Below are 57,671 nucleotides of genomic sequence, written 5' to 3' on the forward strand. Positions count from 1 at the left end.
GAAATGGAGAGGCGGAGGTGGGTGGTTTTTAGGTGGAGGGGATCGAGGTTGCGATCGCCTGGATCAATTACCCATTGTCTCGGTTGGGTCTGGGTCAGCCATGTGCGTAGTTCTTTGCTGGTGGGCGTTTCGCCAATACGAATAACAAGTTCTGGGGCGAGTTTGTCTGCCCATTCTGGACGTCGCAGGATGGAGTCGTAGGTGGAAATCAGATAGGGATTGAGGTCGGCATAGTTGCGCAAAGGCGATAGTGCCTCTGCCAGCACCGGAAATTGTAAGGTCTGAGCTAGCGTTGCGATCGCCTGACAATAAGCTTTGGGAGACTGCGGTTGAGCTACTCCGGCAATGATGATGCCGTTTGAGCTGGTTTGCCAGTCTGACCAGGGCAAAGAAAAGGGAGGGGGCAGGGTAATGCTTGGGGGTTGCTCATCGACGCCATCAAAAAAATCTGCGGGAAAGGTGTCAGCCATCGCCTCAGCATCAGCTTGAGGAATGGGAGCCAGGGGATCTCGAAATGGCAGGTTGAGATGAACGGGACCCGGCACGGGATGGAGCGATCGCTCCCAGCCATGAATCACCGTTTGCCGCAGATAGGCAAGCATTGACAGCTCTAAAGAAGGAACCGCAAGTTCGCTATACCAGTTGGGAAACGTGCCGTAGAGCTTTTGTTGATCGATCGTCTGTCCGGCATTACATTCGCGCAGTTCGGGAGGGCGATCAGCCGTGAGTACTAAGAGAGGGATGCGGCTTTCTCTAGCTTCGATCACTGCCGGATAGACATTTGCCCCTGCCGTTCCGGAGGTACAGATTAGCCCCACCGGACGCCCAGTCCGTTTTGCGATACCCAGGGCAAAAAAGGCTGCCGATCGCTCATCTAAGACAGGAATCGCATCGATCTGCGGATGCTGGGCAAAGGCGACGGTTAACGGGGCAGACCGAGACCCTGGGCAAAGAATGGCAGTGGTCAGTCCGAGGCGATAGAGCGTCTCGACTAAAACCGAAGCCCAGACAGAGTTAGTGTTGCTAAAATTAAGCGGCATGAAGCATTCTGGCGATCGCGTCCTTTACCATTCTGAAGCCTGAGTAGCCACTCTGGTGTGCGATCGCCAGAATGAAAAAGCCACACATGGGTGTGGCTTCAGGAGCATGACTTATGACACAGAGCGATCAGGCAGATAAAAACTGACCAGGCACAACAGGAGACAGCCCAGTCATTCGTGCAGTTGCCTAAACTTTTTAGGTCTTGAATGTCAGTCCACCATCTCTATGAGTCCGTGGCGCAGACCGTAGAATACTCGTTGAACCTTGGCTTTAGAGTCTTCGTTCAGCAGTTCCAAGCCAGCCAGAATGCCTGCCAGTTGGCTTTTCTCATCGCCAGTAATTTTGCAGGAGAGAAGAATTTGGTCAACTAGCTCTTCTATCGGGAGTTGAAGCAGGGAGACTTCAGAGTGCATGAAAGTGCTAAGGCTAGGGACAAGATATAGTATCCGGCATTTTTCTGTGAGAGCGTGTGACCAATCCCCACCTTCCCAGGTGATCGTTATCGCAGGTTTAAAGTGATATAGATCACCAAGTAAGGCGACTCCTACTCGTAGTGTGGCGCACTGAGTCACTTCATCCCAATAGGTTCATTTGGCGCTGTTTAATACAGCAGTCCTAAACGATTTGTAAGATAAGCGGGTTGTAAGAGGCGCACCCCTTCGGGGTGCGCCTCTTACAACCTATTTGGGATTGATATAGCGGGATAAATTTGGACGTGAAACCTCTGGTTTCACGTCCAAATTTATCCCCAAAATCAGCATCACCTGTAATTCATGGGCAATCTAAAGGTGTGGCACTTGATCAGCTGGTCTACGCTCCCATTGATTTTTAATGGCAGAGAGTAGCCTGATGCTGGCAATTTTCATTGAGCTGTAGCGATCGCATGTCTAACTACGGTTCCTATCGTTCTGGCTACAGCGCTAACAATCAGGATTCCAAAATCTACCCATTTCTCAATCGCATTGCTGTTTTGGCAATGGTTTAGCGGATGAAACCTCCGGGTTTGTCCGCAACACCATCCTGCCATAACGTCTTGCGCTCAACTCCTATCACCCATCGTTTGGGAAGGTTGCGGAAATTATGATTATCGTTCAAACGACTGCCGATAGTGGTCAGGGATCGTTGCGAGCTGCGATCGCCAATGCCACCGCCGGAGAGGTAATTCGCTTTGCCAGCAAACTTAAGGGTAAAACCATTACCCTGACCCGTGGTCAACTGGCGATCGACAAAAATCTCACGATTGATGGGGCAGCGGCAGCAGGCATCAAAATTAGTGGCAACAAAGCCAGTCGGGTGTTTCTCATCGGCAGCGATATCAACGTCAGCCTAAAAAATCTGACGATCCTCAATGGCAAGCTGACTGGGGCAGATGAAGCGACCGGCGCGGGTGCAGGAATTCAGACCAGCAACAACACCGTCTTAACCATCACAAAATGCCGCATTAACAATAACGTTGCTGGGTTTGGGGGTGGCATTTATACCGGATTCCGCAGCACCACAACGGTGATTGACAGTAGCTTTAAGGGCAATGACGGGACGCTGGCATTGAGTGAACGGGGTGGTGGAGCGATCGCCACTAAAAGTGGAGGAACGTTAACGATCCGGGGTTGTTCGTTCATTGGCAACCAGGGCACGAATGGTGGTGCTATCAATAATTTATTGACTCAATTGCGGGTCGAAAATTCCGTTTTCCGTGACAATGATTCCACCGCAGGCGGCACTCAAGCCATTAGCACGAGCGGCTATGGCGGAGCAATTTATGTCGATGGTGCCAATGCCTCTGGCGCAAACTCGGGACCTGGAGCGATTGGCGGCACGATTACCATTCGCGGCAGTCGGTTTGATGGCAACCGGGGCGCGGGACAGGGAGGTGGACTGTTCCTTTTCCTATACGGAACGGATAAAGCCATTATTGAGAATAGCGCCATCATCAATAATGTCGTCGAGAAAAGTGCCTTGGGCGATGCGCTGGGCGGCGGCTTGCGCCACGGCAATGGTGAATTGATCATTCGCAATACCACCTTTGCTAAAAACAAAGCATGGCAACAGGGGGGCGGATTGTGGCTGGGCGAAGCCGCGTTTGCCACGATTAGCAACAGTACGTTTTCACAAAATCAAGCAGATGACGGGCAGGGCAATGGGTTGGGCGGTGCCATCACCTTTGCCAACACCAGTACTTCATCCAATCAGTTAATCAACACTACTATTGCGGACAACTCAGCAGGCTTTATGGGCGGTGCGTTTTGGAGCGGCGATCAGTCGGTGACGCTGACCAATTCCATTGTGGCGTTCAATACAGGCGACAATCCCTGGAATCTCAACGAGCAAACCAATCGCCAATTTACCGATGGCGGCGGCAATATCGAGTTTCCTGCACCTCAAACCACCAGTTCGCAGGATGTCAAAGTGGTGGCAGGCAGTCGGGTGATCGATCCAAAGTTAGGCACCTTGCAAAATCATGGTGGATGGGGGCAAACCTATGCACTGTTGACGGGCAGTCCGGCGTTGAATAAAGCCGATGCAACGGAGGCACCAGATACCGATCAACGGGGCTTGAGCCGAGATAGCAAACCTGATGTTGGTGCATTTGAATACCTGACTGGAACCGCTGTTTTCAAGGGCAGTAGCGACACCGACGTCCTTGTAGGCACGACAGCTAAAGACACATTGGTAGGGGCTGCGGGCAACGATTTTTTATTGGGCAGAGCAGGAGCAGATCGGCTGACGGGGAGTAGTGGTGCCGATTATTTCATCTATGCCGGAACCAGCCAGAAAGCGGCATTGTCCGGTTCTTTAGTGACGACGCTCGACCAGATCACCGATTTTAATGCCAAAGTCGGCGATCGCTTTCTGTTGGATGTGGATGATGATTGGATCAGCGATCGCCCTAACGGATTATTTAATGCTGGAGTCGTGACCGGAACCAGTCTGACCCAGGCAACCCAGGCGGCTTACGCAGACAAAAATCAGAAAACCAATGGCAATCAAACCCTGGCAGCCAATGAAGCGGTCTTCTTTACCTGGCAGGACAAAACCTACCTGGCGGTCAACAATGCTGCCGTTGCCTTTACCGCCACCCGTGATTTAGTTGTCGATGTCACGAGCATGACGTTCTACAGCACCAATGCCAGTGCGGGGGTACTGGCGATCGCCAATTATTTTGTCTAATTTTTGTCTATAGTGCTGTGCAGGTTGATTCAGTACGGTGTTGTGGGGCGCTCCGCGCCCCACAACACCGTTTCTGTACTTCACGAACTTGCACACCGCTATATAGCAACCGAGAGGCTGGTTGAACGGGGTGCAGGGGTGGAACCCCTGGCTGGGGGCGCAGCCCACACACCCCCACTGTCCTAACCATCTACTCCATTGCCATAACAGAATCAATCATGCAGGGGCACCCCGACCGGGGTGCCCCTGCGTCCAAGCTATTCAGCTCGGCTCAGATGGATTAGAGGAATCAGATAAATCAGACGAATCAGCCCAGAGTTGCCAGCAATCTTGGGCGATCGCCCAATCTTCCTGGGTATGAATCACCAAGACGCGCACCGTTGAATCGGGGTGAGCAATGTCTTGATCGCGAGGAGACTGTTGATTTTTTTGCTCATCCAGGGTTAAGCCCAGAAAGGCAAACGCCTCACAGGTTTGCTGGCGCACCTGGGCAGAATGTTCGCCCACTCCTGCGGTAAACACCAATGCATCCACACCACCCAAACTCGCCAGCATGGCACCAATGCCCGATCGCAAGCGATGGATGTAGATATCGAGCGCCAGTTGGGCACGATCATTTCCCTGGGCGATCGCCTGCATAATTTGCCGCATATCGCCGGAAATCCCGGAGATGCCCTTCAATCCAGAGGATTTGTTCAATAGCTGATCGAGCTGGTCGGCACTGTATCCCTTTTGCCGCATCAGGTAAATTAAAATCCCCGGATCAACCGCACCGGAACGGGTACCCATCATCAATCCATCCAGGGGTGTGAACCCCATCGTGGTGTCAATGCTACGTCCGTTAGCGATCGCCGCGAGAGAACAACCATTGCCCAGATGACAGGTAATTAGCCGCAGTTGCGCCAGATCTCGACCCAAAAGGTGTGCCGCTCGTTGGGCGCAGTACTGATGGCTGATGCCATGAAAACCATAGCGCCGAATGCCTTGCTCAAACCAGTCGTAGGGGATCGGATAGGTTGCCGACGCCAGGGGAATGTGGCTGTGATAAGCCGTGTCAAAGACCGCAACCTGGGGAACAGTTCCCAACACCGATTCGATCGCCTCAATGCCAGCTAGATTTGCCGGATTGTGGGCAGGTGCAAGCGTTGCCAATTGGGCGATCGCTGCTTTCACGTCAGCCGTAATCCGAGTGCTCTGTCGATAATGTTCGCCGCCATGCACCACCCGATGTCCTACGATATCAATCTCCGTGGGGTGTTGCAAAACCTGGGTAGAGCCACTCCATAACGTTTCCAGCAACTTCAGCGTATCTTCCGAACGAGAGGCAGTCGGCAAAGATGCTTTGATTTCAACCCCGGCTGCCGTTTTCACAACCATTTCGGCAGCATCTGCCTGGTGCGTCCAATCCAGTTGTCCTTCCCACACCGGGTCAGGCGGATCGGGTGGCAAATGGTCAGTCGGCAGGTCATACAGACAACTTTTTTGACTGCTCGATCCGGCATTTAAGATCAAAATTTTCATGCTGATAGGGCACTCTGGCTGACTATAAGATCGTTTTTTGTAAGACTTCTCCGGCAGCGTTGATATCATAGACAATCGGCACACCCGTTGCCAGTTCTAAACCCGGAACGTCTTCGGGTGCCAGCTGATCTAACTCCATAATGATGGCGCGCAACGAGTTGCCGTGAGCCGCAACCAGGACATTATCGCCGTGCTGAAGATGGGTCAGAATGCGATCGCGAAAAAAGGGAACTGCCCGATTCATCGTATCTTCCAGGCTCTCACCGCCGGGTGGATGGATCGAAAACGATCGCCGCCATTCCTGTACCTGCGCTGCGCCAAATCGTTCGGCAGTTTTTGCCTTATTCAGACCTTGTAAATCGCCGTAATACCGTTCATCCAGAGCTTGGGACAGGAAGATCGGCAATTCTTCTGCAATATCGCCTTCGTAATGATCCCAGCCATGCCATTCGGGGTCATCGGCAGCGTGCTTAATCACAGGACTGCGCCCCCCACAGACCGATTCAAATTCAGTCAGGCAAATCACAGCTGTCTCGATCGCCCGAATCAACAAACTGGTATAGCACACGTCGATGGGATAGGTCTGCAATTTCTCAGCGGCAGTCACCGCTTCTGCCCGTCCCTTTTTGCTCAACGGCACATCGACCCAGCCGGTAAATTTGTTGGCGGCATTCCAGGTGCTTTGTCCATGTCGGATCAAAATCAGTATTGCCATTTATTTTAAGTTTCTGAAAATTATTTTTATCAATTTAGTAGTGTGCGAATTTGTCAAACACAAAAACAGTGTTGTGGGGTTAGACCCTGAAGGTTACTAACTCAGGATCAGGGATTTAACAAAACCCTATCCTTTCCAAGAGAGCGATGGCTCCGCCGTCGCTCTCGCAACCAACATTACAGATTAATCAATTCTGAAATTCTAAATAAAGTTTGGAGTTTGACGGCATGTCTTTTGACACTAATTTGCAACTGTTGCATTTTCGTAGTTAATTCTATCTCTGAATTTTTATGCCGCAGATCACAAACGTTGACAATCAAATATCTCCCGATGCTGAATCTCCCCCCAACCGCTTTTATCGGACAATTTGGCGCTGGCATTTCTACGCAGGCTTGTTTGTGATTCCCTTTATGCTATTGCTTGCTATTACAGGCAGCATCTATTTGTTTAAACCTCAGTTGGATACAGTGATGTATCACAATCAACTGTTTGTGCAGCCTGCGGAAACAATATTGCCTTATACACAACAATTAGAGGCAGCCCAGCAGGCATATCCTAATGCAACCGTGACCAAGGTCATTCCCAATGTAGCTCCCAACCGGAGTACAGAAATAGGAGTCACGACAGCCAATGAACAAAATTTAACTGTCTTTATTGATCCTTATACAGGGAAAGTGTTGGGCGATCGCGATGAAGACCATAACCTGCAAGCCAATGTTCGGGCATTACACGGCGAATTGATGATAGGCAAAGTGGGTGATTATATTGTCGAACTGGCAGCCTGTTGGGGTTTGGTGTTGCTGCTCACAGGACTCTATCTGTGGCTACCGCGCAACGGGTTCAGCCTTTGGGGAACGTTGTTGCCCCGGCTCTGGCATCCCAATGGGCATACCCACAAGCGGGTCTTTTGGCGAGACTTACATGCGGTTTCTGGCTTCTATGGCACCTTGTTGGTGGCATTTTTGATCTTGACTGGACTCCCCTGGTCTGTTTTTTGGGGCGACACCTTTGCTCAGGTGTGGAGTCGCTTTCCTGCACAAATGTGGGATGACATTCCTTCTTCGACGGTGCTCACGGGTTCGTTAAATCAGCACGGCAACCAGGTTGTGCCCTGGGCAGTCGAACAGTTACCCATGCCACTCTCAACCCCATCCACTCAATCCCATCAACTGCATTCAGCAGAACAGGATGCTGGGTCTGCCAACGCCACAGAAAATGGGCTAGCTCCAGGCACACCCGTGAATTTAGATTCGGTCATTGCATTGGCTCAAGCCCAAAAGGCACCACCTGGATTCAGTGTAAGCTTTCCTGCCGATGAAACTGGGGTCTATACTGTCTCTGCATTTCCAGATGATCCCACTCTGGAAACAACACTGCATATCGATCAATACAGCGGCAAGATTTTGGCAGATGTGCGCTGGCAGGATTATGGCTTAGTTCCCAGAGCAGTGGAAATGGGCGTGGCAATCCATATGGGCAAATACTTTGGTTTGGGGAACCAATTGCTGATGTTGTTTGCTTGTGTCATTGTCGTAGTGCTATGTATCAGCGGCGTAGTGATGTGGTGGCAGCGTCGTCCTTTGGGGCGTTTGGGCGCACCTATGTTACCAGCCTATAAGCAGCCGTGGAAACTGCCAATCGGGGCGATCGCAGTCTTGGGGATTGCCTTTCCGCTGGTTGGGTTGTCGTTAATCACGGTACTGCTGTTAGATTATTTCGTGCTGGTTCGAATTCCGACCCTCAAGCGATTCTTGGGCTAAACCCTCTCGCCAACCTATAGCGCTGTGCAGGTCGATTTAGTACGGTATTGTGAGGCACAGAACATCTTACAATACCGTTTCTGTATTCAATTGTTATATCTTGTGGCTTGTTTCTATAAACAAAATTTATCAAACCGATTGAAAGCAATTATTAAAATATTTCTATGTTTTTCATAGCTAGTCTTTAACTTAGGCTAGGGGCTTTACCCCTATAATAAGGGGGCATCGTTTAAAGACATTCTGAAGCCTTGCTGTCGTTAAAGACAATCTTCAACATACAGCACTGAACGATCGTTTGATTATCGGGAAGTTTATTAATTTTTTTAGGGGTACTGGCGCATGAGCACCACCGAACCAGTCAAGCGCACCAGTCGCAGAACCAGACCTGGTAAGGGGGCATCAGAAAGCAGTACTGAAAATAAAGCGGGTCAACTGGAGAATACAATGGCTGAGCAAGAAAAAAGTACCGGGAATGGCGGTCAAGCCAAAGCTGCAACGGCTGAGAAAGGTGAGGTTACTGCGCTCTCCGTGAAAAGCGGCGATCAAAAAGAGAAGTCAGGAGCTATTGAAATCAGCCCTTCGGGTTCTGTTTGGAATCGTCCAGTTGCACCGGATTCACTGGATATCATTGAGAGCATTTCTGTGGCTGGTTTGCGCCCCATTGCTGCCAGCAATATGAAGATTTTTGGCACCATCTTAAATAACCGTCCAATTATGGCAAGCAACCTTCGCATCGTTGAGTCCAACGCGCTGGCAGACCATCGCCCCATCTTCGCCAGTGAAATGATCATTCGCGATGACCTGACGCTGCCGGGGGGTCGTCCAATTATGGCAAGTGATCCACGCTTACTAGAAGCGTCTTTGCTGCCAGGGGGTCGCCCGATCGCCTCTAATGACATTGATGATCCAGAAGCATTGATGGGCTACATCGACTAATGTTTGAGACTCTATCTTAGAAGCAAAAAATCGCGGCACTGCCGCGATTTTTTGTTTTTGTCCCCAGCCTCAATCTTCTGTAAGGGCGTATTGCGATGCGCCTCTACGGGATCTGGTGCGATCGCTCATTAAATGGGTATGAAATTTAACTCCAAAACTCATCCAGGTCGAGCTGGTTTACTGCTGCTTGTAATTCTTGAAAGTAGCCATTCTGCGTAATTCGGGCAACTTCTTGCTGGCGTCGTTTGTGGTCAATTTCAATCTGCAATTCTTCCAGTTGTCGGCGCAGATCGTCTTCTCGCTGCCTGCGGTCAGTAATGTCTTCTATCACGCCTTCGTAGTAGACAATTTGATTATTAGAGTCGCGGATGGCGATGACATTTTCTCTGACCCAAATGATGCTGCGATCGCGCCGACACACTTGATATTCCAATCCTTCTACTTTGCCGTCTTGTTCAACCTGCTGCTTAAAGGTTTCGCGCAAAGCAGGGTCAAGATAAATCTGGCTGCTAATGTCTGAAATATTTGCCAGTAGCTCTGCGGGAGAATCGTACCCATATAGCCGTGCCAGGGCTAAATTGACTCGAATAAAGTGTCCATCAGGAGTTGATTGAAAAATGCCCTGGGGTGCGTTTTCAAAAATGCCCCGATAGCTGGCTTCGGCAATACGAAGGGCATCTTGTGCTTGCTGTCGTTCGGTAATATCAATGCCCACAGAAACCGAAACGGTAGAGCATCCCTGCTGATATTTTTGGGCTGCAATCAAATAATAGCGATCGCCGCCGTTCACCGTAACCTGAATTTCTCGCGAACTGGATTCGTCAGCGCTCGCTAAAAACTCTCGCATGAAGTTGGCATACTCTTGGCTATTGTTGATAAAGCCGACTTCTCGACCGACAATGCCATCGGGTGGTAGATTCAAGCTGTCTGACAGATAACGGTTCACCCCCAGGTAAACCCCATCTTCATTCACCCAGGAAATTGAACCGGGAACGGCATCTAAAACGGCTTCTAGTTGGGCTTTGGCGTTTGCCAGTTCGGCTTTAGCGTGCTGTAAATCGACATTTTTGGCTTCTAAATGGGTGAACGATTCTTTGAGCTGCCCTGCCATGGTGTTAAACGAATTGGCAAGTCTGCTGATTTCAATAATGCGACTGTTGCCGATATCTTGAGTCAGGTCGCCCCCCTGAGCGATCGCCTCTGACGCTTCACTCACCCGTTGGATGGGGCGGGTAATGCGGCGAGCCGTCAGCACCCCAAGGGCGATCGCCACCCCCAGTGCCAGCAAGGTCAGAAGTGCGGCATTGCGCGTGTTGGTGTAGATCTGTCCCATAAAATCGGATTCTGGCACCACCACCACAATCAACCAATCCAACCCACGCCCGTCATTAAATGGCAGGACTTGAATATACTGCCGTTGACCGTTGAGGTTGAAGTCGAGTTGCTGCGATCGCTGAATCTGGTTGAAATTGCCAAATGTTTTTTGCAAAAACTGAGCCGTTTGACTCACCAACGGTTCGCGGCTGTTGCTTGCCTGAATTAACGTTGTATTATCCACTTTGCCTACGGTTAAAGGTTCATCGGTAGAGCTAGAAATAATCCGACCCGAGCGATCGATAACAAAGGCTTCCCCCGTCTTGCCAATTTGCAGCTGCGAGAGAAATTCTCGAAAATCTTTAGGCAATTGCACATCAGTCGCACAAACGCCGACAACTCCCCCTGCTTCACTAAATACGGGTCGGCTTGCCGTAATCACCGGCAGTTCAGTCGCAAAGTCAATATAAATTTCGCTCCAGGTGGCAGCTTGCTTTTGCAAAGCAGCTTGATACCAGGGACGCTGACGTGGATCGTATTCACCCGAATCATTGACAAACCCCAGACGATTGCCCCGATTGTCTAACTCATAGTCATAAAAATGTTGCTTAGTTGCCGCATTGGTCAGCCACATGACAATTTCACGACCCGTCAAATCCCGCCCTGCTCCTAAAAATTCGCCGTTTTCAGTGCCGCAATAGATGCCAAAAATGAAGGGTGAAATTTTGACTTGCTGGTAGATTTGAGCAACATTTTGAGGATTCTTAAAATCCAAATCGCCTTGAGAAAAAGCTACGGCATTGAGCTGATTCACATCATGAGGCGTGGTGAAGTAACTATCCAATTCCCGTTCAATTCGGGCAGACAGCTCTGAACGCAGTTGGGAAGCAAGGTCTTGAACGGCTTTATGGGCTCCTTGAAAAGAGATGTAGCCAACTAACCCAACAGCGGCAATGAGTTCTAAAACAAACGGGACAACCAGTGCTGTCCGCAGATGAAATTGGCGAAAGCGAGGGACAACAGAGAAAATCATGATGGCTTCATTCTGGCTGGGGCTACATAGCGTTTCGCGCTCGGATAGAACCAGATTGTTTTGCAAGCCCTGCGGAGCAGGGCTTGCAAAACATAATTTCTACTCTACTCGACGGCAAATTGCTATAAGGATCACAACAGTTGGGGGAACTGTCTTGAGAAACTATTGCACCAAATTATCCAGACTATCCGAAAAAGATCCCAAGATGATGTACGTCCCCAGACAAAATCAATACTCCAATTTTTAGCCCATGCGCACCGAAGCCATAGGGTTGGGATTGTATCGCTTCGCGTAATCTTCGGTTTTCGTAAATCCACGCGCCTAAGAACCAGACCTGATATGATTTCACTCGTCTGGTCGCGAGTAAGATCACCATGAAATTTAGCGCACTGTTGGCAAAATTGACCGCTGCTACATCTCAACCCCCGCTCTCCTATCTTGCCCTTGATCCTGAAGTTGAAGGGGTGGCAGCCGTCGAGCAGGCGACATCTGGGATGCTGAGTTATATCGACGGAGAAAAGTTTGCGAATCAGATTGATACGACATCTGCCAGTGCTTTGATTTTGCCGATGAACCAGACGTTGCAAACGCAGGCAACTGAGCGCGGCATTGCCTGGATTGCATCTTCTTATCCCAGGTTAACCTTTGCCCAGGCGATCGCCCTGTTTTATGAACCGTTTCATCCGGCTCCATCGATCCATCCCACAGCCGTAATTGACCCGACGGTGCAACTGGGGCAGGATGTGGCGATCGCCGCTCATGTGGTGATTCAATCAGGAGTAAAAATTGGTGCTGGGGTTTGCATTCATCCCAATGTAGTGATTTATCCAGGCGTAGAAATTGGCGATCGCACCGTACTTCATGCCAACTGCGTGATTCATGAACGTGCCCAGATTGGGGCGGATTGTGTGATTCATAGTGGTGCCGCGATCGGTTCGGAAGGGTTTGGCTTTGTGCCCATTCCCGAAGGCTGGTACAAGATGGAGCAATCGGGCTATACCGTGCTAGAAGAGGGTGTCGAAATTGGCTGTAATACGACGATCGATCGCCCTGCTGTGGGTGAAACTCGCATTCGTCGCAACACTAAAATCGATAACCTGGTTCACATTGGGCATGGCTGCGAGATCGGTGAAGCCTGTGCCATGGCAGCTCAAGTTGGCTTAGCCGGAGGCGTGAAAGTAGGCAACCGGGTCATATTTGGAGGACAGGTGGGCGTTGCCAATAATGCCAACATTGGCGATGGTGCCCAAGCAGCGGCTAAAGCAGGCATTCACAACAATGTTGACGCCGGAGCGGTAGTGATTGGCGCTCCAGCCATTCCTTATAAGGTGTTCTTGCGAGCCTCAGCCGTTTTCCCACGATTGCCGGAGTTGCAAAAAGCGATTCGAGACATTCAACGCCAGTTGGGCATGGGTCGTTAAGAACCATAGCAACCGTCGAGACAGTTAAATCAGGAGGTTGTGTGGGAACCCGCGCGGAGCGCGGGTTCCCACACAACCTTTGTCCTAATCAACCCTTCGACTGCCATCGCTTGGCTATGAATGTTTGGTGAAAACCTTCAGTTTTCACCAAACATTCATAAAAAATTTAGCATTACCCTTGCCTATTTCCCCAAGTTTTGCACATTTCATCTCTAACCTGGAGGAAGGAAATTTTCTGCAACCGACAGGGCAAGTGCAACCCTATGCAGATGTTTTACCTCCATCGCATCTATCGGGCTGAAGTGTAACCTGGCACACACCAAAACAGAGTTTGTATTATAAAGTTTGAGTAAACAAACAATCCCTTATTTAAATCTAGCTATGCCTGGGAATGCAGAGTTTAAACCCAGACGATTAAGGATGCCAAAATACTCATTCAATGATTCGACAACATCCGGTTTAGGGAATTTGAATTGGAAAAATTTGTATAAAAGAACTCAACTTCAGGAATTCCATAAAAGTCATGAATCGCTTTAATAAATTCCAGAAAAACAAATTAACTATCCCTAACCCTTTAAGTCCATCTTCTCAATTTAGTCCATCATCCTGGTTTAAGAATCTAAAGATTCAACAAAAAATTAGCTTAGGTTACTTTATTGCATTGGGAGTGGCGATCGCAGGCACAACGACTGGAATTTTTGCAGGCAACCATTATCAATTTCTAGCGGAAGAACGCCGAGAAGATTCATTAGAAGAAAGTCAATTTCTTAATCAACTACAAATTAGTTTGCTGCAAACACTGACCCATCGACATATCCTTGTAGGTCGCTTAAACCAGCCAGATGAGCTTCGACAAGAATACGAACTTTTTCGTCAGTCTTTAGAAGATTCGAAAAGAATATGGGATGCTCTCAAGGCATCTTATGCCAATCCCGAAGTGGAAGAAACGACGGAAGAGTTAGCCGTCTATGAAAAGCTAATTGAAGATTATGATGGCGTTATTCAAGAGTATGGAGAACAGTCAGTATTTCTTCAGAAATTGTCAGAACAGAACCTATCATCATCAGAGATTCAATCTATTCGTTCTGAACTAGTCGTATCAAACCTCAATTCTACATCCATTAACCTGGAACATTTAGTCCATGGGATAGGAGAATTGATGATCACGATTGAAGACGAATATGAAGAAGCTCAAGCTGATTTACAATATGCCCGTGCCTTAAAAATGCAGGTTATTTTTGGCAGCATGACCTTATCTGCTATTTTTGCCATTTTGTTAGCTATTTATACCAGTCGGGTAATCTCTCAACCCATTCAAGAAGCGACCCGAATTGCTCGGAAAATTAATCAAGAAAATAATTTTGATTTAAAGGTACCTGTTCTTAGTAGCGATGAGATTGGCCAACTGAATACCACTTTTAATGACTTAATCGAACAAGTAAAACATCTTCTAACCAAACAAAGAAATACTCAAAATCAACTGATTCAAGCGGAAAAGATGTCTAGTTTAGGGCAATTAGTTGCAGGAATTGCCCATGAAATTAACAATCCGGTTAACTTTATTCATGGCAACCTCAGCTACATGGATGAATATGCCCAAGATCTATTGAAATTAGTGCGTCTTTATCATCAAACTTATCCAGAGGCAACGCCTGAAATTCAAGAGGCATTAGAGACCATAGAGTTGGACTTTCTATCCGAAGATATATCTAAGATTCGGAATTCTATGGAAACTGGAACAACCCGAATTCGTGAAATTGTTCAGTCTTTACGAAATTTTTCTCGTACCGATGAAGCGGAACTCAAAACAGTCGATGTTCATCTAGGGTTAGATAGCACATTGATGATTTTGGGACATCGGATGAAGGCAAAACCTGAAGCACCAGAGATTCAGGTGATTCGAGACTATGGCAATCTTCCTTTCGTAGAATGCTATCCAGGACCGCTCAATCAAGTGTTTATGAATCTTTTAAGTAATGCGATCGATGCCTTAGAAGAAAGCAATCGACCTAAGTCTTATAAAGAAATTGAAGCGAATCCCAATATCATTCGCATTTGGACAACAATCGTCGAACAGCAATGGATTTCCGTCCATATTAGCGATAATGGACCAGGGGTTAGCCAGAAGGCAAAATCGCGATTGTTTGACCCATTTTTTACAACCAAACCGATTGGTAAAGGCACGGGATTGGGGTTGTCGATTAGTCATCAAATCATAACCGAGCAACACAAAGGTAAATTAGAATGTCACTCTACCTACGGCAAAGGAACAGAATTTGTTATTCAAATTCCTATTCGGCAACGTCAGAGACTGAGACCCGATTTCAGGCAACCTGTATCCGCAGGTGATGAACTCGCGACTCGACATCGCTAGTAGACTCAATCAAAAAATTAACACCGGGTGCAGGGGTAGAACCCCTGCATGGAGGCAGCACTTCAGATAGCAAAATTTAGTATCTGCAACACTCGCGTTTTAATCATTAGGGGTGTGGCTGGAAAAGACATAAATCCGTTGGGTTTCCAGCCGATCGCAAACCATGGATGGTTTGATCTCAGTTTCCGACTGTTTGTCGAGTTTAAAGATCTGGCGATCGAGTTGGACTTGCAATTTCATCATGGGGTCATTGCCCGGAGAAATCATAAATTCCACCTGTTCGACGGGTTGCCAGGTCGCTAAACGATCTAAAATTTGAGCGATCGATTGCAAACACGGGTGATCGGTTTGGGTATACCAATCGGGGGCAACCATATTCGGTTGATCAAAGCCCAGGTGGAAGATCAGAGAAGATTTGCCAAATAGCGCGATCGCAACCGGACGGGCTTCTTCTTGCAATAGCAGATCATAGGGTTTGATCAAATGCCGCAACTTCTCCAGACGTTCGTAGCGTTCAGAGGGCGATCGCAGGCTATCTTGCCACTGAATGGAGACCGTCACTAAATAGGTTTGCAATAGCAAATGACCTAATTTTTCTGCCTTTGCTACTAGATAGCCCATGTTATAGGACGTTGCCTCAATTAACAATGGCATCCGATCGACCATTTCTAGCCCGTAGCCTTTCAGTCCCGCAATTTTTCGCGGATTGTTGGTAATCAAACAAAACTGTTTGACGCCTAAATCATTGAGAATCTGGGCACCGATGCCATAGTTGCGTTGATCGGCCTGGAAACCAAGGCGTTCATTTGCCTCCACCGTATCTAAACCCAAATCTTGCAAAGAATAGGCTTTTAGTTTGTTGACCAACCCAATGCCGCGCCCTTCCTGTCGCAGGTAAACCACAACTCCGCGCTCAGCATTTTCAATCATTTTTAATGCGGCTTGTAGTTGCATCCGGCAGTCACAGCGCAAAGAGCCAAGGGCATCGCCGGTAAGACATTCCGAATGCACCCTGACCATAACCGACTTATCTTTGAATGTATCGGGGTCACCCTTAACCAGTGCCAAATGTTCAGAATCATCCAGTAAGTTGCGGTAGGCATAGACTTTGAAATGCCCAAATTCAGTGGGCAAATCGGCGATCGCTTCTCGTCGAATAAAGCGTTCATGCTGCAACCGATAACTGATCAGATCTGCAATGCTAATAATCTTGAGGCGGTGATGGTTGGCATAGTCGATTAGTTCTGGCAAGCGTGCCATTGAGCCGTCTGGATTTTGAATTTCGCAAATCACCCCAGATGGATATAACCCTGCCATACGGGCTAAATCCACACCTGCTTCGGTATGCCCAGCCCGCTTGAGAACTCCCCCCTCTTTGGCTCGCAAGGGGAAAATGTGACCGGGACGACGTAAATCCTCCGGTTTGCTACCCGGATTAATAGCAATTTGAATGGTTTTTGCCCGATCTTCTGCGGAAATCCCCGTCGTCACACCCAAATGCAAAGCACCGTCAATACTGACTGTGAAAGCTGTCTGCTCATTTTCATCGGCTTTATTGCTCACCATGAGCGGCAGATCTAATTGATCCAAGCGCTCTCCAGTCATTGCTAAGCAAATCAGCCCACGGGCTTCGACTGCCATGAAGTTGATCATGTCGGGAGTGGCAAATTGGGCTGCACCCACCAGGTCGCCTTCATTCTCACGATTCTCATCATCGACAACGACAATCATCCGCCCAAATTTTAAGTCTTCCAGGGCAGCGTCGATGTCATCAAAGGTAAACGGTGCAGTGTGTAGGGCAGGGTCTTTACTTTCGCCAGGTTGCAGCGGTTCCACAGGAAAATCTCAACTATTTGTAAACTTTTCTGAAGTAGCTCTTTTCTGATCTTATAGCAATCCACCAGGGTCTTGCCGGATCTGTAATCCTCCCACGGATAACCGTTGTGTTCAAGCTTGATCACATTCGCCTCTCAAGGTTGGCAAAACCATCGATGGAAAATACCTGCACCTGTTTGAAAACTCACCGTATAAGATGAGAGGAAAAGGTTTCTTATTGTTGATTGCAACAAATTAAGCATATGAACCTATTAAAATCTTTCGTTCTCTCCATGCTGGTGCTGGCAGTCTCGTTGGTGGTATGGGTCGAGACAGCCCAGAGTGCGCCGATCGCTTCCGCACCATCGGTCTCCGCACCATTGGTCTTCGCACCATGGATCGTCGCCCAAGCTGATACCACAAATTCTCAACCGGAAGACGTGCGATCGCCTGAGCCTGACCAGACTGAGCCGGTCGCACCCAACACAAATGCTCAGACCGCGACTCCCAGTCCAAAACAATCGCCAACGCCGACGCCAGCCAACTCAAAAGCTACCGTTCAACCCAAAGGGCCCTATGATATGGACGCGATCCAACGGTTTGATGATGCGTTGTACGGATCCTAAGCAATGCCGTTTTAAGGGGTGGGAAGGTTGGGGACTTCAATATGTCCGGCTTTGACGTGGAGAATTTGCGATGAGTTCAGCCATTGAGCATCGAAAACACCCAGATGGGTCGTGGTAATGATGGTTTGAAATCGATCTTGAATAGTCTGCAACAATTTGTCTTGACGGCTGAGATCGAGTTCTGCCAGGACATCATCCAGCAATAACAAAGGTGGCTCTTTGACAATCGTCTCGATCAGCATTAACTCGGCAAGTTTTAGGGCTAATACCAATGTCCGCTGTTGCCCTTGAGAGCCATATTGACGGGCAGGTGTTTGGTTGATAGTGAATTCAATTTCGTCCCGATGGGGACCTACCAGGGTTGTTCCCTGGATGCGTTCAACGATCGCCTTTTGTTGAATTTGCTCTAAAAAGCGGTGCTGAATTTTTTCTGGATCATCCTGCTCTACGGGCACATTGGGCAGGTAATCGATCCGTAACTCTTCGCGGCTGTCACTAATGGCGTGATGCCAGGTTTGTGCCAAAGGGGTCAAGCGATCGATGACACGGGCACGGCGACGAATGACGCGGGTACCGGCGATCGCCAGTTGGGTATCCCAAATTGCCAGTTGGGTGAGATCAATCGGCGCAACCCCATCGGGTTGAAGATCGCGATTGGAGGCTTTGGCTAGTTTGAACAGTGCATTCCGCTGCCGCAAGATATGGTGGTATTGTTGCCAGATCGAGTCATACACAGGTTCAAGCTGGGTCAACAGACCATCCACCCAATCCCGACGATGACCGGGACCCCCACGCACTAAATCTAAATCCAGGCTGGAAAACTGAACGGCATTCATCATTCCTAAGAAATCAGATTGCCGTCGCAAGTTTTCGCCATTCAGGGTTATCGTGCGTCGCCCGTTGCTGCGAAAGGTAAGCCCCAAATCAACTGATCCCAAATCTCGTTCTAACAGAGCTGTAATCTGGGCGATCGCCTCTCCATCTTTAACCAATTCGCGATCCCGAGTTGCCCGGTGCGATCGCAACGTTGCTAAGAGTGCCACCGCTTCTAATAAATTAGATTTTCCCTGGGCATTGTCGCCCACCAAAATGGTTTTGGGTGCGACAAACTCAACCTGTTGCTCTTGATAGTTACGAAATTGGCGAAGATGGAGCGTTTTCAGGTACATCAGAGAGAGGCTTGTCGTCTTTTGCCGTACCAGCGCATAAACAGTTTCTCAAACTCGACCCAGACAAACATCAGCATACTAAAGCCAAAACAAACGGCTAGTTCAGTCAGGCTAAGTAAATGGGTACCAAAGAAGAGACGGAGCGGCGTAATGTAAATTACCATCAACTGCAAAACCGTCGTTAATACAACAGCTGCTAATACATAGGGGTTAGAGAATGGATTTAACTCGATGGTTAGCTGGGTGTTGGACCGAATTGCCATAGCATGACCCATCTGAGCGATACAGAGCGTAGTAAACACCATGGTCTTCCAACGCTCTGGGTCGCCCTCTGTGGTTTGGCAATAGTAGTATGACCAGACCATCAGTGTGATGGCGATCACCGATAACACCAGACCAATCCGAATCATATAAGCTCCCAATCCGCGAGCAAAAATGCTTTCCGATGGATCGTGGGGAGGACGGTTCATCACATTTGGTTCCGCAGGTTCTACTGCCAACGCCAGCGCTGGCAAACCATCGGTGACTAAATTCATCCACAAAATTTGCAACGGACTGAGTGGCACCCCGTTAGTGGCTAACAATAACGGGGATGCAGCAATGGTCAACACCTCGCCAATGTTAGAACCGAGAATGTATTTGATGAAGCGGCGAATATTGGTATAAACAACTCTGCCTTCCTCGGCAGCAGCAACAATCGTAGCAAAGTTGTCATCCAGCAACACCATATCACTGGCTTCTTTGCTGACATCAGTGCCCGTAATGCCCATGGCAATGCCAATATCAGCCTGTTTTAGCGCAGGAGCATCGTTCACCCCATCTCCTGTCATCGCCACAATTTTGCCTTTGCGCTGAAGTGCCCGAACGATCCGCAGCTTATGTTCAGGGGCAACCCGAGCGTAAATGCTGACGCGATCGACATGGTTTTCCAGATCACCGACCTCAATTTTGTCTAGATCTCGCCCTGTTAACACTTCGTCACCCGGATTGGCAATGCCTAAATCTTCTGCGATCGCCATAGCGGTTAACTGATGGTCGCCCGTAATCATCACCGGACGAATTCCCGCAGAACGACAGCGCTCGACTGCCTCTCGCACCTCTGGTCTGGGCGCATCCAGCATATCTACCAAACCCAGCCAGATCAGATCTTTTTCTGTAGCTTCGTCGGCACCTTCAGGGGGCAGAGTCTCTAACGGTTTGTAGGCAAATCCTAAGACCCGCAGCCCCCGCCCTGCCAGTTGGTCATTCAACGCCAGAATATCGCGACGGTGTGCATCGGTCAGTGCCTCTGCGGTGTCATGTTTTTGAACATCACGGCACCGCTCTAAAACAATTTCCGGCGAGCCTTTGATAAACAACAAATAAGGCGCAGGTTTCAGCGGCAACCCATGCCCTTGCTCTGGCACCTGGCAAATGGTGCTCATGCGTTTACGTTCAGACGTAAAGGGAAATTCAACAACTCTGGGAAAGTCATAGGGAATCTGTTGCCGATCTAAACCCGATTTTGCGGCAACTACAACCAGGGCACCTTCCGTCGGATCGCCTAAAATCGACCATTCCCCTTTTTCTTTTTGCAAAACAGAATCATTACAGAGAATGCATGCCGTGAGCAGTGCCCGAAAAACGGGGAAGTCTTGAATCGAAACCGCCTGCTTGTCTTGATAGAATGAACCTTCCGGTTCATAGCCATTGCCATCAACTTTCAGCGAGTCAGTTGCCGAGTGGATCGACTGCACGACCATTTTGTTTTGGGTCAGTGTTCCCGTCTTATCAGAACAGATCGTCGTCACCGAACCCAACGTTTCCACCGCAGGTAACTTCCGAATCAAGGCATGGCGACGTACCATCCGCTGGGTACCTAATGCCAGTGTGACCGTGATCACAGCAGGTAAGCCTTCAGGAACGACGGCAACTGCCATACTCAACGATACTTCTAGCAAATCTCTAAATCTATCCCACCCTGCCAGCAGCAAGCCTACGCCCACAACAATAGCAACCAAAATCAGGGCGCTAGAAACCAAGACCTGGCTCAGCTGATCCATGCGGTTTTGCAACGGCGTCGGTTCCGACTCGACCGATTGCAGCATGGCAGCAATTTTGCCTAATTCGGTTTTCATGCCGGTGGAGGTCACCAGCACGGTACCGCGCCCTTGTACGACCTCAGTTCCCTGAAAGACTAAATTGACGCGATCGCCCAGAGGAGTGTCTTCTGGAAGCTGTTTATTCACCTGCTTATTAACCGCTTGCGCTTCTCCGGTTAACGCGGCTTCCCGAATTTGCAGGTTAACAGCCTCGACCAAACGCCCATCGGCAGACACCTGCACACCGGCTTCCAGCAGCATGATGTCTCCCGGCACCAACTCTTTAGCAGAAATTTCCAGCGTCTTACCATCACGGATAATCCGAACTTTGGGAGACGCAAGATTTTTCAGGGCTGCCAGTGCTTTTTCTGCACGACTTTCTTGGACATAACCGAGCACTCCATTCAAAATCACGATCGCCAGAATAGCGATCGTGTCTTTGAAGGGAATGTCATCCGAATTTATCCCCGCTCTCAGGTCTAAAAAGCTCATCACGCCTGAGATGATTGCCACGGCAATCAACATGATCAGCATGATGTTTTTGAACTGATCCAACAAAATCATCCAGGCAGTTCGTCCGCCGGTTTCCTGAATTTCGTTGAGACCATATTCCTGGAGTCGTTGTTCTACCTGTTGTGAGGTTAGACCTGACTGGCGATCGCTCTGAAGCACTTCCAAGGCTTTATCAGATGCAACGGTGTGCCAGGAGTTGGGATTTGGAAGAGAGTCTACAGCCATGAATTTAGAGTCAACGATTGGTTTACAGGGCACATCGCCAGCGACAGCATAAAACCTCGATAGCAGAACTGCTTCAGGTATTCAGATCTTATTGCCTGAGACTTCAGATCTTCAATGCCCCCGAAGAAGGACATAACGCTAATGCTATTGCGTATCAATAGGGCTGGACAATGAGGGCTGCGGGGTCACCTCAACGAAGAGATTTCACCCTTGTACCCCCAATTCCAATGCTTATTGCATGAAGTTGCGTAACTTAAGATCTCAATAACCTCAGTAATCTTTACAATTATCTCTTGTATCACAAGCTTAACAATAGCGACATACCTCAGCATATGTCGCTCACAACCTTTTTAGAATTGCGGTCGAACCCCTTATCTGTCAATCAAAACTCTTGATTGTAAACATTTCTCTACTGTTCCAGTTAATTTTTTGTAAAGCTTTGCACTTAATCCTGTATTAGTACTGATAAAAGCCGATTGCCTTTTACGGCAGAATAGGCAACGGGCTAATAATCCCATCCCTGCGTTTGCAGAGGGTGCCTCCCCGTAGGCGCGTCGTGTTCAATTCCTCATAGGGCAAAATTTAGTGGTTGCACTAATAGGGATGGGATTGATTTTTTGCTAGTTTTAACTCTAGCCAGAATTGGATAGCTTCGACCCGAAATCCATCAGAATCAGGTTTTTGGCAATACCATCGGCAATCAGCCCATTCTGAGAAAAAAGGAGTTAGTCTAGAGAAGCTTGACGCTGGGTTGAACAAAACCGCATCAGACGCTTAATTCAGCCTCCCCTGTGACAAAACCCTGAACCGTAATATTTAGGTTCAGATATTCAATAAAATCCCAATATTTACCAGGAATACACCGAACCCATACCATCAGGGGCGATCGCACAGACGTCTTACCGTAGCCTGCTTCCTGTGAGGTATGCCATGCTCCGCAGCAGAGACCTACAACGATTTGTTGTCATCCTCTCTGGCTCAAAAGGGTATTCTATCTAGTAAAACTTATTGAAATCTTTATAGTAAATGGGTGTTAGGGGGACAGTTTTTTTAACCGAACACCCTGTAGAACCTTGGTAGGTGCTTTATTCATTCTGTTTTGATCTCAGTATTGTCTTGCCTTCAGTGCAATTGTTTACGTAGGAGCGACTAACACCGCATGAATAGTTCCGCAGCATTGAATCATTCATCCTGGTTAATCGATACTGATTCGAACGGGCGCATCCGAGAATTGTTAAATGGAGAGATTTTGACGCAGACTCAATCGTATTCAGATTGGGGCGGATCGGTCACAGCCTGGATGTACCTGCCTATGGAGCGATCGCAGGTTTGGCAGCAACTGACAAATTATCCCTGTTGGGTACAGTATTTCCCTGACATGATCCGCAGCGAAATTATCGTTCCGGCGAATGGACAACAGCGCAGCTACAAACGCCTCTATCAGGTTGCCCGCAAAGCTTTTTTCATGCTCAGTGCCCAAGTTGAAATCTACCTGAAAGTGTTTGAAACGGTTCAACGCAGTGTCGAGCACCAAATCCAGTTCCATATGGAAAAAGGAGATTTCAAAGATTTTTCAGCCAGCCTCAAGCTCAATGACTGCGAACAGGGCACACTGCTGACTTATACCGTACAGGCAACCCCGACCATCCCAGTGCCTTCAATTTTGATCCAGGAGGCAATGCGAATGGATTTACCTGCCAATATGCGTAAGATGCGGCAAGTGATTTGCGATCGCCGCTAATGCGTTGTCAAGGATTTTCTGACGGGTGATGTGCCGCGCGAAGCGCGGCACATCACCCGTTTTAACTGTCAATTTCTAATGGACAGACCGCTAGTAGACCCCCTTCAAAGTTTTCCGATCGGGTGCAGGGGGTTCACCCCTGCGTGGGGGCGCAGCTCCCATACCCGTCCCACATCGTAATGTCGCAAAATCTAATGTTGGCAACGTTCGGAATTTGGCTTTGATGACGAGTGGGGTAAAAAAGGTGCCACCTTTTTTGCCCCACTTCTTGTGTTTCCGTGCTAGATAGGTAATCAAAACTCCTGTTTATCCTTACGTCAACCCGATTGAGTTCATCATGAAGAAGCCCGTCATCCAGTTCGTTACGATTACCTGCCTGGGAGCCGTTCAGCTTTTGGGTGGGATGCTCTTGACTCGTGTGGCGATCGCCGCTCCTGATTCTGTCCAACCCAGCCCCACGGCTCCCCCAGCCACGTTGCCAGAGTCACTGCAACGGCTCACTCAAATGTTTTCCCCTAACATTCAAACCATCGTTAATGCTTGTTGGGAAAAGGGAAGAGCGAATTTGGCAGCTGGAGCAGCCCCACAAGGTGAACTGGTATGTGGTGATGGCTCTGTGGCGACGGGTGTGGCGTATTCAGACTATCTGACGACGGTATCCGATATTCTGGCTGCCAGCAGTCTGGTTGGGTTTCGTGCCGTTGTCGAGGCGAACCCACGGGTTGACCCACAAGCGCTGGCTACATTTTTATCGAACCCTCAAGGCAGCGAAATGCTCCGTCAAGCTGTAGAGTCCGCTGTTATCCAAAGCCAGTTGGTAACGGCTGAGTCCGATGTGTCCAGTACTCTTCTGACGAATGAAGTGGTTAGCCGAGTTGTCCCAGCGTTGCAAGATTCCACGCGTCTCAGCACCCTATTGGGCAACCCTGAAGAATATGCTCAGGTGGTAGAAAACTTTTGTACGGCACCCGGAATGTCGGTAGAAGAAGCTCAGGCACTTACACCAGAGCTAGATTCAGTTCAGCTCTATGCCATTTGTATCCAGGAGTCTGGAGCTGCCGATGAAATTCTGCAAATGGTGAATCAGTAAGCACTTGCCTAGAAAGTTGATGTTTCGTACGCCCGCAGGGCACAAAACATCAACGTCTACAGCAGTGTGCAAGTTCGTTAAGTACAGAAACGGTGTTGTGGGGCGCTCCGCGCCCCACAACACCGTATTGAATCAACCTGCACAGCACTATGTAGCAATTGAGTGGTTAATCAGGACGGGGTGCAGGGATGGAACCCCTGTCCTAACCAACCCTTCGGTTGCTATGAATAGTGTTTCAGCTTTATCTTCAGCTCTATCTATGGTTGAGAATCTGGAGGTTTCCTGCCAGGAAACCTCCAGTTCTGACGCTGCACTTAAGGATATCCATGACATTGATTCTGACGAATGATGATGGCATCGATGCACCCGGCATTCGCGCTCTGTGGCAGGCGATCGCCGGAGAGGGTATTATTGTTGCGCCCCAAGACCACCATTCGGGGTGTGGACACCAGGTCACAACCCATCGCCCCATCCAGATTCAACAACGCTCAGCCGATGAATTTGCGATCGCTGGAACACCAGCAGACTGTACCCGCATTGCTCTCAGGCACCTGCGGTCTGACGTCAAAGCTGTGCTATCGGGAATTAATGCAGGTGGCAATTTGGGTGCCGATATCTACATTTCCGGAACCGTTGCAGCGGTTCGAGAAGCTGCATTTCATCGCGTTCCTGGCATTGCGATTTCCCACTACATTCATCGTCGTCGCCCGATTGACTGGCAACTGGCAAGTCGGTTGGCTGCCCAGGTGCTGGATAAATTGTTACACCATCCCCTGGAGCCGGGAAGCTTCTGGAACGTCAACCTGCCTCACCTGCAACCGGGAGACCCCGAGCCAGCCATCATCTTTTGTCCCCTTTGCACCCAACCGTTACCCGTCGCCTATGCTCTCGACGGAGACTCACTACACTACAACGGCGACTATAGCCAACGGGCAAGAGATCCCGGTGCCGATGTAGATGTGTGCTTTTCTGGAAACATCTCGGTCAGTCAAATTCGCCTGTAGACGACTGGGCTTTCCGGTACAATAAGCCAGAAGTCTGTGGTATCTCAAAGATGAGATTGATTTTTTGAAACGCTTGCGTCGCAAGCGTTTCAAAAAATCAATATAGCTTGACGTATTCACGGTAGGACGTTGGGGTGTGGGGCAATGCCCCACGCAGGGGTTCCACCCCTGCACCCCGTTTTAACCTGAGAGCGTAGCGCTTACCATCTTCAGATAGACAGTGGATGACGGGCAGTAATGGAGGCGGTGGCAAATGCGTGTGTTGATCATGGGGGGAACCCGGTTTATTGGGGTAGACCTGACCAAGCAGTTGGTCAAACAAGGACATGAGGTGGTGCTGTTTAACCGGGGCAATAAACCTGCACCCGTGGCAGGTGTACAACAGATTCAAGGCGATCGCACAGATGCCGCGCAGCTCAAAGCCAAACTATCAGGCGAAGCCTTTGATGCCATTTTCGATAATAACGGCCGCGAACTTAGCGACACCCAACCCCTGGTTGAGATGTTCGCCGGTCAGGTACAGCATTTTGTCTATGTCAGCTCTGCCGGAGTGTATCTAAAATCCGATCAGATGCCTCATGTCGAAGGCGATGCCGTCGATCCGAAAAGCCGCCACAAAGGCAAGTTTGAAACCGAAGCGTATCTGGCAGAGTCTGGTATTCCCTTTACCTCCGTGCGTCCGGTCTATATCTATGGACCCCAAAACTATAACGATCTGGAAGCCTGGTTTTTTGACCGAATTGTTCGCGATCGCCCTATCCCTATTCCCGGTAACGGCATGCATTTGACCCAGATGGGACATGTGCAAGATCTCGCCGCCGCCATGGTCGCTATTTTAGATAACTCCAAAGCGGTTGGGCAGATTTATAACATCTCTGGCGATCGCGCTGTGACCTTTGATGGCTTAGCCCGTGCCTGTGCGATCGCCGCTGGAAAATCTGCCGATAGTCTCAAAATCGTCCATTACGACCCCAAACAATTTGACTTTGGTAAACGCAAAGCCTTCCCCATGCGGGTGCAGCACTTCTTTACCGATGTCCACAAAGCGATCGCAGAGTTGAATTGGAACCCCAACTTTGATCTCGTGTCGGGCTTAAAAGACTCGTTTCAGAACGACTATCTGGCATCGGGTCGGGGGCAAACGGCGATCGACTTCTCGGTTGATGATGAAATTCTTAACGCCTGAGGGACGATCGCAATTCTCAATGGCGTGAAGTAAAAGTGGTTGTGAGAGAGCCGCGCGGAGCGCGGCTCTCTCACAATTAACTCGTGATTTTTAATCTTGTTGTGGATCCGTTCTGAGGGGAATTGAGCCAGGTTTTAGTGGCTCAACGGGAAGGTGCGTATCGAGTAATCGCTACGCCAGAATAGAGACAGAGCCTCTGAAATCGTTTGACAAAGTAGAAACTTTGTTCCGAGGGGGCTACATTTAGCCATCATCCTTTAGCGATTCTCTGCTCCCTATGTCTATCCAATCCTTACCACCAGAGGTGGTGCATCTCATTGCTGCCGGAGAGGTGATTGACTCTTTCGCTGCTGTCGTCCGGGAGTTGGTGGAAAATGCCCTGGATGCCGGAGCCTCTCGCATTACGATTTCCCTTTGGGCAGAGTTGTGGAAGGTGCGGGTGGTCGATAACGGCGGAGGTATTGCCTATGCGGATCTGAAGCAAGCCGCGACCTCTCATAGCACGAGCAAAATTCATCAGACAGAGGATCTCTATCGCATCACCAGTTTGGGGTTTCGTGGTGAAGCCCTTCATAGCCTTGCCCAGCTAGCGGATCTGGAGATTTGTAGCCGTGCCCAGGGTGAAACCGAAGGTTGGTGGATGCGCTATGACCGTCAGGGCTATGCCGTTGAGCAAGAAGTGGTGGCGATCGCCCCTGGCACCGTGATCACCGTCTGCAATCTCTTTAGCGAATGGATATCTCGCCGACAAAGCTTACCTCCCATCACCCAACAACTTAAAACGATCCAAACTTTGATCCAACACTTTGCCCTGTGCCATCCCCATGTCACCTGGCAGGTCGAACAAAGCGATCGCCCCTGGTTTTCTATTTGGGCGGGCAGTTCTGCTCAGCAAATCTTGCCTCAATGTTTACGAGAGGTGCAGCCCAGTGATGTGCAGGAGTTGGTCTTGCGGTGGGATGCTGAGGAGCTAGGGGGATGGGGAGATGAAGGGGATGAGGGAGATGAAGGGGATGAGGGAGATGGGGAAGATGGAGGAGATGGGGAAGATGCAGGGGATCGGCATACACAACTAAAAGCTCAAAACTCCCCTACCTCCCTCTCCTCCTCTACCTCCCTCCCCTCCCCTATCTCCTCTACCTCCCCAACCTCCCTCTACGTATTGATCGGCTTACCCGATCGCTGTCATCGCTATCGCCCTGACTGGGTAAAAGTGGCGGTGAATGGTCGGGTGGTGCAATTGCCTGCACTAGAGCAAACGATTTTTAATGCGTTTCGCCGTACGTTGCCACGCGATCGCCATCCGGTTTGTTTTCTCCATCTCACTCTGCCACCGGAACAGATTGACTGGAACCGTCATCCCGCCAAGACGGAGATTTATTTGCAAGATCTAGATCATTGGCAAGTTCAAGTCACGGAGGCGATCGCTCAGGCGTTGCAGTGTAGTCCAGCAGAATTGCCCCATTCTGCCTATTCTGCTCGACTGGGACACGTGCTGAAAACGGCGGAGCCGACGGCTACCTATGGGGTTCAAAATGCGCCTGTAGGGATGTTGCCAGAATCACAAGTGGACGGGAGGGAGTCGGGATCAGGCAATCATCCATCGTCAACTACGCCTGTAACCCGTAAAGCTCAACACCTTGCCGTCAAAGCGATCGCTCAGGTTCACAATATGTATATCCTGGCAGAGCATCCCACAGGGGTTTGGTTGGTGGAACAACACATTGCCCATGAGCGAGTGCTATATGAACAGTTGCGCGATCGCTGGCAAATTGTGCCACTGGTATCGCCGTTACTATTGAATTTACTGTCGCACAAGCAAGTCGAACAACTTCAGCGACTGGGATTACAGGTGGAATTATTTGGCGATGAAGTCTGGGCAATTCGTTCGGTTCCGCAACCGCTCCTAGAACGATCTGATCAGGCGGATGCATTGCTAGAACTCAGTTTGGGTGGCGATCTAGACGCCGCATTGGTGGCGATCGCTTGCCGCACTGCCATTCGGAACGGCACATCGCTGTCACTTCAGGATATGCAAACCTTGCTCGACCAATGGCAGCAAACCGCCAATCCGCATACCTGCCCCCATGGTCGTCCTATTTGTTTGTCGTTAGAAGAATCTCGATTGTCCCGGTTTTTTCGCCGTCATTGGGTGATCGGCAAGAGTCACGGGATTTAGGTCTAACACCTTGTGTTGAAGGCATTGCCTTCAACACAAGTGCCGCGTTCAACTGACCGTTAAAGCACCCATTTTATGCCCATTGACCGGATGGACAATCTCTCTCAAGGTTCCAAACACTTCATCTTGCAGCAACTCTTCAGCGTCTTCAAGAAAACAAATTTCAGGTCTATAAACAGGAGCGATCGCCATTTGAGCGATCGCCATCCCAGGTTTTACTGAAAAGCCATGTTCACCTAGATTGATGAGCAAGATGTGAATCTCCTCATTCTCACCCTCGCGAATGATCTGGGGTGCATCCAAAATCGTCACACCAAAGTCAATTGCCATACTTCTTTTCGGACGGAGATGTGCCTCAGTTCCAGCCATCAGCTGGATTTGGATGCCCGTCGGAATCAGCTTTCGCATCCCCGGACAGAGCAACACCGGACTATCTAAGTGAGCAAACAGATCTACGCCGGAACCATACTCATGCACTGTTAATTTTGCGGTCGGATGCAGCTTCTTAATTCTTACTTCCATTGATAAACCCATCACTGGTGAGAATTGAGTGTCGATTTAAAGGTATTCTCCTCGGCTCGTTTGAGATCCGGAGAACCTGACAAACCTGGAGCGCGATCGCTCTCTTTGCGTAGTCAATGCATCCTGATGTTAATTCTTATACAGAACTCTACAGTTACTTTATTCAGCTACAGAGCTTATTCCACAAGCTTTTGCAAAAATAGGTATCTGAAAATTCCTGCATCTTCACTGAAAACTTGAGTAGCTAATTTAGCAAAAGATTAGCAATTTCACTATTTTTCTTCATTAGATTAACCAAGTCTTCCCAAAAATGACAACTACAAATAGGCTAGCTTTGCCAACTTTTCTTATTTACTTGGAAATTGGCGGGAATATTTGCTGACATATGGATTGGTTAGTGCCCTATCAAAGGGATGGGTTTGATCTCCTCTTAGCCCCCACGTCACAAGCTATAGCCAATGCCACTCCACGACGCTCCAAGTCTCTACCAAAATCAAAAAAAACGTAACAAGAGATACATTAATGCTCTACTAATACTTGTATACAGTATACATAAGGATCGATATTTATCCTTCAGGATTACGAATTTAGTAAAGCTCAGGTGTTTATGTTTTGGAGTGTGGTGTCGCTGCGCTTCAAACCATAAGTTTTCGGTTTGATTAAAACTACGATCCTTAAAAAACATTGGGAAGTCTTGCAACTCGTATACTTGTTGTCATTTCTTTTGCGTAAATGATTACAATCTTGACTACTTATATGTGGGAACTTTAGCAAAATCCTCTACTCTTCTACTCACCTCTATCTCTCCGCTCAATTAGGACAGGGAAAGTCATGGTTGCTGAAAGTCAAAAGTTTTTGCAGACTCATCCAGATATCCAGCATGAACTTGCCAATGTGGCGGCTGGTGTTTCCTTAAGGGCAGTGACTAAAAAATATGGACCAGTCGTCGCTGTTGAGAATGTTTCGTTGGATATTCCAGCAGGCACCTATTGTTGTCTTTTAGGGCCTAGTGGTTGCGGTAAAACGACAACCTTGCGGATGATTGCAGGGCATGAAGATGTGACCAGTGGTGAGGTGTTGATTGGCGATCGCAAAGTTACCCATTTGCCAGCCGCCAAACGCAATACATCCATGATGTTTCAGAGTTATGCTCTTTTCCCTCACAAAAGTATTTGGCAAAATGTTGAGTTTGGGTTGAAAATGCGCAATGTTCCCATCAACGAACGGCGCACCAGAGTAGGGGATATGTTGGAACTGGTTGGGTTGAGCCATACTGCCGATCGCAAACCAACTCAACTCTCAGGAGGGCAACAACAACGGATTGCCCTGGCCAGAGCACTGGTGACTCGTCCGCAAGTGTTGATGCTCGATGAACCTCTGAGTGCCTTAGACGAAAATCTGCGCGTTCGGATGCGGAGTGAGTTGCGCAAAATTCAGCAGCAGTTTGGCATGACGTTTATTCAAGTAACGCATCATGTCGAAGAAGCCTTTTCCCTATCTGACCAAATCGTAGTGATGGATCACGGTCACATCGACCAGATCGCTACTCCCTCTGAACTGTTCAACACACCAGCTTCACAATTTGTGGCTCGGTTCATGGGAGACAATAATATCTTTACAGGTAAGGTTGTCAATTCGGTCTCTGATCCCAAAGGAGATTTGATTGAACTCCAGACCAACAAGCTTGGTTCGCTATTTTGCCGGGGTCATGCTACCCCTCCGGGGACAGAAGCCGCTTGTTCTGTTCGCCCGGATCTGCTCCGTCTGGAACCTCACACTGCTCATGCATCAGAGCCATCGCCCTACCCCAATGCTGTTTCCGCAAGGATTACAGCAATTGAAATGACAGGGTATGTCACCCGTGTGTCTCTGATGACAGAAGCCGATGGTCAAGAACTGCTCTATAAAGCTCGCACCGCAGACTGGTTCACCAGTCCTTTCCAGGAAGGGCAACTTGTCACGCTCCGTTGGTCGGCAGATGATTGCATCTTTCTGCCGTATTAAGCCATTTCTGATTGGGAAAGCTGAAATTTCTATGGAAACGTTTATCTTCCTCAATCAACTGGGTTTAACAACGGCGATCGCACTTCATCACACTCAATCGCATGTCTTAATCACGCTTAATCGCACGGGAGGGATCGAACAAGGACTTGAGCAGGGGTTCTCTCTTTCCTTTCCGTATTATCCTGAGCGCGATCGCCTTTAAAGAAATTGTTGTCGTACAACTTGAAACACTATGACTAAATTGACTCGTCGCCAAGTAATTAGAACTGGACTAGCCGCAGGAGCTGCATTGGCAGCAACGCAATGCGCTCGCCAAACCGATGCACCATCTGGAACACCCAACAATCCCGCTCAGGGTCCTGAAGTTAACACCAACCAGATTAAAGATGTGACCTTGCGCCTGATCGGAACAGGCGTTTCTCAGATCAACGAAATTCGCGATAAAGCGCAGGAAGACCTGGGGTTCAAGCTGGAAATGCGCGCCCTCAGTACTGAAGAAAATAACCAGATTGCCATCACCCAACCCAACCAATACGACATTTTTGATGGAGAATACTTCAGCTTGCCGCTGGTTGTACCCTCGGGCAACTTGCAAGGGGTAGATGTTAGCAAGATCAAAGACTTCGACAAGATCGTCACCATCTTTACCCAAAACAAGTTTGATGGCTTGCCCGTTGAAAAAGCTCAAGGGACTTATCCTTACAAGGTGATGTATCTCAAAGAGCAAACTTCTTCTGAGTTCGCTTCCGAAGCCACTGGCTGGGCAACTTTAATTCCGTTCCAGTACAACGCTGATACTCTGGGCTATCGTCCTGACCTAGTAGGTCGCGAGATTACCAGCTGGGCAGAATTGTTTAACCCAGAATTCAAAGGCAAGACGTCCATTCTTGATATCCCTTCGATTGGCATCATGGATGCCGCCATGGTCGCCGAATCTGCTGGGTTAATGACCTTTGGCGACAAAGGCAACATGACGAAAGCAGAAATCGACAAGATCACTGACATTTTGAAAGAGCAGAAAGCCAACGGACAATTCCGCGCCTTCTGGAAAACCTTTGATGAATCCGTCAACTTGATGGCATCGGGTGAAGTGGTGTTGCAGTCGATGTGGTCGCCTGCGGTTACAGCCGTTAAAGCCAAAGGCATTCAGTGTGTTTATGCACCGTTGAAAGAAGGCTATCGTGCCTGGGGAGGTGGCATTGGCTTCTCGAAGAACCTTTCGGGTGTTGCCTTAGATGCGGCGTATGAATATATCAACTGGATTCTCGATGGTTGGGTGGGTGCCTTCTTAGGTCGCCAGGGATATTACAGTGCTATCCCTGAGAATGCGAAGAAGTTTATGTCTCCGGCAGAGTGGGATTTTTGGTATGAAGGCAAGCCTGCTGCGGAAGACATGATTGACCCGTTTGGCAAGAAGCTCGAACCCAAAGGTGCCGTCCGTGACGGTGGTTCCTTTACAGAACGGATGGGAAATGTGGTGGTATGGAACTCGACCATGGATGAGCAAGTATATCTGGTTCAGAAGTGGAATGAATTCATTGCGTCGTAATTAAGCTCATGGGGCAATGCAATACCCCTCAGCATCGTAGATTTAATGAAACCTAAATCTTTTTGAGAGAGCGACGGCTCTGCCGTCGCTTTCCCAGAAACATTTACAAGGTAATGAATCCACGATCCTAAAAGCCTATCTGAAACATTGATTGTTTGCACCTGGAAGGTGCAAACAATCAGCACTTTTGATGACGAACCTCGCTATAGTTAAAAACGCGATCTACAACTTTGTCCTACCCACGCCGCAGGAAGCACAGAGTTTTATAAGGTTGATGTTGAGTTAGGATGACCTACTTCTTTTGGGATAGGTTCTCAAGGTTTTTTGAGAGTATGCGATTTACGGTGGAAGACAAATGTCTAGAACCTGGAAAGTTTTTCAACCCTATGCCCTGGTCACACCCCAAACATTCGTTTTTCTGATGTTTTTGGTGTTCCCAATTCTGATGATTTTTATTGTCAGCTTTTGGCAGTTCACTGGCTATTCGATGGTTCCAGCCTTCTCGCTGGATAATTACATTAACATTTTTACGTCAGATGTGTCGTTAAAGACCTATCTGAATACTTTTAAATACGTTGGATTAGTCTGGGTTTTCTGTTTGGCGATCGCCTTTCCGATTTCTTACTTTCTCGCGTTTTATATTGAACAACAAAGTATTCAGATTGTTCTATTTCTTGTGTGTACCGTGCCCTTCTGGACATCCAACATCATTCGCATGATTTCCTGGATTCCTGTTTTAGGCAAAGAAGGATTGATCAATAACTTTTTGATCTCCCTCGGCATTGTGCAGCAACCCGTGGAATGGTTTTTGTATTCTGACTTTGCCATTGTTTTGGGGATGGTGCATCTCTACAACTTCTTTATGATTGCACCCGTTTTTAATAGCTTGATGCGGATCGATCGCAACTTGATTGTTGCAGCTCAAGACATGGGTGCGTCTGGGTTCCAGGTGTTGAAAGAAATTATCTTACCGTTAGCAGCTCCTGGTATTGCCATCGGCTCTATCTTTGTGGTCACCTTGTCGATGGGTGAATATGTCACCGTTCGGCTTATGGGCGGTGGGCAAGCAGCTTCGGTTGGCAAACTGATTAGCACCCAAATTGGTAGTTTGCAATATCCTCTGGCAGCCGCCAATGCGGTGATTTTACTCATTGTCACCTTGATTTTGGTCATGGCAATTTTGCGCGTCGTCGATATTCGGAAACAACTGTAGAGCTATGAAGAAACGTCCTCTCTCTTTCTACTTCTTAGCCGCTTTCTTTGGGCTGTTTGTCTTGTTCCTCTACGGTCCCATGTTTGCGATCTTTATGCTGTCGTTGCAAGGTCCCGATGGCACACTGACATTTCCGATGCGAGGCTTTAGCTTCTACTGGTTGGGGCAAGTGTTCCAGGAACAGCGGGTCGGCAGTTTTGTTGAGTCATTCCAGCGATCGCTGATTTTGGGTATTGTCGTTTTGCTGTTGTCGGTCATTGTCAGTGTTATGGCGGGTCTAGCGTTCCGCAATCGCTTTCGCGGAGCCAATGCCGTGTTTTATCTCACCATTTCCAGCTTAATTGTGCCCGGTGTGCTGATTTCGCTGGGTATTGGGATTACGTTTCAAGTCATGGGAATTGATACAAACTGGTTTTCCTCTGGTTTAGGTGCCCATCTCACCTGGACGGTGCCGTTTGCCTTTTTGATTATGTTAGGCGTGTTCAACCGCTTTAACCCAGCCTATGAAGAAGCTGCACGAGACTTGGGTGCGAGTGACGGCAAAACTTTCTGGGAAATTGTCTTTCCGTTAATTCTGCCCAGCTTGATCGGGATCGGATTGCTCAGCTTTACCCTGTCGTATGACGAATTCATTCGCACCTCATTGATCTCCGGACAGGACAACACCTTGCCGCTAGAGGTCTTTGGCATGACAACCAATGTCACATCCCCGGCACTCTACGCATTGGGAACGTTGACGACGCTGTTCTCGTTCACCATGATCATCCTTGCCTTCACCACCTACGGGCGTTTCTCCAAGCAAAAATAATAAGCGCCTAAATCATCGCAATTCTCAATTGCTATAGCAATCTTCAATCAGTTGTGAAAGCGCCTGCCCTTCGGGCGGGCGCTTTCACAACTGCTCAGGTTCACAAATCAAATAGGATCGCTATATGGCAAGTGAATGGTTGATTAGGACAAAGGTTGTGTGAGAATCCGCGCTCTACGCGGGTTCTCACACAACCTCCTGATTTAACCGTCTCGACGGTTGCTATATATGATTTGGATTCGTATCGATAGTTAAAGCCGTTAGGCGCTCAGCGCTTAACGGCTTTGTAGATTTAAGCTATTGCGGTTGACATTTGCCTGCACGAATTAGCCCTACTCGACGGGCGATCGCTTCTGCTTCAGAGACAAAAGGACCCCATTTCTCGGTAATAGACTGATCGGTACCATGGGGAGGATGCGCCAAAATTTCACAATGTCCATCACTCTTTTTCACGATATACCAGGTCTCTGGCTTACTCATAGTGCATTCTAATTAAAAACTTACGTACGCTCAATTATGGGTTGACGGAAGCAAAAGGATAAGTCCCAATGTTCCAGTTCATGTTTTGCAAAAAGAGAATTGCAGCTCAATTCATTGTAAATTCTAGCTACCGAATTCTAGCAGAAACACTTAATTTGACAGCTTTCGGCTTACAATGCAAATCTACAACGTCAGGTTGCTTTAGGGGAACAGCCTAAGGAGAACTGTGGGTTTGAGTCTGGCTACACTTTAATTGGGCTGATAGAGCTTTTCTGTAGGAAAAACGCCATCTGGTCAACTAAACGATAGATCTAGATCTGTTGTAAACCCTCTGTAGATTTTTTGAACCGTTTGCTCGGCGAACTTTTCAGGAAATTCACCAATGGGTATGCAACAAAACCCGACGGTTTGGGGAAAGCTCGGTGATTTTGGGTGTGGGTTGAGATTAAAGCATCACTAACCCGCCACGCTAAAAAAGTCCGACACTGTGCCGCAGCTGTAATTGAAGGAGAAAGTTTGAGGTTTAGGTTTGGCTTGCATCACTCCAGCCTGAGACTTCAAACCACAGCACCTCTCCCTCATCAGTCAGAATGCCCGCCTGTTGTATTTGTCCTGTTTCCACCTGCGATACACAGGTAAAGGGTTGATATGCAAAGTTTAGAAGTGTTGCGTCCGTCGCAACCGACGGATTGTTTGGCGACCGTATTGGCATCAGAATGGCTGACCCCGACGATTAAATCAATTTGGTTGCATCTCGATCGCCCAGATTTTCAGTTTTTACCCGGACAATCGCTTTGGCCTAAGTTTGAGCATCAGGGGCGTAGCTTCAGCAAAATCTACTCGATCGCCTCTTCACCGCAACGCTGTCCTGAAATTGAACTCTGTGTTTCGCGGGTAGGCTGGAGTTCGTCGTATATTCAAGATTTGCCTGTGGGTGAAACGATCGCAGCACGCGGTCCTTACGGCTTAATGACCCTGAGTGAAGTGCCTCGTCAACCACGAATTTATATTGCTGAAGGCTCTGGGATTGCTCCTTTAAAAAGCCAGATGGATTGGTTGTATGAGTCTGGCTACGATCGCCCTATTTGGCTCATCCAATCCAATCCAGAAACCCCAGACCAGTTGCCCTACGGCGACTATTGGCGATCGCTGCAATACAAATGGCATTCGTTTCACTATGTTGCTGCTCTGGATTGCCCTCCGGAGTCGGTTCTAGCTGCCCAACATTTGAATCTTGGATCCTTTGAGATTGATATTTGTGGGGTTGGCGATCGCGTTGAACAGATTCAAACTCACGTGTTGGCAATGGGTGCCAGACCTGACAGGGTACGATCAGAAAAGTTTTATGCCTTCTAAGGATGCCTACAAAATTAAAACCCACAACTTTTTTGGGAGAGTGCGGCTCTGCCGCATTCTCCCAAAAAAGTTATTTGTGTGAGAATCCTAAACCCCATTCCCTCAACTCTCGATAGCGTTTAATCCGTGGGACAATAACTAATCGGAGTTGGAATCGTCTGCACGACTTGTGAACCTATGGCTGCTGAACCCAGGCAATCTGAACCCAGGCAATCTGGGGAGTCTAACCATCTGCCCAGCGAACAACCATCCTTTCTTAAACGGCTCTGGCGATCGCAAGGTGAAAATATTCAAGTTCTGGCGATCGCTCTGACGCTGGCAATTTTCATTCGTCTGTTTGTGGCAGAACCTCGCTACATTCCCTCAGACTCGATGGTGCCGACCCTATTTACTGGCGATCGCCTGGTCGTCGAAAAAGTATCCTATTGGTTCAATCCTCCCGAACGGGGCGATATTGTCGTTTTCAATCCCCCGCCCGCTCTACAAAATCTCGGGTTTGACAAAAATGAAGCCCTGATCAAACGAATCATTGGTAAACCGGGGCAGACAGTGCAAGTGCAAACAGGGCAGGTGCTGATCGATAACCAACCGCTGACCGAAGACTATACTGCCGAAGCGCCTGCCTACGAAATGACGCCGATTCAGCTGCCGGAAGATAACTTTTTTGTCATGGGAGATAATCGCAATAACAGCAATGACTCCCATGTCTGGGGTCCTCTGCCCAAACAGAAAATTATTGGGCGGGCAATGTTTCGCTTTTGGCCTCCCGATCGCATCGGTCTGATCAAACGGTAATTGCCACGCGCCCTGCCCAGGAGATCGCTCAAAACTTTACGTATGCGGGTGAATAACAGTTCCCCGGCATCATATAGTAGTGGAAGTTCAGCTAATTCTTAAGCAATTGTGAAAGCGATTACCCTGCTTGGCTCCACAGGTTCCATCGGAACCCAAACCCTCGACATTGTCACCCACCATCCCGATCAATTTCGTATTGTTGGGTTAGCCGCACGGCGAAATGTAGAGATGTTGGCGGATCAGATTCGTCAGTTTCGTCCACAGATTGCTGCGATTTGCGATGCAGATCAGTTGCCCTCGCTAAAATCAGCGATCGCCGATCTAGACGTTCAGCCCATCCTGGTTGCGGGTGAAGAGGGTGTGGTTGAAGTGGCTCGCTATGGCGATGCAGAAGCCGTTGTCACAGGAATTGTCGGGTGCGCCGGGTTGCTGCCAACCATTGCAGCGATTCAAGCAGGCAAAGATATTGCATTAGCCAACAAAGAAACCCTGATTGCTGGGGGTCCCGTTGTGTTGCCCCTGATCCAAAAGCATGGGGTCAAGTTATTACCCGCTGATTCCGAACATTCCGCGATTTTCCAGTGTCTTCAGGGGGTTCCGCCCGGAGGCTTGCGCCGCATTATTTTGACCGCTTCTGGGGGTGCATTTCGTGACCTTCCTGTGGAAAAGTTAGCAACGGTGAAAGTGGCGGATGCGCTTAAGCATCCCAACTGGTCAATGGGGCAAAAGATTACGATCGACTCTGCCACGCTGATGAACAAAGGCTTAGAGGTGATCGAAGCCCATTATTTATTTGGCGTAGACTACGACGATATTGAGATTGTCATCCATCCCCAGAGCATCATCCATTCTTTAATCGAATTGCAAGACACATCCGTATTGGCACAGTTGGGCTGGCCCGATATGCGACTGCCCTTGCTCTATGCGCTATCGTATCCAGAGCGTATTGCGACGACGTGGAACCGACTTGATCTGGTTAAATCGGGAGATCTAACCTTCCGCGCTCCCGATCATGACAAATATCCCTGTATGCAATTGGCGTATGCGGCTGGACGAGCCGGTGGTTCGATGCCAGCGGTGTTGAATGCTGCCAATGAACAAACCGTAGAATTATTTTTGCAAGAAAAAATCGGCTTTCTCGATATTCCTCGGTTAATCGAAACGGTGTGCGATCGCCATCATCCCCATAACTGCTCTGATCCAACCCTGGAAGACATTCTAGAGGCAGATCAGTGGGCAAGACGAGAAGTCCTGAATGCCGTTGAAGATCTGATCAACCGTCCTCGGATCGTAGCCGTCGTTGACTAAGGATCGTGGATTGAATAAAACCCGATTCTTTTTGAGAGAGCGGTGGCTCCGCCGCCGCTCTCTCAAAAAGAATTACAGGCAACATCCAAACAAACCGATCAATTTGGCATAATCGCTCCGTCTAAATCCGCCCCTTCTAAGTTCACTCCTTCTAAGTTGGCATCCCGTAAGTCAGCTCCGCTGAGGTTTGTCCCGGTTAAATTGGCGCGGCATAAATTTGTTCCGTTTAAAATCGTGCCTCGCAAATTAGCCCCGCTCAGATTGGCTCGGCTTAAGTCGGCACCGCTTAACTCTGCCCGACTGAGATTAGCCCCGCTGAAATTGGCACTACTGAGATCGGCTTCTACAAAATCGGCTCGACTCAAGTTGGCACAACTAAAGTTGGCTTCGCTTAAGTCTGCCTGATGAAAATCGGCTCGATTGAGATTGGCACCACTGAGATTGGCACCACTCAAATTACCACCGCTAAACACTGCTTCGATAAAATCAGCCCGACTGAGGTTGGCACCAATGAGATTGGCACCTTGAAGTTTGGCTTCGATCAGATCTGCACGGCTGAGGTTGGCACCACTCAAATCTGCAACACTCAAGTTTGCCTCCGTCAGATTTGCCCCCATCAAGTTTGCTCTGCACAAGTTAGCGGCTTTCAGACTGACGCCATACAGGTTAGCTCCGCTGAGGTTCGCTTCAATCAGGTTGGCTCGGGTGAGGTCTGCTTCTGCTAAATCGACTTTGCTCAGATTGGCACCAATTAAATTTGCAGCAATAAGATTCGCGCGACTTAAGTTTGATGTAGTGAGGTTGGCTTCGATCAGTCTGGCTCGGCTGAGATCGGCACTACTTAAATCGGTTCGACGAAAATTGGCTCTGGTGAATTCTGCTTCAGCGAAATTTCTATGGCTTAAGTTGGTATCACTTAGATCGGGTTCTACATAGCCTTCTAAGCGCCATCGGTTCCATCTCTCCACGCCTTGCTCCAGCAGGATGAGATGTTGCTGATTTGCCATGCTTTTAGATCTCCTCAAGGGGGGTAAAAAACCAGATCAGTTCCCAATCTTTAGAAAGACTTCACAATTTTTACTACGGGAGTACAGTTGCGCTTAACCGTAAAAACGCCTAGCTTTGCAATCTAAGGAAGTGAAAATGAACTAATACTAGTAGATTCACCGTAAAAATAATGATTTTAGAGAAAAATTGCCATTTTTAGAAGATCCACCAAAAAAATCTCTGCAAAAAATAGTAGTTTCTACTGATAGCGCTATTTGTTTAGACGCAGAATGATGATGGATTAATGATTGGCTCCGCACCATGTTTCAACCCATTTCTTGCCCCCAACTTGACGCAGATCTAAATCATTTGCCTTATACCGTTTTTATATGAGGCTGCGCCGATTTACCCCCGGCTGTCGCCGTCCCCCTTGGCAAGGGAGACTACAGGGGGTCATGGGTTTAGCGCATCTTCATAAAAAATTGGTATTACTTAGATTTTAAAGTGGTGTACAAGTTCGTTCAGTGCAGAACCGATGTGTGAGACGCTCCGCGCCCCACAACATCGGACTGAATCTAATTACCACTTATCCAGCCATGGAAGGGTTAATTGGAACAGGTCCGGGAGCACAGCCCCCGCGCTCCTGTCCAAACCACTCTGTGGTTGCCACAGCAATTCTCTAATGGCGTTAAGGACATGTTGTTGTGTGAGTGCCACGCAAACGCGGCACTCACGCCAAATTGTATAGCCCAAGTGATTATGATTTGGAACTGCCTTTATGGTTGAGGGTTGCGCCCAGTTGTTGGGAGACCCATACTTCGAAATCTCTGACAAAATACTGGCGGGCTTCTTTCGCCGGATCAATCATCGGCTCGACCAGAATGGTAAACATTCCCAGTCGGTTCCCCGCCAACACATCGGTAAAAAGGCGATCGCCCACCATTGCCACTTGTCGAACGGGCAAATTCATAGCCTCTACTGCTTGCCTAAGCTTCCGTCTCGATGGTTTTCTGGCTCCTAAGATGTAAGGCAAATCGAGAGCGTGGGCAATTCGACTGATACGCGGTTGACTCAAATTATTACTGACCAGCCACAGCGATACATCCGCTCGAACAGTTGTTACCCACTGGTGTAATTCCTCGGAGGTATCTGCCATACTCGTCGGCACCAGCGTCTCATCTACATCTAATACCAGACCTTGCAAGTCATTTGTTTTGAGTAGCTCTGGGGTCAAACTTAGAATCGAATTCCCCAAGATTAAGTCCGGTTGCAGAAGTTTGCCCCAAGTCATATTAAATAGTTGTCTAGATCAGTTTGCTGATTCGGTTGTAGCCTTTGGTTGAGATGCTAACTCCTCGTCGATCGCGGCTTTCGCCGCTTCATGCTCTGCTAATGTGCGGCTGAAAATATGGGTGCCATCGTAACGAGCGACAAAATAGAGATAGTCTGTCTCTTCTGGCTTGAGCGAGGCTTGTAAACTCGCAAGCCCAGGGCTGGCAATAGGAGTAGGGGGTAAACCGACGTTGATATATGTGTTATACGGTGAAGGCGTTTCGACCTGTGCCCAGGTTAGCGGTTGTTCAACCGTTTGGCGAATACCCAGCCCATATTCAACCGTTGGATCAGCGCCCAAAGGCATTTCTTCCTTAAGACGTTTGGCAAAAACACCCGCAATCCGGGAGCGTTCTTCGTTAATCACCGCTTCTTTTTCTACAATGCTGGCAAGTGTGACCCATTCTTGCAGCGTATAAGCCGTTTGCCCTTTTTCATAGAGGGGCAGAGCCACTTGCTCGAACCGGGTCAGCATTTGATCGATGATGACCTCTGGGCTAGTTGCCTCTGATAGCTCGTAAGTATCGGGATAGAGAAACCCTTCTAGTTTGGATAACCCTGTGGGTAACCAGGGATAGCGATCGCGCGGAACCACTTGACTGGCGGCAATGAACTCTTCAGCACTAAATAAGCCTTGCTCGGCAAAGAAGTCAGCCATTTGTTGAATCGACCATCCTTCAGGAATGGTGAAACTTTGGGTAGTGACGTCGCCTTCCCAGATTTTGGTGCCGATCGCTAACATCGGCTCTGCGGGAGATAATTCGTAGGTGCCTGCCTGAAAACTGCCGCCTCGATCCCAAAGCGACTGCCAGCGAGTCCATAGATCCCAGGCAAAAGACGAATGAATCAGACCCAACGCTTCTAAATCTTGCCCAATTTGGTTAGCAGTCGTCCCTGAGGGAATTTCTAACGTGACCGCTGCGGCTTCAGGATTTGCTTCGGTTGTAACAGACGATAAAACAGGAGCGCTTGCCCAACTCCACCACTGCCAACCTTGCCAACCGCAAACCCCTAAGACGGCAGGGAACAGCAACAGGTAGAACAACCACTTAGATACTCGCGTAGAAGTACTCATGTTCAATGATGAAAAGGTCAATTTTACCTTGAGACTATGCTGAAGGTCTGAATGGCTAAAATGTTCCGGGTCAACTTCAGAACCCATTCAGAAATCTTACAACTGCCTCCCAATATTGGCTCAAGACTTCAAAAAAATGAACATCGCACCTCTGGAGTTGTGGATAGCTGATAGCTAACAGCTAATAGCTATTAGCTGTTAGCTATCAGCTATTCATACAGACACTAAATTTTGTAGCCTGGGGGTGGGGCTGCGCCCCTAGAAGGGGGTGGAGGGGATAAAATCCCCTCCAAACGTTTGAGTTGGGTCTGCTAGCCTAGTGTTGCAAACACCAAATTTTGCAACATGGGGGGTGGGGGCTTCGCCCCCACGAAGGGGTGGAACCCCTTCACCCCTTACAAAACTTTCGTTTTGCTGTACTAGTGTTGCAAACACGAAATTTTGCAACATGGGGGTTTGGGGGCTGCGCCCCCAAGAGGGGGGTTTACCCCCTCCACCCCCTCTAAAACTTTTAAGTGGGTGTACTAGTCCAATTCATCGAAGAGTTGATCTTCAAGTTGCGATCGCACTGTTTGAAACTCTTCGGGGGACAGCAATTCGGCTGTGCCATCGGCGTTTAGCCGAGCAAAAAATAGCAATGGCTCAAAGGGTGTGCAAACAGCGTATTCTTGCTCTTCATAAAAGAAGGTGCAGAGCATTTGAAATTGTTCTGCCGCACTCTCTTCTTCGTCTTCCCCAATTTCTAGAGTAATGACATCGTCTTCTGCCGGATCAGGCAAATCGCCGCTGGCAGTGAGGGTAAATGCGGTGCGCCGAAGTTTTAAATCCTGCTCTGCCAAAACGGCATGGGCAGTATCAAAAATGTCATCGATTTCTTCATCTTCGATGTCAACCAAAGCTTCGTCTTCTTCGTCCTCTTCATCTTCTTCCCAAGCGAAGATTTCGATGGGCGAATCTACAGGCATGAGTAAGAGGTATTCGCTGCCTTCTACTTCTAGAGTGCGCTCTACATAGCAAAGCAGCGATCGCCCTACTTCATCCGTAAGCTCAATAGTGGTTGGCACGTCCTCTTCCTCTCCTGCTTCCGTGCCTGGATAATATCGACTCATATCCGCCCCTGCGTTAGATCTGTTTGTTGAATTCACGACTGATCAAATTCTGCTCCATCATTGTAATGGCTTGGTGGACTCTTAAATCGACCAGATTCAGGAGATTGCGATCGCTGTCGCCGTTCATCGAGCCATTGCTGCAAAATGATTGCGGCGGCTTTGCGGTCTATCAAACCCTTATTGCGAGATGGCGATCGGTTTTCTGCCAGCAACAATTGCTCTGCCTGAAAAGAAGTCAGCCGTTCGTCCACAAATTCCACCGGCAGTTGTAGTGCCATAGAAAGACGGTGGGCAAACCGCTGTACTTGCTTTGCCTGAGAGCCAATATCGCCATTCATAGTGTAGGGCAAACCGATCACCAAAACGTCAGCCTGACGTTCGGCGACGAGTTTGCGAAAGACTTCTACATCCTGTTGAAACGACTGGCGTTCAACTGTAGTCAGCCCCGTCGCAATTAATCCCGTGCCATCACACCCGGCAACTCCAATCCGTTTTCTGCCAACATCTAACCCCAATGCAGAAATCATGCGTTATGCCTGATCTTGAGACGGAGGTGAAGGCTTGGCATTGCCATTCGCAGGTTTCTCAGGTGTAGGAGCGGGGGTCTCATCCCGATTGGGATACGGTCGATCGGGTTGCCCCGATAGCTGAGACAACGTGGGAATTGAGTCTGCCAGAGAAAAGCGTCCTGGCACTGGCTTGCGGGTTGGCTGGAAGCCTTGAAGCACTTCCGACAATTGCAATCCCTCTAAAGATACAAGTTTCGTTTCGCGCAATTTGTGCCACACCGAGCGAGACATCAACAACGTATGTTCTGTGCGCTCTGCCCCAATGCGTTCTAAATATTCTTCACGTTCTGGATGGTAGTCAGAGGAGGTGAGTTGCAACGATTGCGCCGGATACACATGGGCGACTCTTGCCATCTGCGCCATCAATTCTGGGTAGAGCCAGGTATAGGCTGGATGGACGGTCAGATTTGCTCGATGCGGTTTTGAGCCATTTTGGCTGAGATGCGCTTTAAAGTACCCGATCGCCGCTTTGCGTTGGGGTTCAAACACGTAGCCACTGACCACATCGGTATGGCTGAGGCGATGCTTCATCGTTTCCACCAGACCATCAATCAGATTTGTCTTGAAATCTAAAATGTTGCGATCGAATACCTGACGCACCAGAGGCGGCATAGAAACCGTGTCGAGTTGATGCAACAGACAGGCATCAGCGTTGCTGACAGGCAATAGGTTGGGTAGATCGGGTTCTCGCTCTGCCAAATCTTTAATCAGGTCGGGCGAAATTGTCCAATATGTTACATGTGCCAGGGGTTGAAACCCGTTGTGCCGATAAAGCGCCAGGGTATCGTTATCGTTAACATTGACCTCTATTAACCAGGTCCGGGCTTCCCAAATGCTTTGAAAACAGTGGCGCAATAGCTGAGAGCCAATGTCCAACGATAAGCTTTGAGTGTCGCCACTGGCTGATCCTACCAACACCTGATCGACCCGCCATGTGCTGTGGGTTCGGTTGAAGGGTGAGACCTGGATCACACCTCTGAGGCGATCGCTTTGTTCGGCAATATAAACCGAGCACAGGTGTTGCAATGGATTGGGGAACATGCTGAGAAACTTCAGGACCCCATACCATTGGTTCACTGTCTGCCACTTACGCACATGGGGCGACGCTTCACCAGACTCGATGTGATCAATCTCGTGACAGAGCTGTTCAACCGCTTCGAGATCACGATGCTGAAGTTGACGAACAGTGATTTCAGCTGTTTGGGAAGAAGTGAGGGTCATAGGCTTGGCGTTGGATTATTTCTATCTTACGCTCAAATTCTGGTTCCTCAGGTTAAGGGTAGGACGGAAAACGCTAAATTTTACGAATGAAAAACTCAGGCATAGCAGGGTCGGACTGCCTGCGGTTGAGCGGCTGGATGAGTAGTTGGTATCGTTTGCTCGGGTGCAGTATCGGCTACTTTGACGACAAAAATTTCCCAGCGGTTACCATCCGGATCGGTCACCCACACCTTATCTTGTAAGGCATAGCAACAGTCTGTGTTCTGTTCTTCAACTATATCCAGACCTGCGGCAGTAAAACGGGCGATCGCAGCATTTACCTCCTCAGTGCTACTGACTTGAATACCCAGATGGGAGAGGGTGCCGTGGGGCTGTACGGTTTGGTTAACGTTCAACGTCAGATTGAGTGCAGGCTGTTCTAGATCAAACTTGGCATAGCCAACTTTATGTTTGACCGGAACCACCCCAAACATCGCCTGATAAAAGGCAACAGATTTTTCAACATCGGTTACATTCAAAGCCACATGGGTTTTCAAGGTTGTCATGATTGTGTCTCCTATTAGCAATGAATAAGTTTGGCAGGGCTGATTTTGGGGGATGAATTTGAACCTGAACCCCTTGGGTTCAGGTTCAAATTCATTCTGCTACTAAGGATCGTGGATTTAATAAAACCCGATTCTTTTTGAGAGAGCGGCGGAGCCGCCGCTCTCTCAAAAAGAATTGCAAGATTAATTAATCTGTAATCCTAAGCAATGCCCAAGGTGTTGATGAAAAGAGGGTTGAATGGATGGTTGATGGGGGCGTTATGAACGGGAGCAGTCGCATAAAATTCTGCAATATTGAACATTGACAATATGGCTCTACGCAATTTAGTTAAGACATTAGGGGGGTGGGGGCACCGCCCCCACGCAGGGGTTTCACCCCTGCACCCCGTCCTAACCCTAATGCGTACCGCCATATTCGATACACTGAACAGAGGATGACCTTTTCTAGAAATCGCCTTAGAGTCCCATAATTAAACGGGTAGCATCGGGAAGTGCGGGGACACACTCATGATTGATGCTGTAGTAAATGAAATTGGCGTGGCGCTCGGTTTTGACAAAGCAACTGTCGCGCAAAATTTTCAAGTGATGGGAGATGGTCGGTTGACCCAACTCAAATTGCCCAACGATGTCACAAACACACAATGGTTTTGCATGTCGTGCCAGCAGATTGAGGATGCGCAGACGGGTTGGATCTGCCAGCACCCTAAACCACTCTGCGTATTGTTGAGCGTGCGCTTCTGAAAGCGTTGAAGGTGCCAGTGTCCCACAACATCCTTGCGGAGGCGCGACTTCCAGGCGATCGCTGGGTTGGAGCTGAACACGAGCGTTGGACATCACTGATTGCTGTTCCATAGTGCCTACCGTAACACGGTATATTGATGATCGTCAATATTGATAATTGTCAATATATCGCAATTGAGCAGATAGTTAGGACGGTAGAGGTGTGGGTGCTGCGCTCCCAGCCAGGGGTTCCACCCCTGCACCCCGTTCAACCAGCCTTCCGGCTGCTATAGAGAATCAATATCCAATCCGTTGATCTTGCGATCGCTTCCTCCAGATCCATCAGCTCAGCAACGCATTAAATAAGTAGCCGATGCTAATAATGCCAAGCGTTGTCAAGCCAACGAATACAGCCAAAAGCTGAGGTCGCAGCACTTTTCTGAGAATCACCATTTCTGGCAACGACAATGCCGTCACTGCCATGGTGAAAGCTAAAACCGTTCCCAGTGGCATTCCTTTGTTGACCAGGGCTTCTGTAATCGGCATGACGCCAGCAACATTGGCATATAAGGGCACCCCTAACGCCACGGCTACAGGAACCGCAAAGGGATTACCTGCACCCGCCACTTGAGTGACAAATGCCGTGGGTACAAATCCATGAATTCCGGCACCGACGGCAATACCGACAACGACATAGAGCCAGACCGATTGAACAATTTGGCTGGAGTGAAACCATCCCTGTTGCGATCGCTGCTTCCAGGTGAGGCGATCGGGTTCAAATGCATCTGCTTGTGCGAGTTCCTGTCGAGTTTTGTGGAGTTGCCAAACAAAGGGTTCTACCCATTTTTCTAGCTTGAGTCGTCCGATCAGATAACCTGCGGCGATCGCCAAGCCTACCCCAAACCCGATATAGAGAAGCGTCACCTTGATGCCAAATAAGCCCCAGAGCAACACCACCGCAACTTCATTTACCATTGGGGCTGAGATCAAGTAGGAAAACGTAATGCCCAGCGGAATCCCGGCTTCCAAAAACCCGATAAACAGGGGAACCGCAGAGCAGGAGCAAAAGGGTGTAATGATGCCCACTATCGCTGCCAATACGTTGCCGCCCAATGTGCGCTTGCCGTCTAGCCAAAACCGCACCGCTTCAGGTTGCAAAAAGCTCTGAACCGTACCCACAAGAAAACTGATCGCAATCAGTAAGGTGAGAACTTTGGGCACATCATACAGAAAAAAATGCAGGCTGGCTCCTAGATGGGTTTCTACAGATAAACCCAAGAGGCGGGTAACAATCTGGGTTGCCAGCCAATCAAAAGGATAAAACGGATCAAACATACGTTTGTCCTGTCTGAATTAAGCTTGCAAAAGGTGTTGAATTTCAAGGGAACTCAGTATTTTTCCTTTGCTGACCACTTTGCCATTGACTGCCAATGCTGGGGTAGACATGACACCACGTTTGGCAATTTCAATAGGGTCGGTGATATGCGATACGTCAGCCGCTAACTGTAACGCCGCGATCGCGGCCTGGGCATTGGCTGCCAATTGCTGACATTTTTTACAACCCGTTCCCAACACATCGACTTGAATAGTACTCATAGCGAATCGTACCAACAAAAAATCGTTACGTTTTTAGGACTGCCCAACCTTTTGAATCAGTGTCTTAAGGCTTTGTCAGCGTTAAATTTTAGAGTTGCTATCTCATCGCGCTCCCCGAGACCTCGGAGGTTCTTAAAACCTCCGAGGTCTAAAGGCTCCTTGCTACCCTACATCTGAATGTTGGCAAAGCACTAGATTTGACATCGTCGTAAGGGACTTGCTTGACCATGAAACATAATGAAACACCTGTGGTGCTTTATGTCTAGCGCTTAACACACCTAATGAAGGGGGATATGATTTGTTGGCAAATCCCGCAGACTTTTTGATTGGGTTTATGTTGTGATCTACTTCAAGTATATCCTGCAATATCGACAAAAACGAATATTGCTATATTTCGATATAGTAGTAATTCATGCTTCGTCTGGTTAAAGTTATTTTTTCGTGCGCGAAGCGCACGAAAAAATAATCCTCTTATCGAGTTTTAAAACATGTCCTAGGAAAATGGCTTTGCTGTAGGGATTGAGAAAAATCGTCGTTCCAACCAAAACGCTACATTGACTAACCCGATGAGCACAGGAACTTCGACTAAGGGACCGACGACGGCGGCAAATGCAGCCCCTGAATTAATGCCAAATACCGCAACCGCAACGGCGATCGCCAGTTCAAAATTATTACCAGCGGCAGTAAAGGCAACGCTAGCCGAACGAGAATAATCTGCCTTGATGCGCCATGCCATATAGAAGCTGACCAAAAACATGGTGATGAAGTAGAGAATCAAAGGCACCGCAATTCTGACGACGTCAAACGGAATTTGGACGATTAAACTGCCTTTGAGACTGAACATCACCACGATGGTAAACAGCAAGGCAATCAGTGTGATCGGGCTAATTTTGGGGACAAATTCTGTGTGATACCAGGCTTTACTCTTGGCTTTTATTAGAAAAAAGCGAGTGAAGTACCCGGCTAAGAAGGGAATGCCCAGGTAAATCAACACACTTTTAGCAATCTCTGCAATGCTGACATTCACTACACTGCCCTGCAAGCCAAACCAGGGAGGCAGAACGCTGATAAAAAACCAGGCATAGGGACTGTAAAAAATCACTTGAAAGATACTATTGAAGGCGACCAGACCTGCGGTATATTCGGCATTGCCACGGGCTAAATCACTCCACACAACCACCATCGCAATGCAACGAGCTAACCCAATCAAGATCAAGCCCACCATGTATTCGGGATAGTCGCGCAAAAAAGTAATCGCCAGCAAAAACATCAAAAGCGGTCCAATTACCCAGTTTTGCAGCAGTGATAGACCGAGAATCTTGCTGTTGCGAAAGACATCTCCTAATTCCTCATATCGCACTTTGGCAAGTGGCGGATACATCATCAAAATCAAGCCGATCGCAATGGGAATATTAGTTGTTCCTATTTGAAACTGATTGATGATGGCATCCACCGTAGGAAAAAAGTAGCCAATGCTAACCCCAACTGCCATGGCTAAAAAAATCCACAGGGTTAGAAAGCGGTCGAGAAAAGAAAGGCGTTTAACCGTCGCTGTTGTCATATCGTTAGTCTCCTTCCTTTGCTTTCCAGGCGATCGCCTTAGTGGGCTGCGGATTTGGTAGTTGCATCGAAATCACACCGGCTGCCAGGACAAACAATGTAGACACCCACAGACAGCCAACCAGACCGCTCAACTGATACACCAACCCAGATAGTACGGTGCCCAGCAATCGACCACCGGAGTTTGCCATGTAGTAAAACCCAACATTCAACGCAACTTTATCATCATCGGTAAATGCCAGGACCAGGTAGGAATGGACGGCAGAGTTGAAGGCAAAGACAATTCCAAATACAGCTAAGCCAATGATAATCACCTGATTGGCAGGAAGTCCCATTTGCAAGGCGATCGCGATCGCCGCTGGCACAAGGGTTAGGGTCAATGTCCAAAACTGAATCGTGCTGGCTTTGGGGGGATGTCCACCATTAAAGCGACTCAATAGCATTGGCGCAAAAAACTGCACGGCACCATAGCCAATTACCCAACTGGCAAGAAATCCACCGGCTTCAAAAAACGACCAGCCCAAGCTGCTACGCAGGAACACAGGTAAACCGACAACAAACCAGACATCTCTGGAACCAAACAGAAAGAAACGTGCCGCAGAAAGGAGATTGATTTCTGCACTCTTGGAAAAAAGCTGGGTAAATTTGACCTTGGTTTTGATCTTGCCCATACCTTGAGGCAGAAAAAAGCCACTGATCATCACACAAAATAATCCGGCTGCCATCATCCACAAGGCATTGACGAAGCCCAAAGTTGCCAGTAATGCAGCTCCTAGAAAGAAGCCAATGCCCTTGAGGGCATTTTTTGACCCCGTCAACACTGCCACCCACTTGAACAACGATGACTGGGCATCCTGGGGCACCACCAGACGAATGGCACTTTTAGAACTCATCTTGGTCAAATCTTTGGCAATGCCAGAGAAAGCTTGAGCTGTCATGACATAGGCGATCGCCAATCCTTGCTGCCAATCGCGATTGAGAAACGATAGCAAGATCAAGGCAAATACCTGTAACCCAATTCCGGTATAGAGCGTCAGTCTCAGACCCAGTTGGGAGCCAATCCACCCACCCAAAAAGTTGGTGACAACCCCAAACACTTCATAAAACAAGAATAGAAATGCAATTTGCAACGGACTGTAGCCGATCTCATTGAAATACAGCAGCACCAACATCCGCAGTGCCCCATCGGTGAGGGTAAACCCCCAATAGGCAGCCGTAACCAGGGCATAATTGCGAATTCCAGCTTGTTCAGGTGATGTAGACGAGGTCATAGCTTCAGGGGTGATCAAGAGGGGGAGTGATGTTCTAGGAAAGTTCCAGGATGGGTGGTGGTTTTGAACAGCTGACTCAGTCAGCTGTTCAAAATCATCACCCCATCCAAAACACAGTTGGAGGCTCATGCCGCTGAAACGGCAACCTTGCGTGCCAGTTCTACCATGCGATTGACATACCCCCATTCGTTGTCATACCAGGCAAGAATTTTTACCTGAGTGTCATCGACCACCATGGTCGAGAGGGCATCAATGATAGAGGAACGGGGATCACCTTTATAGTCAACCGATACCAGAGGGCGTTCTTCGTAACCCAAAATGCCTTTGAGGGAACCCTCTGCGGCAGTTTGCAAGAGAGCATTGACCTCGGCAACCGTTGTGGGTCGCGTGACTTCAAACACACAGTCGGTTAACGAGGCATTGAGTAACGGCACCCGCACGGCTAACCCATTTAGCTTGCCTTTGAGTTCGGGGTAGATCAGGGCGATCGCTGTTGCAGATCCGGTGGTGGTTGGGATCAATGACAAACTCGTAGCCCTGGCTCGACGCAAGTCCTGATGCGGAGCATCCACAATGGTTTGAGTGTTGGTGTTGTCGTGGATCGTTGTGATCACCCCATGCCGAATCCCCAGGCCTTCATGGATCACTTTAACGATGGGCGCGAGACAATTGGTTGTGCAGGAAGCAGCCGTTAGCAGGGGATGCTGGTCGGGGTCGTAAAGATGATCATTGATACCCATGACAATATTCAGGGCACCGTGTTTTACGGGAGCTGCCACAATGACGGTTTTCACGCCTCGCTTGAAGTAGGGATCGAGGGTTTCTGTTGTTCTAAATTTTCCGGAACACTCCAGCACCAGATCCACACCCAGGTCATCCCAGGGCACTTCGCCAGGAGTTGGATACTCGCTAAAACTCAGCGACTGATCATCAATCCAGAGGCGATCGCCATCGGCTGTAACCTCGGGTGCCCAGCGACCCTGTACTGAGTCAAACTTAAGGAGATGGGCAGCCGCAGCCGCGCCCCCCTTGATTTCGTTGATGTGGACAAATTTCAGGTCAGACCAACCCCAGGCAGCTCGTAGGCTGAGTCGTCCCATTCTGCCAAATCCGTTGATCCCGATGCGAATGGTCATACCCGTTTGTTTGCAGTAATCGTTGTGTTGGATGGATAAGATAGCAATCCAACTCCATCATTTCAAAATAAGTTGATATTGTAAGTCAAGCAGATCACATTGCACCAAAAACATTCTTAATAAAGTTGATGGATGCAGTTTCAAGAACCACTGTTCACAAACATAGCAACCGTCGAGACCTGTAAGGGCGAAGCATTCGTTAGATAGTCTTTAGTGAACGACGAAAATCATGGTTCGAATGCTTTGCCCCTACGCTCTGCTGGGATGCTTATTCATAACAAAATCTATTAAAAGATGGCTCTCAGCTAGTCACAGCAGGGACGAGCGGGCATAATCGGGCTAAACCGACGAAATTCAGCTAAATACTGTTCTAAAACAGCAAACTGGGGCAGATTAAGACTGTAATAAATCCAGCGCCCTTCTTGTCGGGAGCGTACCAACTGCGCTGTTTTCAAGGTTTTCAGATGAAACGAAAGCTTGGATTGTGTTACCTCCAGTTTCTCGCATAGGTCACAGACGCAAAGTTCTTGATCGCGCAATAACTCTAAAACCTGGACTCGCAAGGGTTCAGAGAGAGCATGGAATCCTAAAACAAGAAAACTTGATGGTAAGACTGTAGACTCTGGCATCGAATTCAACTACATCAACTTATTTTGAAGTATAGCAACCGTCAAGACGATTCAATCAGAAGGGTTCTCACAAACCCATGTCCTAATTAATCCCTCGACTACTATGTAGCTACACTACAGCGCCCCAAAAAGTTTCCCCACCGTTGAGAGAAGCTCGAATGCAAGACATCCAAAGGTTCTCCCAACCGTGGGGATAAAAATAACCTAATCAAAATTTGAAACTTTTAGCTAAATCAATGACTAACCCAATCGTTTAATCTAAGACATCGCTTGAATGATGAAATCAAAATAGGGAGCAGCTTCAGCCGCATCTTCATCACTCAATAGCCCTAGAGATGCCTTTTTCAGGCAGCGAATCGCTTCAGCCATGCCAGGAACGGGTACGCCCAACGAGTTGTACATTTCCCGAACGCCGATCAACCCGATTTGCTCGATGGGGCCTTTGTCGCCAGACAAAATGCCGTAGGTAACGAGGCGGAGATACCAACCGTAGTCTCTCAAGCAAAGAGACCGTTGGCGATCGCCATAAGCATTACCACCGGGGGAGATGAAGTCTGGACGCTTTTGCCAGAGTTGTTTGCTGGCTTCCTGGACCACTTTCTTTTCATTTTCAGCCAGAGTCGCAACGATCCGTAACCGTTGCTCTCCAGTTTTGAAGAACTCGCCGATGCTTCTTAGTTCGCCGCTGCTGGGATAGCGGAGCTCGTCATCGGCGTTGAGAATTACTTGGCTAACTACACTCATAATATGGCGATGATCTCAGAGCAGTGATTCAATATCGCTTGTATTCTATCGAGTTGAGGGGACGCAAGGGAAGGGATCAAATGGGATGAACCTTAAAAAAAGCCTTAACTCGACTTCGGTAAGCTTGAAGATCGCGGATTTTGATCGGGTTCAGCCTGGGTTAGCGACCAATGATATTCCACAGGAACACCTGTTCTTTCACAGTTCTCTTCCAGGTGCTTTTGTTGAGCCAGAGCTTTTCGCAACGTCGAAATCAGCTCATGCACTTGTTCGTGCTGAGGCGATTGTTGCCCGACTGCAAACATGGTTTTGCGTTCTAACAATTGCAAAAGTAGCTCATAGTGAATGTGAGAAGGCAGAGGAATAGAATTCATAAATCTTTACGTAGGGATGCAGCCAGGGAAGGGTAATAGGGCGAGTGACTGTCTGAAGAAGTGGCGCGATGGCTGGAGTTTTTACGTTGGATACGTGAATTGAAGTCGCACTTGAACGTCTCTACCTCGGCTCAACCCGAAAATAAACTGGCGATCGCGGCTCCTGGATCAGGTTGCTTAACCAACGATTCCCCAATCAGCACGGCGGCGGCTCCAGCCTGGTTGACGAGTTTTAGATCGGAGGGAGTATGTAACCCCGATTCGCTCACAACCAGGATGCCTTTGTCCTGCAACAGTTGGCTGCGAGCAGAGATCAGATCATGGGTGGTTTGCAGATCGACCGAAAAATCTTGCAGATTGCGGTTATTAATGCCAATCAGCGTTACCCCTTCCAGGGTCAGCACACGGTCTAGTTCTTCTAGCGTATGAACTTCGATCAGGGCAGTCATCCCCAGAGCGGTCGCAATTTTGAGGAAATATTGCAGATCTTTGTCGGGCAAAATTGCCGCAATTAACAGCACGGCATCCGCACCGCACGACCGTGCCAGATAAATTTGATAGGGATAGATAATGAAATCTTTGCAGAGTAAGGGCAGGTTAACAGCGGCTCGCACCTGTTTGAGATAGTCAAAACTACCCTGGAAAAATTTTTGATCGGTTAAGACCGAGATACAGGAGGCTCCGCCTTGCTCGTAAGACTGGGCGATCGCCACGGGATCAAAATCTGCCCGAATCACCCCTTTACTGGGCGATGCTTTTTTGACCTCAGCAATTAAGGCTGGATTCGTTTTACCCTGGCGCAGTACCCCGACAAAATCTAACGGTGCTGCACCGTCTCTAACTCGCTTTTGTAGCTCAATCAGGGGCAAGCGTTCCCGCATTTGATCGACTTCCGCTTCTTTGTGCCAGACGATCTCCTCCAAAATATGTTGAGGATCTCCATTCGGCACTTTAACGGTGTAACGCAGATATTCTACGGAAACAGCGGGACTGGGAGGACGACGACGAATCTGCATTGCTCACTAACGGTTAGGCGAAATAACAATTGAGAAATCTAAAGGATTACAGATGAACTAACCTGTAACTCGCATTGAGAGAATCGATGGCGCAGCCATCGATTCTCTCAAAAAGACGTGGATTCTATCAGATCTGCGAACCTGAGGGATGGCAACACCCCATTAAGAAGTTTAGAGAAGATAAATAAATCTTAAGTGATTTAACTTTACTTAGGATTAGAAAAAATTGCCAGTTTCAGCCAGGGATCAGCCAGGGAATAGCGATCGCCCGAACATGATGTAAGAGGTGCGGCGTCGCCGCACCTCTTGCCCTACCTCACATGAGATTGTGAACGTTAGGTGGTTCGCACTCCACAGAGCGCGAACCATCCAATTCTCCGGATTGTGTCTTCTAATGGGCTGCCACGGCACGCTTAAAGGCGTCATCCAACACTTCAGATAGGGTGGGATGGGTATGCACCATAAAGGCAAGTTCATGAACCGATTGGTGTTTGGCGATCGCATTGGCAGCTTCCTGGATCAAATCCGCCGCATGTAAGCCAATGATATGAACGCCTAGCACTTCGCCGGTATCCTGACGGTAAATGACCTTGGCAATCCCATCGGTTTCCCCTTCGGCGATCGCCTTAGAGTTACCTTTAAAGTAAGACCGTGCCACACCCACCGAAAATCCTTCTGCTTTTGCCAATTCTTTCGCCGCCGGTTCTGTCATACCCACAAAACTGACTTCTGGATGGGTAAAAGCCGCTGCCGGAATGCTGAGATAGTTGACGGTGCGGGGACGACCACAGATATTTTCGACAGCAACCACACCCTGAGCTGAGGCTGCGTGTGCCAGCATCATTTTGCCGGTGGCATCCCCAATTGCCCAGAGATGTGGGATCGGCTGACCGTCTAACACCACTGACATCTGATCATCTACCGCAATGAACCCCCGGCGATCGGGTTCTACCCCGACCGTTTCCAACCCCAGATCTTTGGTGGCTGGAATTCGTCCTGTTGCCACCAGACAGGCATCGACTTCCACCACTTCTACGATTTCCTTGGTTTTAGCATCTGCCAGTTCAATCACCACGGGTGATCCTGGTGTCACTTTCTTTGCCAGCATCCCCACTTTGGTTTCAATGTCACGGGGGGCAATCAGCACCCGCTGGGCAATCTTGGCAATATCGGGGTCAAATCCGGGCATCAGTTGATCGAGCGCTTCGATCAGAGTAATTTCACAGCCCAGAGCGGTATAGACATCGGCAAACTCTAAGCCAATGTAGCCACTGCCGATGATCGCAATCCAGGGTGGCAACCATTCCAAACTGAGGGCATCGTCGCTGGTAAATACCGTTTTGCCATCGAGTTGAATGCCAGGGGGCACAAAGGGCACAGAACCCGGTGCCAGAATAATGTCTTGTGCTGTAATCGTTTTGTCGCCCTCTGGGGTGCTGACGCTGAGCTTTTGACTACCGACCAGCTTGCCCCACCCTTGAATGACATCAATGCCCAAACGCTTGAGGCTGTTGCTCATGTCGTCCCGGATTTTGAGTACCAGGTTGCCCGCATGGTCTGCGATCGCCTGACGTTCAAAATTGACGTGTTCTATCTGGATACCCAATGCCTTGAGGTGATGGGCATTACGCAACTCACGGACTCGACCGGATGCTGCCAATAGCGCTTTTGAGGGAATACAGCCTCGGTTAACACAGGTGCCGCCCACCTCCGCCGCTTCAATAATGGCAGTCTTTAATCCGCAACTGACTGCATGGATCGCAGCACCGTGTCCGCCTACACCCGCTCCAACAATCACCAGGTCGTAATCAAATCCTTGACTCACATCAGTCTCCCTACAGGTTTCTGTAATTTGCCCTGTTTAATTCTCAGACGGAGTGGGTCACTCCGACAACCACCAGTTTGAAACACTACTGGCGATGTTCTAGATCTGTTGTTTATTTTTTGAAAAGGCGTGCAGAGCGCGCTTTTTCAAAAAATGAACAACGAGTTTGAAGCACCACCACACTACCGAGATGAGCCTTCATATTATAGAGGGCAGCATGGAGGGCTTGGGCAGGAGACACAGCTCCTTATCCCTTGATCCGGTATTGCTGCATCTAACAGCGCTTGGCGCTTGAGTAAGCCATAGTTATTTTTTTGAGAGCGACGGCAGAGCCGTCGCTCTCAAAAAAGAATGAGGCATGATGCTTAGGGGTGGACATGCATGTCCAACTCCAAAATCAGCAACGTCCTTGATGCTGCTCAGCCTCAAACAAATTGGCATTAGTCTCCAATTGTTAAACTAAGGATCGTGGATTTAATAAAACCGAAGATTTATTTTTGGAAGCGCGGCTCCGCCGCGCTTCCAAAAATCAGCAAATTGTCCCCACATTCCCATACAATTCCGCACAATATAGAAATTCTATCTGTAGCGCTTCGCGATGATAAACCCTGCTCCAAAATCTAGCGTTTGGGATCACAAGCCCTGGTGGTGTCAGCCCTGGTCGATTCTGTTAACCGGAATAGTCTTAATTAGTGGCAGTTGGCTGATATTTCAATTGATTTGGGTGACGCTGTTAGTGGCAGTTCCCGTGTTAGTCTGGATGATCTTTTTCATTCTCCTCTATCCCAAACTGGTCGCAGAAAGTGGTTTGTTAGAAGACATACAAACACGCGATCGCCCGACCGATTTCAATCCCTAAGGATCGTGGATTAAATAAGATCGAATATTGAATCGTTTGGAGGGGCGAACAGCCGTTCGCCCGTACAACACATCATCGGAGTTATTTAATTCCCATTCCTAAGGATCACAGATCTATTAACCTGCCATTTTTTTTAGGAAGAGTAACCGTAGCACT

48 protein-coding genes are annotated in these 57,671 nt (G+C 48.7%); 20 read left to right on the plus strand and 28 right to left on the minus strand.

Annotated features, from left to right (window positions below; translation table 11 throughout):
- Both menD and ACR6Z4_RS05040 read right to left on the minus strand, forming a co-directional pair.
- Nucleotides 1-1,040, minus strand: a 1,040-nt coding sequence (menD, locus tag ACR6Z4_RS05035) for a 2-succinyl-5-enolpyruvyl-6-hydroxy-3-cyclohexene-1-carboxylic-acid synthase (RefSeq protein WP_479716138.1), incomplete at its 3' end; no start/stop codon positions are given.
- Nucleotides 1,041-1,250: 210 nt separating this feature from the next.
- Nucleotides 1,251-1,454 carry a hypothetical protein gene (locus ACR6Z4_RS05040; protein ID WP_479716139.1) on the minus strand — a complete coding sequence of 68 codons (204 nt, stop codon included), beginning with the start codon at nucleotides 1,452-1,454 and terminating at the stop codon, nucleotides 1,251-1,253.
- Nucleotides 1,455-2,121: 667 nt separating this feature from the next.
- Here ACR6Z4_RS05040 and ACR6Z4_RS05045 point away from each other — a divergent pair.
- Nucleotides 2,122-4,209 carry a choice-of-anchor Q domain-containing protein gene (locus ACR6Z4_RS05045; RefSeq protein ID WP_479716140.1) on the plus strand — a complete coding sequence of 696 codons (2,088 nt, stop codon included), beginning with the start codon at nucleotides 2,122-2,124 and terminating at the stop codon, nucleotides 4,207-4,209.
- A 261-nt stretch (nucleotides 4,210-4,470) separates the two neighbouring features.
- On the opposite strand, the gene ACR6Z4_RS05050 is transcribed toward ACR6Z4_RS05045, so the two are convergent.
- Both ACR6Z4_RS05050 and ACR6Z4_RS05055 read right to left on the minus strand, forming a co-directional pair.
- Nucleotides 4,471-5,730, minus strand: a complete 1,260-nt coding sequence (locus ACR6Z4_RS05050) for an acetate/propionate family kinase (protein WP_479716141.1) — start codon at nucleotides 5,728-5,730, stop codon at nucleotides 4,471-4,473.
- Nucleotides 5,731-5,752: 22 nt separating this feature from the next.
- Nucleotides 5,753-6,445, minus strand: coding sequence for a 2,3-bisphosphoglycerate-dependent phosphoglycerate mutase (locus tag ACR6Z4_RS05055; protein ID WP_479716142.1), 693 nt, complete (start codon nucleotides 6,443-6,445; stop codon nucleotides 5,753-5,755).
- Between the two features lie 290 nt (nucleotides 6,446-6,735).
- On the opposite strand from ACR6Z4_RS05055, the gene ACR6Z4_RS05060 reads away from it, so the two are divergent.
- Nucleotides 6,736-8,205, plus strand: coding sequence for a PepSY-associated TM helix domain-containing protein (locus tag ACR6Z4_RS05060; protein WP_479716143.1), 1,470 nt, complete (start codon nucleotides 6,736-6,738; stop codon nucleotides 8,203-8,205).
- A gap of 339 nt (nucleotides 8,206-8,544) precedes the next feature.
- Nucleotides 8,545-9,141, plus strand: coding sequence for a hypothetical protein (locus ACR6Z4_RS05065; protein ID WP_479716144.1), 597 nt, complete (start codon nucleotides 8,545-8,547; stop codon nucleotides 9,139-9,141).
- Between the two features lie 145 nt (nucleotides 9,142-9,286).
- On the opposite strand, the gene ACR6Z4_RS05070 is transcribed toward ACR6Z4_RS05065, so the two are convergent.
- On the minus strand, nucleotides 9,287-11,554 hold the full coding sequence (locus ACR6Z4_RS05070; protein ID WP_479716145.1) for a PAS domain S-box protein: 2,268 nt from the start codon (nucleotides 11,552-11,554) through the stop codon (nucleotides 9,287-9,289).
- Nucleotides 11,555-11,862: 308 nt separating this feature from the next.
- Here ACR6Z4_RS05070 and lpxD point away from each other — a divergent pair, with 308 nt between their 5' ends.
- Together lpxD and ACR6Z4_RS05080 are read left to right on the plus strand one after the other, a co-directional pair.
- Nucleotides 11,863-12,909, plus strand: coding sequence for a UDP-3-O-(3-hydroxymyristoyl)glucosamine N-acyltransferase (lpxD, locus tag ACR6Z4_RS05075; protein WP_479716146.1), 1,047 nt, complete (start codon nucleotides 11,863-11,865; stop codon nucleotides 12,907-12,909).
- Nucleotides 12,910-13,432: 523 nt separating this feature from the next.
- Entirely contained in the window at nucleotides 13,433-15,283 is a 1,851-nt protein-coding gene (locus ACR6Z4_RS05080; protein WP_479716147.1) for a sensor histidine kinase, read from the plus strand.
- Between the two features lie 99 nt (nucleotides 15,284-15,382).
- Here the strand turns inward: ACR6Z4_RS05080 and ribBA are convergent, their stop codons facing one another.
- Entirely contained in the window at nucleotides 15,383-17,119 is a 1,737-nt protein-coding gene (ribBA, locus tag ACR6Z4_RS05085; protein ID WP_479716148.1) for a bifunctional 3,4-dihydroxy-2-butanone-4-phosphate synthase/GTP cyclohydrolase II, read from the minus strand.
- A gap of 242 nt (nucleotides 17,120-17,361) precedes the next feature.
- On the opposite strand from ribBA, the gene ACR6Z4_RS05090 reads away from it, so the two are divergent.
- Complete coding sequence (locus tag ACR6Z4_RS05090; protein WP_479716149.1) at nucleotides 17,362-17,724, plus strand: hypothetical protein; 363 nt, start codon at nucleotides 17,362-17,364, stop codon at nucleotides 17,722-17,724.
- Nucleotides 17,725-17,735: 11 nt separating this feature from the next.
- On the opposite strand, the gene recF is transcribed toward ACR6Z4_RS05090, so the two are convergent.
- Both recF and ACR6Z4_RS05100 read right to left on the minus strand, forming a co-directional pair.
- Entirely contained in the window at nucleotides 17,736-18,893 is a 1,158-nt protein-coding gene (recF, locus tag ACR6Z4_RS05095) for a DNA replication/repair protein RecF (RefSeq protein ID WP_479716150.1), read from the minus strand.
- Nucleotides 18,893-21,712 carry a cation-translocating P-type ATPase gene (locus ACR6Z4_RS05100; RefSeq protein WP_479716151.1) on the minus strand — a complete coding sequence of 940 codons (2,820 nt, stop codon included), beginning with the start codon at nucleotides 21,710-21,712 and terminating at the stop codon, nucleotides 18,893-18,895. The genes recF and ACR6Z4_RS05100 overlap by 1 nt, the downstream gene beginning before the upstream one ends.
- A 1,159-nt stretch (nucleotides 21,713-22,871) precedes the next feature.
- Between ACR6Z4_RS05100 and ACR6Z4_RS05105 the strand changes: the two genes are divergently transcribed.
- The 5 genes from ACR6Z4_RS05105 (at nucleotide 22,872) to mutL (ending at nucleotide 28,912) form a co-directional block, all read left to right on the plus strand.
- Nucleotides 22,872-23,453, plus strand: a complete 582-nt coding sequence (locus tag ACR6Z4_RS05105) for an SRPBCC family protein (RefSeq protein WP_479716152.1) — start codon at nucleotides 22,872-22,874, stop codon at nucleotides 23,451-23,453.
- 337 nt (nucleotides 23,454-23,790) lie between these two features.
- On the plus strand, nucleotides 23,791-24,543 hold the full coding sequence (locus ACR6Z4_RS05110) for a hypothetical protein (protein ID WP_479716153.1): 753 nt from the start codon (nucleotides 23,791-23,793) through the stop codon (nucleotides 24,541-24,543).
- Nucleotides 24,544-24,869: 326 nt separating this feature from the next.
- Nucleotides 24,870-25,547: a 5'/3'-nucleotidase SurE gene (gene surE, locus ACR6Z4_RS05115; RefSeq protein ID WP_479716154.1), complete on the plus strand. Its 678-nt coding sequence runs from the start codon at nucleotides 24,870-24,872 to the stop codon at nucleotides 25,545-25,547.
- Between the two features lie 253 nt (nucleotides 25,548-25,800).
- Complete coding sequence (locus ACR6Z4_RS05120) at nucleotides 25,801-26,733, plus strand: NAD-dependent epimerase/dehydratase family protein (protein WP_479716155.1); 933 nt, start codon at nucleotides 25,801-25,803, stop codon at nucleotides 26,731-26,733.
- 277 nt (nucleotides 26,734-27,010) lie between these two features.
- Complete coding sequence (gene mutL / locus ACR6Z4_RS05125; protein ID WP_479716156.1) at nucleotides 27,011-28,912, plus strand: DNA mismatch repair endonuclease MutL; 1,902 nt, start codon at nucleotides 27,011-27,013, stop codon at nucleotides 28,910-28,912.
- 48 nt (nucleotides 28,913-28,960) lie between these two features.
- Here the strand turns inward: mutL and ACR6Z4_RS05130 are convergent, their stop codons facing one another.
- Nucleotides 28,961-29,434 carry a dUTP diphosphatase gene (locus ACR6Z4_RS05130; RefSeq protein ID WP_479716157.1) on the minus strand — a complete coding sequence of 158 codons (474 nt, stop codon included), beginning with the start codon at nucleotides 29,432-29,434 and terminating at the stop codon, nucleotides 28,961-28,963.
- 831 nt (nucleotides 29,435-30,265) lie between these two features.
- On the opposite strand from ACR6Z4_RS05130, the gene ACR6Z4_RS05135 reads away from it, so the two are divergent.
- From ACR6Z4_RS05135 to ACR6Z4_RS05155, 5 genes are all read left to right on the plus strand, one after another.
- A complete protein-coding gene (locus ACR6Z4_RS05135) occupies nucleotides 30,266-31,438 on the plus strand; it encodes an ABC transporter ATP-binding protein (protein WP_479716158.1) in 1,173 nt (390 codons plus the stop codon).
- Nucleotides 31,439-31,469: 31 nt separating this feature from the next.
- Nucleotides 31,470-31,640: a hypothetical protein gene (locus ACR6Z4_RS05140; protein ID WP_479716159.1), complete on the plus strand. Its 171-nt coding sequence runs from the start codon at nucleotides 31,470-31,472 to the stop codon at nucleotides 31,638-31,640.
- A 30-nt stretch (nucleotides 31,641-31,670) separates the two neighbouring features.
- The gene (locus ACR6Z4_RS05145; protein WP_479716160.1) at nucleotides 31,671-32,987 is read left to right on the plus strand and encodes an ABC transporter substrate-binding protein; all 1,317 of its coding nucleotides are present in this window, start codon (nucleotides 31,671-31,673) and stop codon (nucleotides 32,985-32,987) included.
- A 355-nt stretch (nucleotides 32,988-33,342) separates the two neighbouring features.
- Nucleotides 33,343-34,200 (plus strand): ABC transporter permease, encoded by an 858-nt coding sequence (locus tag ACR6Z4_RS05150; RefSeq protein ID WP_479716161.1) that lies wholly within the window; start codon nucleotides 33,343-33,345, stop codon nucleotides 34,198-34,200.
- Between the two features lie 4 nt (nucleotides 34,201-34,204).
- The gene (locus ACR6Z4_RS05155) at nucleotides 34,205-35,008 is read left to right on the plus strand and encodes an ABC transporter permease (RefSeq protein WP_479716162.1); all 804 of its coding nucleotides are present in this window, start codon (nucleotides 34,205-34,207) and stop codon (nucleotides 35,006-35,008) included.
- A gap of 297 nt (nucleotides 35,009-35,305) precedes the next feature.
- On the opposite strand, the gene ACR6Z4_RS05160 is transcribed toward ACR6Z4_RS05155, so the two are convergent.
- Nucleotides 35,306-35,488 (minus strand): DDE transposase family protein, encoded by a 183-nt coding sequence (locus tag ACR6Z4_RS05160; protein ID WP_479716163.1) that lies wholly within the window; start codon nucleotides 35,486-35,488, stop codon nucleotides 35,306-35,308.
- Between the two features lie 648 nt (nucleotides 35,489-36,136).
- Here ACR6Z4_RS05160 and ACR6Z4_RS05165 point away from each other — a divergent pair.
- From ACR6Z4_RS05165 to dxr, 3 genes are all read left to right on the plus strand, one after another.
- On the plus strand, nucleotides 36,137-36,844 hold the full coding sequence (locus tag ACR6Z4_RS05165) for an FAD-dependent oxidoreductase (protein WP_479716164.1): 708 nt from the start codon (nucleotides 36,137-36,139) through the stop codon (nucleotides 36,842-36,844).
- Nucleotides 36,845-37,021: 177 nt separating this feature from the next.
- Complete coding sequence (lepB, locus tag ACR6Z4_RS05170; protein WP_479716165.1) at nucleotides 37,022-37,639, plus strand: signal peptidase I; 618 nt, start codon at nucleotides 37,022-37,024, stop codon at nucleotides 37,637-37,639.
- A 108-nt stretch (nucleotides 37,640-37,747) separates the two neighbouring features.
- Nucleotides 37,748-38,947 carry a 1-deoxy-D-xylulose-5-phosphate reductoisomerase gene (gene dxr / locus ACR6Z4_RS05175; RefSeq protein WP_479716166.1) on the plus strand — a complete coding sequence of 400 codons (1,200 nt, stop codon included), beginning with the start codon at nucleotides 37,748-37,750 and terminating at the stop codon, nucleotides 38,945-38,947.
- A 98-nt stretch (nucleotides 38,948-39,045) separates the two neighbouring features.
- On the opposite strand, the gene ACR6Z4_RS05180 is transcribed toward dxr, so the two are convergent.
- From ACR6Z4_RS05180 to lpdA, 18 genes are all read right to left on the minus strand, one after another.
- Nucleotides 39,046-39,954: a pentapeptide repeat-containing protein gene (locus tag ACR6Z4_RS05180; protein WP_479716167.1), complete on the minus strand. Its 909-nt coding sequence runs from the start codon at nucleotides 39,952-39,954 to the stop codon at nucleotides 39,046-39,048.
- A gap of 737 nt (nucleotides 39,955-40,691) precedes the next feature.
- Entirely contained in the window at nucleotides 40,692-41,225 is a 534-nt protein-coding gene (locus ACR6Z4_RS05185; RefSeq protein ID WP_479716168.1) for a YqeG family HAD IIIA-type phosphatase, read from the minus strand.
- Between the two features lie 18 nt (nucleotides 41,226-41,243).
- A complete protein-coding gene (gene mltG / locus ACR6Z4_RS05190) occupies nucleotides 41,244-42,341 on the minus strand; it encodes an endolytic transglycosylase MltG (RefSeq protein ID WP_479716169.1) in 1,098 nt (365 codons plus the stop codon).
- Nucleotides 42,342-42,865: 524 nt separating this feature from the next.
- A complete protein-coding gene (locus tag ACR6Z4_RS05195; RefSeq protein ID WP_479716170.1) occupies nucleotides 42,866-43,450 on the minus strand; it encodes a DUF3727 domain-containing protein in 585 nt (194 codons plus the stop codon).
- A 32-nt stretch (nucleotides 43,451-43,482) separates the two neighbouring features.
- Nucleotides 43,483-43,977 carry a Holliday junction resolvase RuvX gene (ruvX, locus tag ACR6Z4_RS05200; protein WP_479716171.1) on the minus strand — a complete coding sequence of 165 codons (495 nt, stop codon included), beginning with the start codon at nucleotides 43,975-43,977 and terminating at the stop codon, nucleotides 43,483-43,485.
- A 3-nt stretch (nucleotides 43,978-43,980) separates the two neighbouring features.
- Nucleotides 43,981-45,240 carry a GNAT family N-acetyltransferase gene (locus tag ACR6Z4_RS05205; protein ID WP_479716172.1) on the minus strand — a complete coding sequence of 420 codons (1,260 nt, stop codon included), beginning with the start codon at nucleotides 45,238-45,240 and terminating at the stop codon, nucleotides 43,981-43,983.
- A gap of 95 nt (nucleotides 45,241-45,335) precedes the next feature.
- Nucleotides 45,336-45,785 (minus strand): ArsI/CadI family heavy metal resistance metalloenzyme, encoded by a 450-nt coding sequence (locus ACR6Z4_RS05210; protein ID WP_479716173.1) that lies wholly within the window; start codon nucleotides 45,783-45,785, stop codon nucleotides 45,336-45,338.
- Between the two features lie 456 nt (nucleotides 45,786-46,241).
- The gene (locus ACR6Z4_RS05215) at nucleotides 46,242-46,637 is read right to left on the minus strand and encodes an ArsR/SmtB family transcription factor (RefSeq protein ID WP_479716174.1); all 396 of its coding nucleotides are present in this window, start codon (nucleotides 46,635-46,637) and stop codon (nucleotides 46,242-46,244) included.
- Between the two features lie 210 nt (nucleotides 46,638-46,847).
- Nucleotides 46,848-47,840, minus strand: a complete 993-nt coding sequence (locus ACR6Z4_RS05220) for a permease (RefSeq protein WP_479716175.1) — start codon at nucleotides 47,838-47,840, stop codon at nucleotides 46,848-46,850.
- Between the two features lie 18 nt (nucleotides 47,841-47,858).
- Entirely contained in the window at nucleotides 47,859-48,101 is a 243-nt protein-coding gene (locus ACR6Z4_RS05225; RefSeq protein ID WP_479716176.1) for a thioredoxin family protein, read from the minus strand.
- 493 nt (nucleotides 48,102-48,594) lie between these two features.
- Nucleotides 48,595-49,662 carry an ACR3 family arsenite efflux transporter gene (gene arsB, locus ACR6Z4_RS05230; RefSeq protein WP_479716177.1) on the minus strand — a complete coding sequence of 356 codons (1,068 nt, stop codon included), beginning with the start codon at nucleotides 49,660-49,662 and terminating at the stop codon, nucleotides 48,595-48,597.
- 4 nt (nucleotides 49,663-49,666) lie between these two features.
- Nucleotides 49,667-50,932 (minus strand): organoarsenical effux MFS transporter ArsJ, encoded by a 1,266-nt coding sequence (gene arsJ, locus ACR6Z4_RS05235; RefSeq protein ID WP_479716178.1) that lies wholly within the window; start codon nucleotides 50,930-50,932, stop codon nucleotides 49,667-49,669.
- Nucleotides 50,933-51,057: 125 nt separating this feature from the next.
- Complete coding sequence (locus ACR6Z4_RS05240; protein WP_479716179.1) at nucleotides 51,058-52,068, minus strand: ArsJ-associated glyceraldehyde-3-phosphate dehydrogenase; 1,011 nt, start codon at nucleotides 52,066-52,068, stop codon at nucleotides 51,058-51,060.
- 305 nt (nucleotides 52,069-52,373) lie between these two features.
- Entirely contained in the window at nucleotides 52,374-52,697 is a 324-nt protein-coding gene (locus tag ACR6Z4_RS05245) for an ArsR/SmtB family transcription factor (RefSeq protein WP_479716180.1), read from the minus strand.
- Nucleotides 52,698-52,955: 258 nt separating this feature from the next.
- Nucleotides 52,956-53,441 carry an allophycocyanin subunit alpha-B gene (apcD, locus tag ACR6Z4_RS05250; RefSeq protein WP_479716181.1) on the minus strand — a complete coding sequence of 162 codons (486 nt, stop codon included), beginning with the start codon at nucleotides 53,439-53,441 and terminating at the stop codon, nucleotides 52,956-52,958.
- A gap of 104 nt (nucleotides 53,442-53,545) precedes the next feature.
- The gene (locus tag ACR6Z4_RS05255) at nucleotides 53,546-53,815 is read right to left on the minus strand and encodes a DUF5340 domain-containing protein (protein WP_479716182.1); all 270 of its coding nucleotides are present in this window, start codon (nucleotides 53,813-53,815) and stop codon (nucleotides 53,546-53,548) included.
- A 131-nt stretch (nucleotides 53,816-53,946) separates the two neighbouring features.
- Nucleotides 53,947-54,831 carry an indole-3-glycerol phosphate synthase TrpC gene (gene trpC, locus ACR6Z4_RS05260; RefSeq protein ID WP_479716183.1) on the minus strand — a complete coding sequence of 295 codons (885 nt, stop codon included), beginning with the start codon at nucleotides 54,829-54,831 and terminating at the stop codon, nucleotides 53,947-53,949.
- A 391-nt stretch (nucleotides 54,832-55,222) separates the two neighbouring features.
- On the minus strand, nucleotides 55,223-56,656 hold the full coding sequence (lpdA, locus tag ACR6Z4_RS05265) for a dihydrolipoyl dehydrogenase (RefSeq protein WP_479716184.1): 1,434 nt from the start codon (nucleotides 56,654-56,656) through the stop codon (nucleotides 55,223-55,225).
- A gap of 598 nt (nucleotides 56,657-57,254) precedes the next feature.
- On the opposite strand from lpdA, the gene ACR6Z4_RS05270 reads away from it, so the two are divergent.
- Nucleotides 57,255-57,515, plus strand: coding sequence for a DUF6737 family protein (locus ACR6Z4_RS05270; protein WP_479716185.1), 261 nt, complete (start codon nucleotides 57,255-57,257; stop codon nucleotides 57,513-57,515).
- Nucleotides 57,516-57,671: the final 156 nt, after the last annotated feature.

Source organism: Calyptranema fuscum S582, from assembly GCF_055793305.1.

Coding starts and splice junctions, on each gene's coding strand:
- ACR6Z4_RS05040 (WP_479716139.1), bottom strand. CDS start 1,454: ATGCACTCTGAAGTCTCCCTGCTTCAACTCCCGATAGAAGAGCTAGTT.
- ACR6Z4_RS05045 (WP_479716140.1), top strand. CDS start 2,122: ATGATTATCGTTCAAACGACTGCCGATAGTGGTCAGGGATCGTTGCGA.
- ACR6Z4_RS05050 (WP_479716141.1), bottom strand. CDS start 5,730: ATGAAAATTTTGATCTTAAATGCCGGATCGAGCAGTCAAAAAAGTTGT.
- ACR6Z4_RS05055 (WP_479716142.1), bottom strand. CDS start 6,445: ATGGCAATACTGATTTTGATCCGACATGGACAAAGCACCTGGAATGCC.
- ACR6Z4_RS05060 (WP_479716143.1), top strand. CDS start 6,736: ATGCCGCAGATCACAAACGTTGACAATCAAATATCTCCCGATGCTGAA.
- ACR6Z4_RS05065 (WP_479716144.1), top strand. CDS start 8,545: ATGAGCACCACCGAACCAGTCAAGCGCACCAGTCGCAGAACCAGACCT.
- lpxD (WP_479716146.1), top strand. CDS start 11,863: ATGAAATTTAGCGCACTGTTGGCAAAATTGACCGCTGCTACATCTCAA.
- ACR6Z4_RS05080 (WP_479716147.1), top strand. CDS start 13,433: ATGAATCGCTTTAATAAATTCCAGAAAAACAAATTAACTATCCCTAAC.
- ACR6Z4_RS05090 (WP_479716149.1), top strand. CDS start 17,362: ATGAACCTATTAAAATCTTTCGTTCTCTCCATGCTGGTGCTGGCAGTC.
- recF (WP_479716150.1), bottom strand. CDS start 18,893: ATGTACCTGAAAACGCTCCATCTTCGCCAATTTCGTAACTATCAAGAG.
- ACR6Z4_RS05100 (WP_479716151.1), bottom strand. CDS start 21,712: ATGGCTGTAGACTCTCTTCCAAATCCCAACTCCTGGCACACCGTTGCA.
- ACR6Z4_RS05105 (WP_479716152.1), top strand. CDS start 22,872: ATGAATAGTTCCGCAGCATTGAATCATTCATCCTGGTTAATCGATACT.
- ACR6Z4_RS05110 (WP_479716153.1), top strand. CDS start 23,791: ATGAAGAAGCCCGTCATCCAGTTCGTTACGATTACCTGCCTGGGAGCC.
- surE (WP_479716154.1), top strand. CDS start 24,870: ATGACATTGATTCTGACGAATGATGATGGCATCGATGCACCCGGCATT.
- ACR6Z4_RS05120 (WP_479716155.1), top strand. CDS start 25,801: ATGCGTGTGTTGATCATGGGGGGAACCCGGTTTATTGGGGTAGACCTG.
- mutL (WP_479716156.1), top strand. CDS start 27,011: ATGTCTATCCAATCCTTACCACCAGAGGTGGTGCATCTCATTGCTGCC.
- ACR6Z4_RS05130 (WP_479716157.1), bottom strand. CDS start 29,434: ATGGAAGTAAGAATTAAGAAGCTGCATCCGACCGCAAAATTAACAGTG.
- ACR6Z4_RS05135 (WP_479716158.1), top strand. CDS start 30,266: ATGGTTGCTGAAAGTCAAAAGTTTTTGCAGACTCATCCAGATATCCAG.
- ACR6Z4_RS05140 (WP_479716159.1), top strand. CDS start 31,470: ATGGAAACGTTTATCTTCCTCAATCAACTGGGTTTAACAACGGCGATC.
- ACR6Z4_RS05145 (WP_479716160.1), top strand. CDS start 31,671: ATGACTAAATTGACTCGTCGCCAAGTAATTAGAACTGGACTAGCCGCA.
- ACR6Z4_RS05150 (WP_479716161.1), top strand. CDS start 33,343: ATGTCTAGAACCTGGAAAGTTTTTCAACCCTATGCCCTGGTCACACCC.
- ACR6Z4_RS05155 (WP_479716162.1), top strand. CDS start 34,205: ATGAAGAAACGTCCTCTCTCTTTCTACTTCTTAGCCGCTTTCTTTGGG.
- ACR6Z4_RS05160 (WP_479716163.1), bottom strand. CDS start 35,488: ATGAGTAAGCCAGAGACCTGGTATATCGTGAAAAAGAGTGATGGACAT.
- ACR6Z4_RS05165 (WP_479716164.1), top strand. CDS start 36,137: ATGCAAAGTTTAGAAGTGTTGCGTCCGTCGCAACCGACGGATTGTTTG.
- lepB (WP_479716165.1), top strand. CDS start 37,022: ATGGCTGCTGAACCCAGGCAATCTGAACCCAGGCAATCTGGGGAGTCT.
- ACR6Z4_RS05180 (WP_479716167.1), bottom strand. CDS start 39,954: ATGGCAAATCAGCAACATCTCATCCTGCTGGAGCAAGGCGTGGAGAGA.
- ACR6Z4_RS05185 (WP_479716168.1), bottom strand. CDS start 41,225: ATGACTTGGGGCAAACTTCTGCAACCGGACTTAATCTTGGGGAATTCG.
- mltG (WP_479716169.1), bottom strand. CDS start 42,341: ATGAGTACTTCTACGCGAGTATCTAAGTGGTTGTTCTACCTGTTGCTG.
- ACR6Z4_RS05195 (WP_479716170.1), bottom strand. CDS start 43,450: ATGAGTCGATATTATCCAGGCACGGAAGCAGGAGAGGAAGAGGACGTG.
- ruvX (WP_479716171.1), bottom strand. CDS start 43,977: ATGATTTCTGCATTGGGGTTAGATGTTGGCAGAAAACGGATTGGAGTT.
- ACR6Z4_RS05205 (WP_479716172.1), bottom strand. CDS start 45,240: ATGACCCTCACTTCTTCCCAAACAGCTGAAATCACTGTTCGTCAACTT.
- ACR6Z4_RS05210 (WP_479716173.1), bottom strand. CDS start 45,785: ATGACAACCTTGAAAACCCATGTGGCTTTGAATGTAACCGATGTTGAA.
- ACR6Z4_RS05215 (WP_479716174.1), bottom strand. CDS start 46,637: ATGGAACAGCAATCAGTGATGTCCAACGCTCGTGTTCAGCTCCAACCC.
- ACR6Z4_RS05220 (WP_479716175.1), bottom strand. CDS start 47,840: ATGTTTGATCCGTTTTATCCTTTTGATTGGCTGGCAACCCAGATTGTT.
- ACR6Z4_RS05225 (WP_479716176.1), bottom strand. CDS start 48,101: ATGAGTACTATTCAAGTCGATGTGTTGGGAACGGGTTGTAAAAAATGT.
- arsB (WP_479716177.1), bottom strand. CDS start 49,662: ATGACAACAGCGACGGTTAAACGCCTTTCTTTTCTCGACCGCTTTCTA.
- arsJ (WP_479716178.1), bottom strand. CDS start 50,932: ATGACCTCGTCTACATCACCTGAACAAGCTGGAATTCGCAATTATGCC.
- ACR6Z4_RS05240 (WP_479716179.1), bottom strand. CDS start 52,068: ATGACCATTCGCATCGGGATCAACGGATTTGGCAGAATGGGACGACTC.
- ACR6Z4_RS05245 (WP_479716180.1), bottom strand. CDS start 52,697: ATGCCAGAGTCTACAGTCTTACCATCAAGTTTTCTTGTTTTAGGATTC.
- apcD (WP_479716181.1), bottom strand. CDS start 53,441: ATGAGTGTAGTTAGCCAAGTAATTCTCAACGCCGATGACGAGCTCCGC.
- ACR6Z4_RS05255 (WP_479716182.1), bottom strand. CDS start 53,815: ATGAATTCTATTCCTCTGCCTTCTCACATTCACTATGAGCTACTTTTG.
- trpC (WP_479716183.1), bottom strand. CDS start 54,831: ATGCAGATTCGTCGTCGTCCTCCCAGTCCCGCTGTTTCCGTAGAATAT.
- ACR6Z4_RS05270 (WP_479716185.1), top strand. CDS start 57,255: ATGATAAACCCTGCTCCAAAATCTAGCGTTTGGGATCACAAGCCCTGG.